The sequence below is a fragment of the Mucilaginibacter terrae genome, from assembly GCF_031951985.1.
GTDB classification, from domain to species: Bacteria; Bacteroidota; Bacteroidia; order Sphingobacteriales; family Sphingobacteriaceae; genus Mucilaginibacter; species Mucilaginibacter terrae_A.
Map to the genome: position 1 here is coordinate 3,978,716 of NZ_JAVLVU010000001.1, position 57,671 is coordinate 4,036,386.

Here is a 57,671-nt window from a genome sequence, read left to right on the forward strand (position 1 = left end):
CGTATTGGTTTGCTGTGCCTTTTTCACCAGGTCAATCATATAATCGGCTGGTTTATCACTTATGGAGTAAGCATTAATGTTACTCAAATCAACCTGTGTGGCCGTTGGTAAGCCACCTGTTACGCCGCGTGCACCTGCAAAATCATTTTTAAGCTGGTCGTAAAAATATTCGTCGCCAATTTTAAGATCGCCGCATGGATAGGCATAGGTGCGCTGGGTTTTACCATCGATGGCTTTGAGCATGGTGTTGAGGGCGCGTACTTCGTCAACGGCTCGCTTAACGGTATACTTGCTCAAATCATGATCGGGCGATACAAAACTCCGACCGGGCATTGAGCCATCGCATGGGTGAAACAGGCCATGGTTGCCCAGTTCGTGGCCGTTGGCTGCGGCTTTGCGCCACTCGGGCATACGTTTACTGATAACCGGCGATGAGCCTATAAGATAAAAAGTGCCCTTAAAACCAACTGAGTCAAGCGCAGGAATTACGTTATCCAGATCAATATCAATGGCATCATCATAAGTTAACACCACGGCGCATTTTTTACCGTTCCAGTCGCCCGCAGGTTTTTGCGATGAGGCAGAAACCATGGTTAGGGTGCATAAAGCAGCCAGCAATTTTAAACCGGAGTTTATCATAAAGTTTATATTGGTTTTGTGATGCAATATAGTAACCTTATGGCATACAGGCTAATGTGTATTGCTATTGATTATTTTTAACTTGCCAATTCTTTAAACATAAATGCCTTGTCCCGTTTCATGAGTAAAAAAGTACTGCCGGTAATTGTTGTTTCGCAATTTTTTTGCACCTCGTTGTGGTTTGCAGGTAATGCCATTATGGGTGATGTTGCACGGCAGTTTGATATTGCCCCCGAATACCTTGCACATATAGCCAGCGCTGTTCAATTGGGTTTTATAACCGGCACGCTGGTGTTTGCCATCTTAAGTTTAGCCGATAGAATATCGCCATCGAAACTATTTTTTTGTTGCGCCTTAATAGCAGCGGCTGTAAACTTGAGTTTAGCGTTTATCCAACTCAGTACAACATTGCTTCTGTCTGTTCGCTTTATAACCGGTTTCTTTTTAGCCGGAATTTACCCCGTAGGAATGAAAATAGCCGCCGATTATTTTGATAAAGGTCTGGGTAAATCATTAGGTTTTTTGGTAGGTGCACTGGTGCTGGGCACAGCCTTTCCGCATTTTTTAAAAAGTATTCCGGCTTTTTCGTGGAGGTATGTAATCTATGCCACCTCCATTCTGGCCACCTTGGGCGGACTGGCCATGTTGCTTTTAGTGCCCGATGGCCCGTACCGTAAACCCAGCCAGCAATTCAAACTGTCAGCATTTTTAAGCGGATTTAAAAATGCTGATTTCCGGGCATCGGCATTCGGATATTTTGGGCATATGTGGGAGTTGTACGCCTTTTGGGTATTTGTACCGGTGATGTTAACATCGTACCAGGAGCATTCTGCGATAGCTCTCAACATCCCGTTACTATCATTCATAATTATTGCCATGGGCAGTTTGGCCTGTGCAGGCAGCGGATTATTATCTCAAAAATTTGGTACTAAAAAAGTAGCCGTATGGGCGCTATATACCTCATGCCTGTGCTGTTTGGTATCGCCAGTATTCTTCATCAGTTCAGTAATCATATTCATAACATTCCTGTTGGTATGGAGCATTGCCGTAATTGCCGATTCTCCGCTGTTCTCTACCCTTGTGGCTCAAAACGCACCTGCCGAAACCAAGGGCACATCACTTACCATTGTAAATTGTATTGGTTTTAGTATTACAATCTTCAGCATACAAATAATTAACGCACTGCGCACAGAGCAAAACATGCATTACATTTTCATGCTGTTAGCAATTGGCCCGGTTTTAGGATTAATAGCATTGTTCAACAATAAAGGTAGATAACAACGCAAGTCTCAACAGTGCAGGTTATTTATTTAGACAGTTTTTATAGAAAAAAGGGTAACTAAACAAGTAAATCATCGATTCTTATAATGGTATAATCACCTTCAAACTCACATTCCTGCCAATATTGTAAATGCCCGATCGACCATTGGGTGACGACTGATAATATTCAAAGTATTTCAACCTGTTCAGGTTAGATTGATAGGCCTTATCGAACACATTATCTACCTGTAAAAACACATCCAGAATAGTTTTACCCGCTTTGTTCTTAAAACCTGATCCGCAGCCTGCATTCCATAAGGTATAGCCGGGTGTTGCTGTTTCAGTATCATCCAAAGCATAAAAATGATTTTGTGTAGCGTAAGCATCGGCCTCCAGTTTAATGTAAGGCTTCGCAAGGGTTTTTGATTCTTTTTGAAAATTAACGCGTAATTCAGACCGTGCATGCAGCGGCGGGATAAACGGCAGGTACTTAGCTGCGTCGCCCACACGGGCTAATAGTTCAGGGTTTTTGTTCAGGCCTTCTACATAAGATAAGCTGTTGTTCCATACAAACCATTTCAGTTTTTCGGGATGCAGGTTCACGGTCACCTCGGCACCATATAAACTTGCCTTAGATTGCTGGTACTGGTATGTGCTGTTACCCGGAACAATAACTACCGGCTGACCGTTGGCATCGTTTAGCCGTGCCTGGTAAATGTAATTGTAAATGTGGTTGTTAAATAATTCGGCACTCAGGTCAACGTCTTTTAAATAGGCTATCACACCAATATCCTGCTGAATGTTAAACTCAGGTTTAAAAGTGCGGTTACCCAAATAAACAATGTGCGCACCAGGGTCGAGGCCGTTCGAGCCAATTTCGGTAATGTTGGGTGCACGGTAGCCGCGGGCAATATTTGCTTTAAGCAAGAGCCGTTCGCTCACATTGTACGTTAAACCCAAACTGCCCGACCAGCCATTGTACCGCTTGCTAAACGATGGAAATTGCAGGTAAGTCCCCACCGTATCGGCGCCGGTAACCCGTTTTTGGAACCCGTTTTGAGGGTTATCGGCCACAAAAAAATTATTCCAGTTAATGTGGCGGTTATCCAGCCTTAATCCGCCGCTCACATCCACCGGGCCAAAGCTTTTTTTGGCAAAAAGAAATGCACCAATATCAAACAGGTCATAATCAGGAATAGGGAAGTCGGTAGCATCCTTGCTGCGGTTGGTTTGATACATGCCGTTTACGCTTACGGAGGTTTCTATACCGGCCATTTGCGGCAGGTTATATTTTACATCGTAATTCAGGGTATTCAAAACCACATACAAGCCCGCCTGGCTGGGTTGCGTAGGGTGATTATATTCGCGGCGAACACTTTGCTGCCCGCCCAGCAACACGTTTATATTGCCCTCGCCTACATTAAACTGGCTGCTACTGTACAAGCGGTAATGCTGTATGTGCTGATAAAGCGGATTAAGTTTATAGGTCTTCAATTCATTTTCAGGAACGATGGGGCGGTTTTTAATATCGTCGCCAGCATCCAGTATCTGCCTTGTAAAACGGCGGGTAAGTGAGTCGCGACTACCGTCGGGTATTTCCTGCTTGTTATTAAACAGCGTACCTGCAAACTGTGTATAGCCCCATTTTTTATCAACCCGCGCCATGGCCGATAAGTTGAGCTCGTTATACGCTGTGCCGTATACCCGGCCATCAACACTGTTTTTGTAATTATGCGCCAGTTTGCCTGTTCCGCGGGCGGTAAAACGCCAGTCGTTATGCTTGTAAGCTAATCCTAATGATGAGCCTATGAGGCCGTTATTGGTATGATAATCTACCGTGTAATCGCCTTTAAGCGCATTGTTTTCATAATTGGGTAGATAGGGTATCATGTTAATAACTCCCGCCAGCGCGTCCGATCCATAAGATAAGCTGGCCGGGCCTTTTACCACCTCGGCACGGGCAATGCCGTACTGGTCTATCTCTATGCCATGCTCATCACCCCACTGCTGGCCTTCCTGGCGTATGCCATCGTACAGAGTAAGCACCCGGTTGTAACCTAACCCACGGATGAATGGTTTAGACACATTGGGCCCCGTGGTAACAGCACTTACACCCGGCACCCCTTTAATTATAGCATCAATGATATTATTATTCACGTGCCTGTCCATATCCTTTTTAGCCATTACGGCTACGGGGACGGGGTTTTTACGTACCTCGGTGGCACGGCTCACGCCGGTAACTATCACATCATTCAGCCGCGACTCGCTTTTTACGAGGCTTGCATTTAAAGTAGTTACGCCATTGGCTTTCACCTCAATAGGCACTTGTTGTTTTTGATACCCTAATGAAGAGAATACAATAGTATAATTTCCCGGAGCAAGGTTGCGTAACTCGTATTGCCCGTTGTTGCCCGTTCGGGTACCCACACTTTTGTTTAAAATATTGACTGATGCAAAGCCTATAGGCCCATCGGTAGCTGATATAACCTGGCCTTTTATGCTGCCGTTTTGAGCAAATACAGGGTTGAATAATATTGATATGCTGATGAATAGGTAAATATATTTCGCCATTACTAATTACATAAATAGATAAAGCAAAATTATAAAATTAGGTTTGCCTAATTTTATAATTTGTAAAAATTATTTTCATAAGTTTGATTTGGCTAAATCAAATGCATAAATGAATACTTTTTCGGAGGAGAATTACCTGAAAGCTATTTTCAGGCTGTCGCAAATGCCTGATAATAAAAAAATATCAACCAGCGCCATTGCCGAGGCATTGGGCAATAACCCGGCATCGGTGGTGGATATGATACGCAAGCTTACCGATAAGCAACTCATTGAGTATGATAAAAAGAAAGGGGTAAAGCTTACGCCGCAGGGGCTTAAAGATGCCATTCAAATTGTGCGCAAGCACCGCCTGTGGGAGGTTTTTTTGCTCGAAAAACTGGAATACCGTTGGGACGAGATACATGATATTGCCGAAGAACTGGAACACATTAAATACCACGACCTGGCCGAAAGGTTGGAGAAATTCCTGGGCTTCCCCGAGTATGACCCGCATGGCGACCCTATACCCAAGTCCAATGGCAAAATGGCCAAATCGTTTTCGGCCTCACTGGCCGATGGTAAGATAGGTGGTACTTACCGTGTAGCTGCCGTGCGCGATACCAGCAGCGAGTTTTTAAAATATCTGCATAAACTGGAGATCAGCATCGGTACGCAAATTAAACTTATCGAGCAAATCGCGTTCGACCATTCGCTCATCATTAGCATTAATAATGGTGAGCCAACCACGGTATCGTCAAAGTTTGGCGAGAATATTTTGATCAGTTAACCCCGGCTTTTCTATATTTGAATTTAGACATCAACCCCATTATGAAGCCATTAATTGAAGCCGTAGAGTTAAAAGAGTTAGACACGTATATATATACCCTGATAGATGCCCGTGGGTTTGGCAACAGCCGCGAACGCTATGAGCAGGGCAATATTGAAGGCGCACTATATGTGGACCTCGAAGACCTGGCTTTGCACCCCGAAGATGCAGCCGCAGGTGGCCGTCATCCATTACCCACAGTAGAAGAGTTTGCCGTGTTGATAGGTGGGTTGGGCATTACTCCTGATACCCATGTGGTGGTATACGATGATAAAGCAGCAGCCAATCCTGCAGCCCGTTTTTGGTGGATGCTGCGTTCAATAGGGCATCAAAAAGTGCAGGTGCTTAACGGCGGCTTACAGGCAGCCATTGATGCCGGGTTAAATATCACCACCGAAATATCAGCATTGCCTGAAGCTACCATATATCCCCTAACACAAGGATTTACCGGCACGGCAAGCATTAGCGAAGTTGAAGCCGCCGCCAAAGACAGCAATCGTATAGTGATCGACGTGCGCGAAACCCCACGCTATTTAGGCCAAACCGAACCTTTGGATTTGATAGCTGGCCATATTCCGGGTGCTATAAACGTGCCTTATAATACCAATATGGGCGCGGACAACCGCTATCTGTCGCCCGAACAGTTGAAGGCCAACTATGAAAAAGCATTTGGCGATGTTAAGCCCGAACAGGTGATTGTTCATTGTGGTTCGGGTGTTACGGCTTGCCACACCTTGTTGGCCTTAGCGCAGGCCGGTTTACCGGGTGCCAAATTGTACGTAGGCTCGTGGAGCGAATGGTCGCGTCGGGATTTGCCTGTGGCAACCGAGAATGGTATTATTGAGCCGGGCGATAAGTTTAAGATGTAATCTTATTGCCAAATCAAATTACCGCTTTACACTCCATAAAGGACCGTTTTTAGTTAGATAGCTTTGAATAATACCTTGCTGCAATAGCTCGTCTAAAATAACTGTGGTATAGGTTGTACTTATCTCGCTTAATTCGGCAAACTCTCTTGTGGTTAAGGTAGGATAAACGCTAAACAAGTTTTGCCATTCTTTAGCATAATCTTGCTTAACCGCCTCCGGGACAAGTTTTTTAATAGCATTCTCGTAAACCTCATAAGGTTTCGAACCATATACCCGTTCAGAGTTCCCTGAAGCATCGGTGAAAAACATGGTTGGAAATCCTCTTACACCCATGCTTCGGGCCATATCTAAATCCTCATTAAAGGAAAGCTTGCCAGCGTGGTTAAAGTCATCGTGTAGTTTGTTCAAGTCTAAGCCGGCCTGGGTAGCTGCCTGTGCAATAATGTCCCATTTGGCAATGTTCTTTTTTTGAAGGAACACCATCTCGCGCATAATACGCAGCATGTTTATTGCCTTTTTTTCGTTTTGTAACTGGGCGGCTTTAAATGCTATGGATGGTGGGTAAGATGAATCAAGCGGGTCTTCAAGCCATACATCACCATCAATGGGCATATCGTAATGATGGCTAACCTCATCCCAGTGATGGGCCACGTCTGATGGTTTGCTTATGCCTCCACTGTTATAGCTCCAGTCGGGCAGAAGCCCGCCCATTCGATATTCTAAATCGATAATATGGCCATAGCTTAGTTTGAGTTTTCTCAGTTGCGGCTCAATTCCCCAGCACGATGAACATATAGGGTCGGTAAAGTACAATAGCTTCAAAGGCTTGGTGCCGGTTTCGATCAGGATGGATTGGCCGGTATTTTCGTGAGCCGGAATTTCGCATATCCCGGTTTCAGGATCGCATAGTAAAGGGTTGGTATTCGTTTCCATTTAACTTTATAAGGAGTTAATCAAGAGCGTTAAATATGTTTTTCAGCCCCTGATTTGGCTCCAATTGCACATTGCGCAAATTTCGATTATAGGAAAGTGAATATCAATTAGTCAAATAAAGATGACCATTGTACATATTGATAATGAGTTAGCTAATGTGTTTATACTATCATTAGCTCTGTAAACAAAGAACCCGGGATCAGTCAAAAACCCGGGTTGCTTTGCTATTAATGACGGCGGTAACCGTTGTTATCATAAGGGCCATGATACCTGTCGTAATGGCGGTGGTATCTATCATAATTCCTTCCGCGGCGTTGTTCAACCATACAGCTACTTAATGAGACTACTACCGATGCTAATAATGCTATGCTTAAAATTATCTTTTTCATAATGTGCTTATTAATTTTATGATTATTGGAGCATATCTACGAGCAAAGGATTAATGCGTCATACATCTGTTACAGATGGTTTGAGTAGAGGAGGGGGGGCACAAACATCAGGAGTAATAAATTGTATTACTTCTTAGTTGCATCTTATTTAAAATCTACATTTTTGGAGCATCTACTATAAAGGCCTATGTTTAAAAAATTACTTGCTATATGCGGTTTATTAACTGTTTATGTAACGGCAAAAGCGCAAACCGATAGCTTAACCATGCCATCGGCTATTAAAACGCTTACACTTAAACAATATGCCGATTACCAAAAAGGTCCCGGTTTAGAGAATATGGCTTTGCCGGCCACGCTAAACCGTTACCCTATGCCCGATGACGTGCTTCGGTATAAAAAAGAACTGAAGCTTACGCCCGAACAGGTGAAAAAGATAACCGAGATAAGCAAGTATCTGCAACTGAAAAAGACCGAGATAGGCCAGTCGGTAATACGTAACGAGAAGAAGCTCGATGAGTTGTTCAGCACCCAAAAGGTAGATGAAGGCAGCATTGCATTTTATGGCAACCGCTATGGTTTATACGAGGGTGAGTACCGTACATCGGTGTTGATGGCTTGTTATAATACCTATAATGCACTCAATCCGCAGCAAACTAAGCAGTTTTGGAAGCTCAAAAAACCTTAATTCGCAATTTTGACGTGCAATTGTTTAACTTAGCGCCCTGTTAAAAGGATTTATGAAAATTACGTTTGATTTTGAGAAGCCGCTTTCTGACCTGCAAACGCAGATCGAAAAGATAAGACAAGTTGAGGAAAAGACCAAGGTTGATATGTCGGCTACGTTGAACGAGTTGCAGGACAAGTTTGAAGAGGCCAAAAAAACTATATATACCCGCCTGAGCGGATGGCAAAAAGTGCAAATTTCGCGCCACCCCGATCGTCCGTACACCTTACAGTATATTGAGCTGATGTGTGACGATTTTATTGAGCTGCACGGCGACCGTAACATGGGCGATGATAAAGCCATCATAGGCGGCTGGGGTTCAATTGGCGGACAAACTGTGATGATTATTGGTCACCAAAAGGGTAAAAATACTAAAGACAGGCAATACCGCAACTTTGGTATGGCCAACCCCGAAGGTTACCGTAAAGCTTTGAGGCTCATGAAAATGGCCGAAAAGTTTGGTAAACCTGTTATCTCTTTGATTGATACTCCCGGAGCATTCCCTGGCTTAGAGGCCGAGGAACGCGGACAAGGAGAGGCTATTGCCCGTAACATTATGGAAATGTCGGTGTTAAAAGTGCCGGTTATTTGTGTAATTATTGGTGAGGGTGCATCGGGTGGTGCTATTGGTATTGGCATTGGCGATAAGGTGTATATGCTCGAACATACCTGGTACTCAGTTATCTCGCCCGAGTCATGCTCGTCTATCCTGTGGCGTACCTGGGATTATAAAGAGCGTGCTGCCGACGCACTTAAACTTACATCAAGCGAGATGTTTAAGAACAAGCTTATTGACGGCATTATTAAGGAACCCCTTGGCGGCGCCCATCAAGACCCGATTGCCATGGCATCAACCCTTAAAAAGCAATTGGTGAAAGACCTGAAAACCCTTAAAGATCGCAACATTGATGAACTGGTAGCGGAGCGTATTGACAAATTCTGCTCGATGGGTGTAGTTATTGACGACGAACCAGAGCCAGTACCGGCACCAACCGGCAACGAGGAATTATAAAACATTACTGTATCACATATTAAAGCCGCATCTCAACCATGCGGCTTTTTGCTTTTAATACCCTGTTATCCTCCGTTTTTTTTTTCTGAAAACCGCGATTTTGCCCGGTAAATCCCCGTTAATTTGTGGTGTTCAATTTAGTGTTTTATGAAACATGTTAAAGTCGCGCAGTTGAACACCTTGAACACTGACACGATTGTGCGGGGGGCAATAAATATTTTTCCAAACAGTTTTTAAATTACTTACTTTTATATAATAAGTATTTGGGGGTATGACAGCTACAGTCATCAGAGAGAAATTATATGATTATATAAAGGTTACCGACGATAAAAAGTTAGCAGCAATATATAACCTGTTAGAGGAACAGATAGTTGAGTATACTGACTGGCACAATGACGAGGCCTTTGTTGCTGAGTTGGATGAGCATGTCAAAAATTGGGAGGTAAATCCCGCTCAGGGCAGTTCGATGGATGAGGTGAAAATGCATATTCAGTCTCTCAGAGAAAAGCGCAAATAAAATGAGTTTATTCTGCGATTTTTTTACCGAAAGCTTTACAGGAGTTAGCGGATGCCTGGGAGTGTTATGAAGACAGGCAAGCTGGCTTAGGAGATAGATTTGAACTCCACGTATTAAAAAAAGTTAATACGATATTACGAAACCCCGAACATTACGAGCGCAAGAAAAATCAGTATCGCGAAGCTAGAGTAGATACTTTTCCTTATCTCATTATTTATAAAATAGATAAGGAAAAGTATCAGGTTCTGGTAATTTCGGTTTTTCATACCAGTCGTAGCATTGCTCGGAAGGTTTAATTATTCCTCTATCTCATAACACTGCTGCGCGATCTCTAACTCCTCATTGGTAGGCACAATTAAAACTTTAACCCTCGAATTTGCCGCACTGATCTCGCGTATGCCTTTTGCGCGGGTGCTGTTTACAGCTTTATCAAGTTCGATGCCTAAATATTGTAAATCGGTACAAATGAGTTCCCGTATCAGGGCATCGTTTTCTCCTACACCGGCGGTGAAGATGATGGCATCCAGTCCGTTTAAAACGGCGGTGTATGAGCCAATGTATTTTTTGATGCGGTAGGCATACAGGTCGTAAGCTAATTTGGCTTGTTCATCGCCTTGCTCAATGGCGGCAGTAATGTCGCGCATATCACTGTAACCGGTGAGGCCCAGCATGCCGCTGCGTTTGTTAAACAGGTTGCTCACCTGTTCAATATCATAACCCAACTGGTTAACCAGGTAAAACACAACAGTGGCATCAATATCGCCCGAACGGGTACCCATAATTAACCCGCTCAGCGGACCAAACCCCATACTGGTATCAACCGATTGGCCGTTGCTTACCGCAGCCATACTGCAACCGTTGCCCAGGTGTATGCTGATGAACTTGCTTTCGGCCTTACCTAAATATTCAGCCGCCTGCTCAGTTACATATTTATGGCTGGTGCCATGAAAGCCGTATGTGCGGATATTAAAATCGGTATAGTAGGAGTTAGGTATAGCAAAACGGAATGCCTTTGGCGGTAAAGTTTGGTGAAAAGCAGTATCAAACACGCCAATTTGCGTGGCTTTAACAAATATCTTTTCGGCAACCTCAATACCTAAGTAACTTGCCGGATTATGCAGCGGCGCCAACTGGAAAGTCCCTTTCAGTTCTTCTTTAACCTTAGCATCAATAATGGTGGTGGTGGTAAAACGCTCGCCGCCATGCACAATGCGGTGACCCACAATTTGTATATCGGCCGGGTTTTGTATTACGGCCAGTTCGCCTTCGGTAAGTAACTTGTTTACTTCTTTTAGTCCGGCCTCGTGGTCGGGCAGTTCTTCGGGCGTAAGTTTAATTACCTTTTCCTCGCCATCAATAAAAACCTTGTGGGTAATGGTTGGGTTGCTCAAGCCAATGCGCTCCACCAATCCGCTGCATACGGGCGTATTGGTTGGCATTTTAAACAATTGATATTTGATAGAGCTGCTGCCCGAATTGACTACGAAAATGTTCATTGGGTTATATGTTGTGTTATCCATTCTTACGTCATTGCGAGGAACGAAGCAATCCCTGAACTATAACCTGTCAGGTTGCTTGTCCTACGCAGAGGTTGCTTCGTACCTCGCAATGACGGTTGGGGTGTTTGGTTATGTTTTAACTGCTACTGCCACTTAATCCTGTTGAGCTTGTATAGCGGTAATAATCACCGTGTTGAAAATATCATCCACAGTACAGCCTCTACTTAAATCGTTCACTGGTTTGTTTAAACCTTGCAGCATAGGTCCAATGGCCAATGCGCCGGTTTCGCGCTGAACGGCTTTGTAGGTGTTGTTGCCGGTGTTGAGGTCGGGGAAGATGAGTACGCTGGCCTGGCCGGCAACTTCTGATCCGGGGAGCTTGCTTTTGCCCACAATAGGGTCAACGGCGGCATCGTATTGTATGGGGCCTTCAACCTTAAGGTCGGTGCGTTTGGTTTTCACAATTTCGGTAGCGCGGCGCACTTTTTCTACATCTTCGCCCTCGCCCGAGGTTCCCGATGAGTACGACAGCATGGCAATGCGCGGCTCAATGCCAAAACGCTGGCTGCTCTCGGCCGATGAAATGGCAATTTCGGCCAGTTGCTCGGCAGTAGGGTTGGGATTAACGGCACAATCGCCAAATACCGAAACACGATCGGGCAAACACATGAAAAATACCGATGATACCACCGATATACCCGGCTTGGTTTTAACAAATTGCAGCGCCGGACGAATGGTGTGCTGCGTGGTATGCACCGCACCCGATACCATACCATCGGCATGGCCTTTGTACACCATCATGGTGCCGAAGTATGATACGTCGGTCATCATATCGGTAGCCATTTCCATGTTTACGTTCTTGTTTTTACGAAGCTCATAAAGCGTGTTCACGTAATCCTCATAATACTCAGATGCAGCCGGGTTAACAATATTGATCTTGCTTGCATCCAGGTTAAGGCCAAGGCGTTTAATGTTGGCCAAAATATCATCGGGGTTACCCAATAAGGTCAGCTTCACAATATCCTGACTAATCAAACGGGCGGCTGCTTTTAATATGCGCTCATCGTTACCCTCGGGCAATACAATATGCTTTTTAGAGCTTTTGGCCCAGTTGGTAATTTGGTATTGGAACATGCGTGGCGTAATGCCTCCGCTGGGTTGAAAAGTAACTATCTGCTGGTCGAGCTTGGCAACGTCAACGTATTTATTGAATACGTCAATAGCCAGTTGAATCTTCTTGGTATTATCAGGTGTTATTTTTGAGCGGATGTTACCAATTTCGGTTGTGGTTTGGAAAGTGCCTGTTTTAACCGAGATGATAGGTACCACGGTTTGCAAACCTTTGATGAGCCTGATGATAGGTTCTTCGGGCAGGGTATCGGCCGTTAACACAATACCCGCAATTTGCGGATAACTGGTTGAAAGATTGGCCTGCAGAGCAGCTATCACAATATCGCCACGGTCGCCGGGTGTGATGATGAGCAGGTTATCTTTAATGTAATTCAAAAAGTTAGGTACCTGCATAGCTCCGGTAACAAAGTTATCAACCTGGTTGCTCAGGCGTTCCTCACCAAAAAGGAGCGTAGCGTTCAGGCTTTCGCATATCTCCTTCATGGTTGGGGCTTGCAGGGCCCGCATGGCTGGTATTATAGCTACGCTAACCTCGTTGGGCAATTGAGCGGTGAGCAACTCGCGCACATCATCAATTTGCTCTTCGCTTATTTTATTGGCAATAACAGCCAGTACCTGTATCTCGCGCGACTCGAAGTTGCGCACCATGGTAATGGCCGAATTGGCTATCTGTGCCGTGGTTTTGTTCTCGCCTGATATTACTGCAATTACCGGTGCGCCCAAATTTTTGGCAATAGATGCATTTACCTCAAATTCAAATGCCGAACCTTCGCCCTGGTAATCGGTGCCTTCAATAACGGTAAAGTCGTATTTGTCTTCCAGTTGTTTGTACTTGCGTATGATGGTATCAATCATTTCGCCCTGGCTGCCGGTTTCCGCCTGGCGCATGGCTTCTTGCCAACTGAGTGCATGCGCTTCATCATAAGTAATGGGCAAATCAAAATAGCTCAGCACCGTTTGTATATGATCGCTTTTATGCTGGGTTGATGAACGGCTTACAATGGGTTTAAAGTAGCCGATTTTTTGGGCCTTGCCCAGCAGCATATTAATAAGGCCGAGCGATACGATGGATTTGCCGCTATATGGCTCGGTACTGGTAATAAAAACGGTTTTAATCATACAGGCAGAGGTGTTAATAAGCCAATAGCTTACTTGACAAATATAGGAGCTAATAGTTCTTACACAAGGAAGAATTGGTTGAGGTGCTTATGTACACGCTTGAATTTTTATGGACGGAAAAGTGTGATGTTTAAATTGTGCTCATATGGGGTTAGCCATTTTTTTGTAACTTTTGCAAATGCAACAAATAAGGCAGCAACTCGAGCTTAATTCAAAAATGCCCGATGAAGATTGGGCGGTTTTTGAATCCTATCTTGAAAGGCATGAATATGCAAAGGGAAGTTTGATACTGCATGCCGGGGAAGTTGAAAAATACCTTTCGTTTATTGAGGAGGGAATGATACGGTATTTTATTCCGGATGAGGTTAAAGAAATAACTTTTGGGTTTAGTTTTGATGGAGAGTTTGCAAGTGCGTATGATTCGTTTTTAATGCAAAGCCCCTGTACTTATGCCGTGCAGGCACTTAGTAAGGTGGTGGTGTGGCGCATTAGTTACCATGATCTGCAAACAGTTTATGCCCTTACTCAAACAGGTAATAACGTGGGCCGGCGCGCAGGCGAGGGGCTGTTTTTAATTAAATCGGCACGTGAAATATCCCTGTTAAAAGATAATGCCGAAGAGCGTTACCTTAAATTATTCAAAACCCGTCCGGGTTTATTCAGGCAAATTCCCTTAAAGTACATTGCTTCCTATATTGGTATTACGCCGCAGGCTTTGAGCCGTATCCGCAGGCGTATTTCTTAACTTAGGTTCATTGTATGCTGCTTGTTCTTAACCGAACTTTGTATGTAAAAGCTCATGAAACCATTTTTTATATTGCTGGCTACCTTTGCGGCAAGCATCTTGCTCAATAAGATCTTTTCGGATAATTACAGGATTATCTTTTCAGGCACACTTGCACTCTGTGTGATGTTACTGTTTACCTCCATTGCACATTTCATTTATGCCAAAGGTATGGCCATGATGCTGCCGCCATTTGTTCCGTTTAAACATGCAGTTGTTTATTTAACCGGTGTGTTAGAGGTCGGCTTCGCCATAGCGTTTATGTTTCCGCCATACCGTATATACACGGCATGGCTTCTTATTGCATTCCTAATTCTGGTGCTCCCGGCCAATATCTATGCATCTGTTAAGCAGGTTAATTATAGCAATGCCACTTACACCGGCAACGGGCTAAGTTATTTGTGGTTCAGAATGCCTATGCAATTACTTTTAATTTGGTGGGCCTGGTTTTTCGGTATTTATTTGGCCGCTTAACAACCATATTTTGAATGGGGATTGGGTTTACTTAATCGCCACCGCAGCCGCCACCACAACCACTGCACCCCGAGCCTGAACAGCCTGAGCATCCGCTACTGCAACCGTGGCCCCCATGGCCATCGCCATGGCCGCTATGTCCCGAATCAGAATCGCCGCTACAGGAGCCTCCTTCACCACACCCCGAATCCTGTTGTTTTTTATGCGGACCGGTTTGATTATGGTCAATGGTGGCAAGGCCAATTACTGCAAACAAAACAAGGGCAGGCATGAAATAATTTTGCCCGTTAAATTCATATATGATCAGTACAATAATGATTAAAACTACGGCAAAGAGTACATAAGCCGATATTTTGAGTGCCGTAAGCATCCAGGGTTTTATTAATTTAAACCGCCTGATATTTACTCTTTGGAAATCAATATCCGAGAAACGCTGCTCATTGTCCAGCCAAATATCGGCCGGAGGCTGGGTGCCAAATTTGTCTTCGTAGAGTTTAAAGGATTGTGTGTAATAGCCGTCGAACTTCTCGGCCTCGGCATTGCCGCCCTTGGTTGGGTTGTGGTGAATTTCTTGCCCCAAAGTGTCGCGGCAAAAATCAACCCAGTACGATTTGGTGTAGGTTAAATGCAGGTGCCAGGCCTGGTCAACCGCGTCAGACGGGGTAACACCCGATGGCGACAGACAGCACAGGAAAATAAACTTTTTGTACTCTTCAACTACACGGATTGTGTAAGCGCCGCTCCAGCCGTTCTCGCGTGCAAGGCGTGCAGTAAAGGTAAAGCTGCTTTGCTCATCGTCCAGCTTAAAACCGGCTATTTTTTTCCATAAGATTTGTTCGGCCTCAGTCATCATAAGTATCAGACCCGTTTGCCGAATTTATTAAGAAAGTTTGATGTTAACCAAGCATCGGCATAAAAATATTATGCCGATTCAATAAGCGCAGTCAAGGCTTCCTGATTAACTACGGCAATGCTTTTTCCGGTTAAGCTTATTGTGTTTTCACTCACCAGTTCGTTAATTACCCTAAAAACAGTTTCGTAGGTTGCACCGGCATATGAGGCTAAATCCTGCCTGCTAAGATTAATGTTGATCAGGCCGGTATCGGTTATGCCAAATTGATTTTGCAGCTTAAGCAGGGCATCGGCCACGCGGCCTTTTACCGGCATATGCGCCAAATCGCGCATGCGGCGTTCAGATACGCGTAACTCGTTGGCAAAAAAGTTAACCAGTTGAAAGGTGAGTTCGGTATTTACCTTGAGTGTGCTCTCAAAAAACTTCATATCTACATAACACACCACCGAATCTTCTAAAGCCGAGGCCGATATAGGGTATATCAAATCGTCGCCTATACCACGGTGCCCAAGTATGGCGCCGCCTTTGGCAAAACGTAAAATGAGCTCTTTATCGGCATCCCATTTTTTGTAAACTTTGATGTTGCCGCTGTACACAAAGTAAATCCCGGTAACCGCGTCGCCTTCTTTAAATACCAATTCGCCCTTTTTAAGTTTAAAATTGGTTTTGTTAGCGCATATAGCCGGACGCCATTCTTCAATGCAATTTTGGCACATAAAACAAGTTTGTGCGTCACATATGGCTTTGTTTTTCTTCATTATTAGAAAATAGTATAAAAAATCTTCGATTTAATGTTTAAACAGTCAATCGAGCGATAAAAGTAGCGTTTTAATGTATTTTATTAAATATATTCTATATAAAATGATGAAATGTTATAATTTATACAATGTTTTAATGTAAAATATGGATGTTTTGTTTTAAAATTAGCTAATGTAGTTGGTTTGCGGTGTTATTTATTGGTTTTTGAGGGTAATTTTCAATCGAAAAGCTCCAATTTGCATTGAGTTACTGCGCCTGATGTGGTAAATGGCAATTTTGTGTTGTAATTAAAAGCTGCTACTTTGCATACATGAGCAAGGCAGATACAGCATTTGAGCTTTTTGATGAGTATAATAAGCAAGACCCACGCACTTTTGAGTGGGAGGGTACAAGCTATCCGCAGGAATACTTTTTTGCGATAGCATTGTACAACTGGGTGCTTAAACTCAACCCTGAAGCATCGGAAGAATTGTTGCTTGCCTCGCGCTGCCAGCACATTGGCCGCTGGGAAATACCGCGCGACAGTTACCCTGAAGGCCGCGAGCCTTACTTAAAATGGCGTAAGGATTTAGCCTTGCACCATGCCGGGGTTGCCGCCGGATTAATGCAACAGGCGGGTTATACACTTGAGGTTATTGAGCGGGTAAGCCAAATCCTCCTCAAAAAACGCATTAAGGTTGATGCCGATGTGCAAACCATGGAAAACGCGCTGTGCCTGGTATTCCTGGAGTTTCAGTATGAAGATTTTCGTAAGAAATATGCCCGGGAGCCGGATAAAATGGTGAACATCCTTTACAAATCATTACTCAAGATGGATGCGCATGGGCACGGTTTTGCATTGGGCTTAAGCTACACCCCGGGCGGACTGGAACTGGTGCAGCAGGCTTTGGCAAAAATGGCTTAATGGTGAGGGTGGCAGATGAAAGAGGTAAACATTAAGCAACTGGCCAAACAGTTAAACCTTGCCGTATCAACCGTATCGAGAGCGTTAAATGATAGTTATGAAATTGGTGCCGAAACCAAGAAACGGGTTCGCGAGCTTGCCCGGCAATTAAACTATCAGCCCAACCCCAATGCCAGTAACTTGCGCAAACGCAGCAGTAAAACCATTGCGGTAATCATCCCCGAAATTGCCAATAACTTTTTTACCCTCGTTATTGATGGCATTGAAGAAATTGCGCAGGAAAATGGCTTTCATGTTTTAATATACATTACCCACGAAAACAATGCTAAAGAGGCAGCTTACTGCAACCTGCTAAGAAACGGCCGGGTAGACGGTGTTTTAATCTCAATGTCGGGAGAGGTGAATGATATTAGCCACATTAATGCCTTAATAGATAGCAGCATCCCACTGGTGTTTTTTGACCGGATATGCGAAGAAGCCAAAACACCTAAAATTACGACCAACGACTACCAGAGCGCCTACGATGGTACCCTTCATTTAATAAATAAAGGTTGCACGCAAATTGCCTACCTGGGCATATCGCAAACGCACTCCATAGGTAAGGCCCGGTTAACCGGTTATATGGATGCCATGCGTAATAAAGGCTTGGAGATAAAACCTGATTTTATCATCAAGCAAAGTAACTACCCCCAAATAGAACAGTTGCTGAGCAGCCCCAACAGGCCCCAAGCTATATTTGCCGCGGTAGAGCAAGCCGCACTGCAATGTTATGAAGTGGCTGCAAAACTCGACCTGAATATCCCCAATGATTTAAAGGTGATCAGTTTTTCGAACCTGCGTACAGCGCCGCTGCTAAATCCCTCATTAACCACCATCACCCAGCCCGCCTTTGACATAGGCCGCGAAGCCGCTAAAGCATTATTCGGCTTGCTGAAAAAGAAGTTTAGCTGTATGGAGAATGAAATAATTACGCTTACCTCAACTTTAGTTGAGCGGGAATCGACGGCAGGGTAGTTGTGAAAGAAATGTTGAGCGTGATTTTTTGATGTGGCAATGGCCTCGTGCGATTCCCCTCTTGAGAGGGGTGGAGGGGTGTGTCATTTTGATATGCATAGTTCAAATGACACACCCCTGCCGACGCTGAGTCTCGCCCGTCTCCTCTCAAGAGGGGAAAAGGCATTTAAAAAGATTTTTGCCCGAAGTCTTATTGTAAACTCCTGATAATCCCCAGCTCCAAACCACGCAGCTCGGCCAAACCCCTGAGGCGGCCGATGGCCGAGTAACCCGGATTGGTTTTCTTTTTCAAATCGTCGAGCATTTTGTGGCCATGATCGGGGCGGAAAGGCATACGCAGGTCTTTGCGGCCATCGAGTTTGCGGCGGTTTTGTTCTTCAACCAGGGCTTTCATCACGGCATACATATCTACATCGCCATCCAAATGGTCGGCTTCGTGAAAATTGCCCTCACTGTCGCGGCGGGTACTGCGCAGGTGAATGAAGTGTATACGGTGACCCAGGCGTTGAACCATGCCCGCTAAATCATTGTCTTCGCGCACGCCAAACGAGCCGGTGCAGTAGGTAAGTCCGTTGTTATGCGATGGCACGGCGGCGTAAAGTTCGTTAATATCGGCCTCGGTACTCACCACGCGTGGTAAACCTAAAATAGGGTACGGCGGATCATCGGGGTGAATGCACATGAGTACACCAGCCTCCTCTGCTGCCGGGATAACTTCTCTTAAAAAACTAAACAGGTTGGCTTTTAACTCATTTGGGCCAATGCCATTATAGCCTTCCAAAACCTTTAAAAATTGCTCTACCGTATAACCTTCTTCTGAGCCGGGTAAACCTGCTATAATGTTTTTTACGAGGATGGTTTTGTCTTCTTCGCTCAGGTTTTTTAAGTATGCGGCGGCTTTTTCTTTTTGTTCGGCCGAGTAGCTTTCCTCTGCACCCGGGCGTTTTAAAATGTATAGCTCAAATGCCGCAAAAGCAGCTGCTTCAAAACGCAGGGCTGTCGAGCCGTCGGGCATTTCATAATCGAGGTTGGTGCGGGTCCAGTCTAAAACCGGCATAAAGTTGTAGCACACAATATCAATACCGAAAGCACCCAGGTTTTTGATGGATTGCTTGTAGTTATCAATGTATTGCTGGTAATTGCCCGTGCGTTTCTTAATATCCTCGTGTACCGGTACGCTCTCCACTACCGACCAGGTTAAACCGGCTTCTTCAATAATGGCTTTGCGTTTGTTAATTTCTTCAACCTCCCATACCGTACCGTTGGGTACATGGTGTAATGCCGAAACTATGCCAGTTGCCCCGGCTTGTTTTATATCTGATAATGATACCGGGTCGTTTGGCCCGTACCACCGCCATGTTTGTTCTAAACTCATGTCGTTATATTTAAGTATTTGGTTTATTTAAATCGAATATCGGTATAAAAATTAAACGCCGCTAAACGCGCTGAAGCCGCCGTCAATAGATACTACCACGCCGGTTACAAATTTCGAACCTTCGCCACAAAGCCAAAGCAGGGTGCCGGTTAAATCATCGGGTTCGCCAAAACGGCCCATCGGGGTATGTTCCAATATGGTATTGCCGCGTGGGGTAAGGCTGCCATCGGTATTGGTAAGCAGGGTGCGGTTTTGCTCGGTTAAAAAGAAACCCGGAGCCAGTGCATTTACCCTGATGCCGGTTTTGGCAAAGTGTACGGCAAGCCACTGGGTAAAATTCGAAATAGCGGCTTTTGCGCCACTATACGCCGGTATTTTGGTTAAAGGCTTAAACGCGTTCATCGATGATATATTGATGATGGTTGAACCCTCACGCCCGATCATATCTTTGGCAAATACCTGGGTAGGTAACAAACTGCCAATAAAGTTAAGCTCGAAAACAAATTTTATCCCCTCCGGGTCGAGGTCGAAAAAGGTTTTGAGGTCTTCGCCGGCATTCAGGTCGTCTATTTCAAAAAAAGGTTTTGAGGTAGTACCTTTTGGGTGGTTACCACCGGCACCATTAATTAATATATTGCATAAGCCCAGTTCTATATTAATCATTTCGCGGGCAGCATGTAAGCTTGCTTTATCTAATACATTGCAGGCAACGCCAATGGCCTGGCCGCCCAGTTGTTTAATTTCGTTGGCTACTACGTCGGCGTTCTCGGCTTTTAAATCGAGCACGGCAATTTTAGCGCCTTTTGCTGCTAATGCCTTGGCCATGGTGCTGCACAACACGCCGCCCGCACCGGTAATAACGGCTACTTTACCCAAAAAATCTGATTCCATTTTTGATTGATATTGAGGTTCAAATCTGATGAATAATCAAATTCAAATTTCGGTTGGGGCCGGATTTATTTACGGAAACGATTTCGGGAAGTGGTATAAATGTTCAATCCTTTGTCAATTTGTCTCAAAATAAACATCATATGTTCAATGTTTATTTTCAACCAATTAATTTTTGTTTCTTACAGCGCAATGGTATCGCAAATGTTACTTATTAACTTTTGGTTTATATCTTGTTTTACAGAATAACTTCGATATTTGAGTGCCAGCCCGTTACCTAAAATTGGGCAAAACCAATTATACTGTACATTATACATTAACCTTTATACAAATGATGGAGAACTCTCGTCGTCAATTTATCAGGAAAGCTGGCATTGCCGGTGCCGGCGTATTGCTAAGCAAAACCGGTTGGAGCGCCAAAAGTTACAAACGTATTATAGGCGCTAACGATCGTGTGCGCGTGGGCGTTGTGGGTTTTTCTGACCGTCACCGCAGCTCGCATATGCCTTGTTTTATGAACCACTGCAAAGAACTTAACTTTGAAGTAGTGGCTGTGTCTGACATCTGGAAGACCCGACGAGAACAAGGCGCTGCCATGTGGAAGGAAAAGATGCAGAATGATGTAAAAGCTTTCCGTAATAATGATGAGTTGTATAGCAGTAAAATGGTTGATGCCGTATTTATAGGCACTGCCGATTTTCAGCACGCCCTGCATACCATTGAGGCGGTAAGAGCCGGTTGTGATGCCTACGTGGAAAAGCCCTTTGCCGAAACCATGGAGGACAATAAGGCCGCCCTTAAAGCCGTAAAGGAAACCGGTAAAATAGTGCAGATAGGTTCGCAGCGTCGTAGCGGCACCAATTATCATGCGGCTAACGAGTTTATTAAATCGGGCAAGTTTGGACCAATAACCATGGTTGAATTAACCTGGAACGTAAACCAGCCCGGTCGCTGGCGCAGGCCCGAGTTATTGCCTTTGTTAAAAGAAGAAGATACCGATTGGAAACGCTTTTTAATGAACCGTCCGTTCGAGAAATTCGACCCGCGAATTTATTTGGAGTATCGCCTGTTTTGGCCGTATTCATCTGGCTTACCCGGCCAATGGATGAGCCACCAGATCGACACCGTACACTGGTTCAGCGGCTTAAAACATCCCCGCAGCGTGGTAGCCAACGGCGGCATTTACCAATGGAAAGATGGTCGCCGTAATTGGGACACCATTATGGCCGCGTTTGATTACGGTCCGCTGGATGATATGAGCAAAGGGTTCCAGGTAACATTCGGCTCGCGCATGCACAATGGCGATGAGCACCCGGCAGAGATCTATTACTCAAACGGCGGGGAGTTGAACCTCATCACCAACAAAATATCACCCAAAGGCGGCTTAACGCAAAGAGCGGCAGCGGCTATGGGCATGCAGGCAAACCTGTTGCCCGAAGTAAGTTTGGATAACAGCGAACAGGTGGTGGCATCGGCCAATACCGGCGGCGATAAGTTGACCTCAAACCACGTGCGCAACTGGATGGAATGCGTACGCAGCCGTAAACAACCTAACGCACCTGTTGAAGCTGGTTACAGCCACAGTATTGCCAACATCATGACCACCGCCGCGGCCCACACCGGCTCAAAAGCAACGTTTGATGAAAAGGCACAGGAGGTTATGGTTAATGGTAAAGTATTTAAATATTAATAACCATGATGAAAGCCAGGTTTTTAGGTTGTTTAGCCATTACGTCGGTATTATCATTAAGTGTTAAGGCTCAAAATGAGCCGGTTACTGTTAAGCGAAACGATCAACAAAAGAAAGTTGAAGTGCTGATAGGGGGCAAGCCTTTTACAACATTTATGTACCCCGATACGCTGGAGAAACCTTTTTTGTACCCCATAACTACTGCCACCGGTACCGAAATTACAAGAGGGTTTCCACTTAATCCTAAACCGGGCGACCCAACCGACCACCCACATCATATTGGGCTGTGGTTTAACTTTGAAAATGTAAACGGGCTTGATTTCTGGAATAACTCTTACGCTATACCCGCCGCCCGCAAAAACCAGTACGGTTGGATCAAAACGCAAAAAGTTACCGAAGCTAAAGGCGGCACCAAAGGTGTTGTGGCTTATGATGCTAACTGGACCAACCAGGTAGGTGATGTAATACTGAACGAAACCACCCGGTTTGAATTTAGCGGCAATAACAATCAACGGATAATTGACCGCGTTACCACGCTTAAAGCTGTACAAAAAGCTGTTTTTACCGATGTTAAAGATGGTATGCTGGGCCTGCGCCTGGCACATGAGCTGCAAATGCCAACTACTAAAGACGAAAAGTTTACCGATAACAAAGGCATTGTTACCGTTGTAAAAGGCGGAACCGATAAAGTGCCCACCGGCAACTACCTCACCAGCGAGGGTAAAACCGGGGATGCCGCCTGGAGCACCCGTGGCGTATGGTGTAAGGTGTACGGCAAAATGGGTGCCGATTCGGTAAGCGTTGCCATTATCGATCATCCGGGTAATCCTAATTATCCTACCTTTTGGCACGCACGCGGATACGGCTTGTTTGCCGCAAACCCGCTGGGCGAAAAGGTATTTACAAACGGCAAGTCTGAAAAAAACCTGACGCTTAAACCCGGCGAATCGGCAACGTTTAAATACAGGATCGTGATCGAGAACGGCAAGCAAACATTAAGCACTGCTCTGCTGAATAGCATGGCGGGTAGTTTTGGTAAAAAATAGCATCCTTAACTTATCTATAATGAAAAACCTCTTATATAAAATGGCATTGCTAACCGGCTTCATGTTAAGCGGCTGGTTGCCAAACCGTGCAATAGCGCAGGATAAAAAACTGCTCTTCCCCGAAGCGCCGGGCATCGTATCGTTTACCTATCGTAATCAGTTTGCCAAGGATGTGCCTGGTACGCTGGATATGATTAAAGCCAACGGCATTACCGATATTGAGTTTTCGAACTTGTTTAACCAAAAGCCCGAAGACTTGAAGCGTATGCTTGATGAACGTGGTTTGAAATGCTCATCGTACGGCGTGAGCTGGGAAGCCCTCACCGGTAAAACCGACGAGGTGGCGGCCGCAGCCAAAGCTTTGGGTGCTCAGTTTGTTCGCGTAGCAAATATTCCGCATGCTAAAGGCTCATTTACTTTAGATAACGCCAAAATGGCCATTGCCGAATTTAGTCGGGTGGGGAAGATATTAAAAGACAAATATGATCTGGAGTTTATTTACCATAACCACGGTTTTGAGTTTGAGCCTTACGAGGGCGGTACGCTGTACGATTACATCGTAAAAAATACCGACCCTAAATATGTGAGCTTTGAGCTGGATATCCTTTGGGCATTCTTCCCCGGTCAGGACCCGGCCAAGTTACTGAGCACCTACCCAACACGCTACCGTGCCCTGCATTTAAAAGATTTGAAAAAAGGCGTAGCCGGTAATAATTCAGGCGGCACCGATCAAAATAACGATGTAGTTTTAGGCACCGGGCAAATTGATATTCCGGCTGTTTTAAAGGCCGCGCGTAAAGCGGGCGTTAAACATTATTACATTGAAGATGAAAGCAGTGGCTCGGTTGAGCAGGTGCCACAAAGCATTAAATACATCAACAGTTTAAAGAAATAACAAACATTACACATATCATGAACTTAAAGAAACTTTATAGCGTAACCACTTTTGCAATATGCTTATTGGCTGTATGCACTACGGCCAGTGCCCAACTTAATACCCTTACATCTAAAGAGAAAAAAGAAGGCTGGAAACTGTTGTTTGATGGTAAAACCAGCAACGGCTGGCGCAGCGCTAAAGGCAACACTTTCCCTACTGCAGCCAACGGCTGGATCATTAAAGATGGAACCTTAACCATACAAGGATCAAACGGTGCCGAATCGCAAAACGTGGGCGATATTGTAACCACGGGTGAGTACGGCGCTTTTGAACTGAGCTTTGATTTTAAGCTTACTCCGGGAGCTAACAGTGGTGTTAAATACTTTGTAACACTTGGCGAAAAAACAGGTGGATCGGCTATTGGTTTAGAGTACCAGGTTTTAGATGATGAAAAGCACCCCGATGCCAAAATGGGACGTGATGGTAACCGTACCTTGGCTTCACTTTATGATTTAAAAACATCCAACAAAGCAAGCGCTGTTAAACCCATAGGGGAGTGGAACACCGGTAAGGTAATTGTATATCCTAATAACCATGTTGAGCATTGGTTAAACGGTGTAAAAGTGCTGGAGTATGAGCGTAAATCGCCCGAGTTTCGTGAGTTGGTTAAAATGAGTAAATACAAAGTATGGAAAGATTTTGGTGAAGCCGATAAAGGCCACATTCTGTTGCAAGACCATGGCAACGAGGTAAGTTTTCGCAATATAAAAATCAAAGAGCTTAAATAGTTTTGCGTGTTGGGTAATACGTTTTTAGGAATAAAGTGGTGAGTACAACAAACATAATAAGCTTTGCCTGGCTAAGTTTAGCCGTGTTTGCTGTTATGGCAAGTTATGGTTTCCATACACTCAAAAGGTTCGAAATAAACAGTTATGCCCAGGGCACCACTTATAGCATAATATATTACGCGGCGGATAGTGTGGTTACCAAAAAACAAACCGATAGTTTGTTGAGCCGGTTGGATAAATCCGTATCATTATACTTGCCAACTTCGCTTATTTGCAGGTTTAACCGCTCGGCCAAAGGCATTGAGGTTGATGAACCGTTCAGGATACTTGTGCAAAAAGCTATAGCCATTAACAAAGCTACTAATGGAGCGGTTGATGTAACCGTAAAACCTTTGGTAGATGCCTGGGGCTTTGGCGCTAATAAGCCCGAGCTGGCCCCTGATGATAAAACCATACAGCGCATCTTAAAAAATGTGGGTACCGGTAAAATTTGGCTAAAGGGTAGTTTTCTACATAAAAAATACCCCGGTGTGCAAATAGACCTAAACGGTATTGCACAAGGTTATTCGGCCGATTTACTGGCGGGGTTATTAGAAAAGCATCATGTTTGGTGCTACATAGCCGAAATTGGCGGAGAGCTGCGTATAAAAGGCCGCAAACCCGATGGCGAAAAATTTACCGTTGGCATTGAGGCTATTGATGGTAATGATATGGCCCCCGGGCCAATACGAAAGGTAATTAGCTTTACTGATGGTGCAGTTACTACATCGGGCAATTACCGTAAGCATCTGCAATCGGGCGGTAAGCAAATTTCGCATATCATCAACCCCAAAACCGGGTACCCGGCACAAACCGGGATGATTAGCGTAACGGTTTATGCCAAAGATGCCATTACAGCCGATGGTTATGATAATGGCTTTATGGCCATGGGATTGAAGAAGACGCTTACTTTTTTGGCCAATCAAAATAACATGCAAGCGTACATTGTTTACAAAAAAAGCGATGGCACCGTTGCTGATACGGCTACCAACGGATTTAAAGCATACGAACTGAAAAGATGAAACGGAGAATATTTGTTAAAAATACAGGTATAATAGCAGGGGGACTAATGCTGGGCAATACGGCCGGAGCGTTTGCCAAAAGTGCCGATCGCATCATCAATATAGGTATTATTGGCTGCGGAGACAGGGGTAAAGGTATTATGCGGGTTATAGACCAGTTTCCGCAAAAGTTTAAGGTGGTGGCCATATGCGATGTGCTGGATATGCGCCTGGCCGAAGCACAAAAGCTTGCCAAAGGAAACAATTACAGCCAGTATAAAAATCATAAGCAACTACTGGCCGATGAACAGGTGCATGCCGTAGTAATTGCTACCCCGCTTAACATGCACTACCCCATCGCTCTTGATGCGCTGAAAGCCGATAAGCATCTCTATCTCGAAAAAACCATGACCTTTAATGTGCAGCAGGCCCTTGATCTGGTTAAACTGGCAAAGGCCCACCCCAATCAGGTGGTACAGGTTGGGCATCAGTACCGCTACTCGCCATTATACTACAAGGTTAAGGAGATGATTGCCAAAGGTTACTTGGGCAAAATAAGCCAGGTTGATTGCCGGTGGGACCGCAACGCCAACTGGCGCCGTTCTGTACCCGATCCGTCGCTCGAGCGGCAGATCAATTGGCGCATGTATAAAGAGTACTCGGGCGGGTTGGTAGCCGAGTTATTGTCGCACCAGATAGATTTTATAAACTGGGCGTTTGATACCCATCCGTCGGAGTTTATGGCAACAGGCGGAATTGACGTTTTTAAGGATGGCCGCGAAACCTTTGATAATGTGCAGGTAGTATTGCGTTATGGCGAACAAAATATGGTAGGCAATTTTGGCGCTACCTGCGGTAATAGCCGCGATGGTTATTTGTTTAAAATTAAAGGCACCAAAGGCACAGTATCATTATTAACAGACCAGGGCGTGTTTTACCCCGAAAAAGCTGCGGCTGAGAAAACCCTGGTTGACGGTGTTACCGGCGCTACCAAAATTACCTGGAATAAAGATGGCGGTACCTCCATTTTACCCGAACCAACCAAAGATGGCACCTGGTATGCCCTTAGTGATTTTTATGAGAAGATCGGCAGTGGCCAGCTGCCCGACTCTAACGTATACACAGGTGCCAAAACGGCTATTTGTGTGCATTTGGCTAACCAGGCTTTGTATAACAACGAAATTGTGCGCTGGAAGAATGAGTACAATGTATAACTACATAAAATTTGGATGCCTGCCATATGAATAATAACCCACTCCTTTAATTAATTGGTGTGAACTTTAAGCAGCTTGGGCTGTCAATTTCTATTGCGATAGGAGTTGGCAATAACGCTCCTGTTTCTGCATCTATAGTAAAAACCACCACCTTGTTTTCTTTTTGATTAGCTACTAATAAATAGTTACCCGCAGGGTCAATTACAAAATTACGGGGTTCTTTGCCGCCGCTGCTTTGCCGTTGCACCAAGGTAAGTTTACCGTCCAGAGGGTTAATCTTAAACACAATGATCTCATTAGCATCACCGCGGTTACTGGCGTAAACAAACCGTCCATTGGGCGATATATGGATATCTCCGCCGCTTATCTCGCCATCAAATCCTTCGGCAAGCATGCTAATGGTTTGTATATGTTGCGGCTGCCCGTTGTTATAATCGTAAGCAAAAACATTGCCGCCCATCTCGCTTACCAGGTACAGGTATTTATGGTTAGGGGTAAAGGCTACATGTCTTGGGCCATCGCCCGGCGGCAGTGCAGTAGCAGAGGGGGTAAGTGGCGTTAAAATATTACTGTGGTTGGGGTTGTAACGGTAAACATGCAGGGTGTCGTCGCCTAAGTCGGTATATAGTAAATGATTTTCATCGGGCGATAGCATGGCAATATGCACGTGCGATTTTTCCTGCCGGCCGCTATCAGGTCCTGAGCCTTTTAATTGGATGATTTGCTTAGCCTTACCCAGTGAGCCATCGGTATTGATGGGGAAAGCATATACGCTGCCACCCTCATAATTGGCGGCAAATACATGCTTCTGCGCTTTATCAACCGATATATAGCATGGCCCCGGCCCTGAAGGCTGTGTGTTAAGCAGATGAATGGTGCCATCGACAGGATCGAACGAAAATGCACTGATGCCCCCGGTGCTATTTACCCCAACCTCGTTTACCGAGTAAATAAAACGGTTATTGGCCGCTACACATAAGTAGGTAGGATTATCAATACCCACCGCTGTACGGTTTAAATAACTGAGCTCACCGTTTTCTGTATTAAAACGATACACATAAATACCTTCGGTACCGTTGGTTGTATATGATCCAATTATCAAATTAAGAACCGGGTTAGCCATATAGCATTAGTTGTTAAGGCTTAACGCCATGCTCCAAAAAGGGTTTTGCAAATTTGCCATTCAACAAAAAAGCCATCCTGGTTTATCAGAATGGCTATATATTATTAAAAAATCTTGATTCCTGACTCTTGTCTCTTGCTTCTTTTTACTAAACTTTCACCAAATGCTTTAACTGAATAACTTCTTTTTCTTCCAAAAATCTCCATCGACCGCGTGGTAAGTCTTTTTTGGTAAGGTTGGCGTAAATAGTACGGTCGAGTTTTACAACCTCGTAACCCAAATGCTCAAATATACGGCGCACAATGCGGTTTTTACCGCTGTGTATTTGTATGCCTATCTCGCGTTTGCTGCCACCTTGTACGTAACTAACCATGTCGGGCTTAATTAAGCCGTCTTCCAGTTCTAAGCCATACTCAATTTTGTTCAGGTCGCCTTGGCTTAAAGCCTTATTTAGCTCAACCTGGTAAATTTTTGTAATGCTGTTACGCGGATGCGAAAGCTTGTCGGCCAGTTCGCCATCATTGGTCATGAGTATTAAACCGGTAGTATTACGGTCTAAACGGCCAACGGGGTAAATACGTTCTTTGCTGGCTTTGTCAACCAGGTGCATTACCGTACGTCGCTCCTGAGGATCTTCGGTAGTGGTAATATAGTCCTTTGGTTTGTTCAACAGCACGTATACCATTTTCTCGCGCTTCAGGGTCTCGCCGTTGTAGCGTATCACATCTTTTGATGGGTCAACCTTGTGGCCCAACTCAGATATAACCTCGCCGTTAACCGATACCACGCCTGCTGCGATCAGCTCATCGGCCTTACGGCGCGAGCAAATGCCAGCATTCGATATATAACGGTTTAAGCGTATTAAATGGCTGTCGTCGCTTTCGGCTGCTTTTTTATTACGGCCTCGTAAGGTCGTTTTGGGGCGATCTTCGTTAAAATCATCATTAGCCGGTTTGCGGTAATTTGATGGTCTTTCGCCCGATTGCTCTTTGCGCTCGCGGAAAGGTTTACTACGATCTTCGCCTGCCGGTTTACGGAAGTCTGATGATCTTTCGCCTCCTTGCTCACGGCGTTCGCGGAAGGGTTTGTTGTTGTTTTCGTCGCGTGCGGGTTTATCGGCCCAGGTACGGCTACTGCCTACTGCGCGGCTAAATTTCTTCTCGCCGCCTTCGCGTTGATCGCCTTCGCGGGGTTTAAATCCGCTGCTTCTGTCGCTGCCTTTAAAATCACCACCAAATGATTTTTTGAATGGTTTATTGGTGCTGCTGCCACGGCTCTCACCTGCCCGTTTAAACGGACGGTCGGAGCTTGTGCCTTCACCAGGGTTGCTGCGGTCGCCAAACGGTTTTTTACCGGCTGTTGAGCCAAAGTTCCTTTTGGGTTTTTCATCGGCGTTAAAACCGCCCGATGAAGATTTGCGCCCTGCTGTAAACGGTTTTTTATCGCCATCGGCAGCAAACCTTTTTTTAGGTGCGCTATCGTCTGACTTTTTGAAACCTGAATTAGCATTACGGGTACGCGGTGAAGAGCTGTTGCGTGGTTCGTGGCCACTGCCGCCGGTGCGCCTGCCGGCTGAATTGTTGGACTTGTCGTCGCGACTGTTCCCTGGTTTTTTGAATACCATATTTTGTTGTTAAAGCTTTAAAAGCGGGCAGCAAAGGTACGAAAATTTGAGCAATTGCGAAAAAAATTTCCACATACAAAATCGCGCTTTAAATACCCGTCAAGGCATTGTTTTAAGATTTTTTCCACAGTGCTCAAAACACTAAGTTGGCATAAGTAGTTGATATTGTGATATGTTTTGTACCTTTGCCCCACACATCTACCTGTGTATTGTTGAACTAAATAAAATTGAATGATTAAAAATCACCTCATTACGTGCTCCGTAATATGTGTGCTGTTTATCATTTCAAGACTCTTCGTTTTCAGTGTTGATCACAAAGAGGAATTGAAAAGCAGTCCTGTTCGATTTAACGTTTTTGAAATCAAAAAGGTTGAAGAGAATCCAAAATTAAACTTTGCCGACGAGAATGTGCCGGTAAAGAATTTGAAAGTAAAACGTAAGATCAGCTACTCCATCTGGAAGCATAGCCGATACACCTCACAAGCCAAAGAGCTACAAGCTCAGGCCGCTAAATGGTTCCCGATGATCGTTCCCATTTTGCAGTTTTACGGCATTCCCGAAGATTTTAAATATGTTCCATTATTGGAATCGGGTTTTAAAAAGCAGGCACGTTCACCGCGTGGCGCAGCTGGTATATGGCAGTTTATGCCCGGTACCGCCCGCCAGTATGGCTTAAAAGTTGGCCACGGTAAAGATGAACGCCTGAACAACCGCAAGGCTACCATTGCTGCATGCAAGTATATTAAAGACTTGTATAATGAAATGGGAAGCTGGACATTGGCTGCGGCTGCTTACAACGCTGGTTCGCCACGTATGCAAAAAGCAATTAACCGCAAAAACGGGGGTAATTATTTCTTTATGAAATTAAACCGCGAAACCGGTATGTATGTATACAACCTGGTAGCCATGAAAGAAGTTATGGACAAAGAGGTAGAGGAAAACTATGGCCCGATGATGGCCAATGTACTCCCCGCCGACACATTGTCATTTAACTAAAATATTTAGTATTTACGGAGCAAATGAGGCCTGTATGCATTGTGCATACAGGCCTTTTTAGTATATTTGCCGCTCGTTTTGAGATAATTATACGCGGCCAAAAAACTTAGCGGCCGTTTACAAGTTAAATACTTGTTTGTTAACAACATTTATGGCTGAAAAAACAATTGACCTGGGCGAACAAAGTGAAGTTGAAGTGTACGGAGCCCGGGTACATAACCTCAAAAATATTGATGTTTCTTTTCCGCGCAATAAGCTGGTTGTAATTACCGGTTTAAGCGGCAGCGGAAAATCTTCATTAGCTTTCGATACCATTTATGCTGAGGGGCAACGCCGGTATATGGAAACATTTTCGGCCTACTCGCGCCAGTTTATGGGCGGCATGGAACGGCCCGATGTTGATAAGGTTTCGGGCCTTAGTCCGGTTATTGCCATTGAGCAAAAAACCACCAGCAAAAACCCGCGCTCAACCGTAGGTACCATTACCGAGATATACGATTTTATGCGTTTGCTTTTTGCCCGTGCCGGCGAAGCCTACTCCTATGTAAGCGGGCAAAAAATGGAGCGCATGAGCGAAGATCAGATCATGCGTACCATTGCCGAAAAATTTGACGGCCAGCCCGTAAATATTTTGGCTCCCGTAGTAAAGGGGCGTAAAGGGCATTACCGCGAACTTTTTGAGCAAATACGCAAGCAAGGTTATCTCAAAGTATATGTTGATGGAGCCATTGTTGATGTGGAGCCCAAAATGCAGTTAGACCGCTACAAAATTCACGATATAGATATTGTGGTTGACCGGTTGGTAATTAGCGAGAAGGATAGCAAACGTTTATACACTTCAGTACAATCGGCCTTAAAAACAGCAAAGGGCATCATTCGCATTGCCGATAAGGACAATAACGTATCGTACTTTAGTAAGTACCTAATGGACCCGGTTTCGGGAATATCCTATGATGAGCCTCAGCCTAACACCTTCTCGTTTAACTCGCCTTACGGTGCTTGCGAAAAGTGCGGTGGCCTGGGGTATATCTTCGTGGTCGATGAATCGTCGGTTATTCCTAACCCTAAGCTAAGCATTATTAACGGAGGCCTGGCCCCGCTTGGCGAGTACCGCGAAACCTGGGTTTTCCAGGTACTAAAGGCACTGGCTAAAAAGTATGAGTTCTCGTTATCGGTACCTCTCGAAAAAATTCCGCGCGAAACGCTGGATATTATCCTCAATGGTTCGCCCGAAATAATTACTGTTGCCGTTGAATACAATAAATGGAACGTGCAAAGTTATCAGGTTACGTTTGATGGTATTATGCGTATGCTCGAAGAGCAGCAGGAACGTAAGAGCGAAGATGCTCCTGACGATCTTGAATCTTTCCGTACGCTAAAGGTTTGCCCGGTTTGTGAAGGTGCAAGGCTTAAAAAGGAATCGCTGCATTTTAAGGTGGATGAGAAGAATATCTTTGAGTTGGCCACCATGGATATACGTACCCTGCAAGAGTGGTTTGAGGGTATTGAAGACCGCCTTAATGAGCGCCAGAACGTAATTGCCCGCGAAATACTGAAAGAGATACGTGCACGCATTGGCTTTTTGCTGGATGTGGGATTGAGCTATTTAACGCTCGACCGTACCGCACGTACCCTATCGGGTGGCGAGGCGCAGCGTATACGTTTGGCCACGCAAATTGGCTCGCAGCTAATGAATGTAATGTACATTTTAGATGAGCCCAGCATTGGCCTGCACCAGCGCGATAACGACCGCCTGATAACCGCCCTCAAAAACCTGCGCGATTTAGGAAATACGGTATTGGTAGTTGAGCACGATAAAGACATGATACTGGAGGCCGACTATGTGATTGACATGGGCCCGGCAGCCGGTGTACATGGAGGTACCGTGGTAGCCGAAGGCACGCCTGCCGAGCTGATGGCTATGCATACGCTAACCACATCATACATTAACGGCGAGCGCGAAATTGCCATACCTAAAGAACGCCGCAAGGGTAACGGTAAATCGGTTACGTTGAAGAAAGCCACCGGCCATAACCTTAAAAAGGTAACGGTAGAGTTTCCATTAGGTAAACTAATTGGTATAACCGGTGTATCGGGCAGTGGTAAATCCAGTTTAATTACCGAAACGCTTTATCCTATCCTTAACCATCATTTTTTCAGGGCTAAAAAAACACCTCTACCTTATGATAAAATTGAGGGACTGGAAAATATTGATAAGGTTATCGAGATAGATCAAACGCCAATTGGCCGTACTCCACGCTCAAATCCGGCTACTTATACGGGTGTGTTCTCAGATATTCGTGCATTGTACGTACAACTGCCCGAATCGAAGATACGCGGTTATAAACCCGGCCGTTTTTCGTTCAACGTAAAAGGTGGCCGTTGCGAAACCTGCCAGGGTGCAGGTTTAAAAGTTATTGAAATGAACTTTTTGCCCGATGTACAGGTACCCTGCGAAGAATGCGGCGGCAAACGCTATAACCGCGAAACCTTGGAAGTACGCTACCGCGGTAAATCCATTAGCGATGTACTGGATATGAGTATTGAAGATGCTACGGCATTTTTTGAGCACATCCCGGCCATCTACCGCAAGGTAAAAACATTGAACGATGTGGGCTTGGGCTATATCACTTTAGGCCAATCATCCTTAACCCTTTCGGGGGGCGAGGCACAACGTGTAAAGCTATCAACCGAGTTATCTAAAAAAGATACCGGCAACACTTTCTATATTCTTGATGAACCTACTACCGGTTTGCACTTTGAAGATATTAACGTACTCTTAGGCGTACTGCAACAACTGGTTGACAAAGGCAACACCGTGCTGGTTATTGAGCACAACCTCGACGTAATTAAGGTGGTAGACCATGTGATCGACCTTGGTCCTGAAGGCGGCTCGGGCGGTGGCCAAATTCTATTTAAAGGTACGCCCGAAGGTTTGTGTAAAGTAAAGGAGAGCTTTACCGGGTTGTTTTTGGCTAAGGAGATGGGGATAAAGTAAGAGAGAGGATAGATTACAGAATCAAGAATACAGATTTAAGATAATACTATGGAGGCACAATAATTTGTGCCTCTTTTTGTTTAATTTGCTTTATCACAGTTTTTCTGAATATGAAATATACATGCATCTGTTTTCTATTGTTGTTAGCTTGCTCTGCCAAAGCGCAACCATCAACTTACAAAGCATTAATTACCAAAGCCGATTCTTTATATCAGGCTAAAGATTACGAGGCCTCAGCCCGGGCATATTCTGCTGCTTTTAAAAGTAATAAATGGAGAGGAGAAGTTACAGACCGTTATAATGCTGCCTGCTCATGGGCTTTGGCAAACGTGCCCGACAGCGCCTTGGCTAATTTAGAATATGTGGCTTATAAAGATGGTTACCGAAATTACCAGCATATTACTAAAGATACCGATTTGGCCTCTTTATATATTAACAAGCGTTGGCCTAAATTGCTTAAGCAGGTAAAGCTGAATGAGCAGGAAGCAGAAAAGAAACTGAATCAACCTTTAATAAAAGAGCTTACCGGTATTTATGACGACGACCAATCGTACCGTTTAAAATTAGATTCGGTTGGTAAAAAGTATGGGCGCAATTCTAAAGAAGTGAAAGACCTTTGGTCTACTATCCGTGAAAAGGATTCGGTAAATCTCTCTAAAGTTACAGTCATTTTAGACAAGCATGGCTGGCTTGGTGCCGATGTTGTTGGCGATAAGGGCAACCTTACCCTATTCTTAGTGATACAACATGCCGATATAAAAACACAGGAAAAATATCTGCCCATGATGCGGAAAGCTGCTACAGAAGGCAAAGCAAATTCTGCAAATCTTGCCTTACTTGAAGACAGGGTTGCCATACGCCAGGGCAAAAAGCAAATTTACGGCAGTCAAGATCTCCATTGATAAAAATGGCAAAGCAACCATTGATCCTATTGAGGATGAGCCCAATGTAAACAAGCGCCGGGCAGCAGTTGGCTTGCAGCCGTTAGAAGACTATGTTAAGCAATGGGGTATTGAGTATCATTTGCCGGTCAATTAGAATTATTCAACAAGTTTACCATTATGGTAATGAATGCTTTTATTTATTGTTTTAAAGTTTGGTTCACAACATTAGTGGTGGCAACGTTTATACTTGGCATTATTTCGGGTACAGAGCCTTTTTCATTTATGCTCTTCGGAGTATTTATAGGCGGAGGTTTAGCTGTGCCGGGGTTGTTTTTACTATGGCTGTCGGCTATAGGGTTAGCATATTACAGGCTATCACAAAAACTTTTTAAATATTGGCTTTCTTTAATAGCGGCTATATTATGTATACTACAAATGATTGCTGGTGCCTGGAGCAGTGGTAATACTGCTAACATGTACTTGTGTTTACCATTTATAGCTGTAAGTGCGTTTTGTATATGGTATTACAAAGCAAAATTCATCAAAGCCACAGCCTGAAAATTATACTTTTCTTATCATGAAAAACTTCGTCTTTTTCTTCATTATGGTGGTTTTGAGCTTACTTAAAGGCTATGCACAACCATCAACTGCACAATGGGCAGTTAAAGGTGTGAAAGGCATGAACCTCATATTAAAAAACGACAGGCAGTTAAAAACTAATTTGTTCAATTTAAAGTATATGGGTGTTTTGCAAACCCGTAATAAGGCTCCTTATTACATATTATCGGGTAGGGGATGTAATGAGTGTGGAGCCAACCTCTCTATTTATATATGGTCGCAGAGCGATGGGCCAATGCTGCCCGAAGGCAAGCAACTCAGGTACGCCTATCCGGGTAAAGAAAATGATTATGAAACAGGTAAGGCCGTTTTTGAAAGCCGTATGTTTTACAGTGATTGCAGCGGGTATAGCAATAGTGTTGTTTGGTTGCAACGCAGCCTTAACAAAAAAAATAAATGGGTAGAAGATATGTTTTTAGTGAGCGTTAAGAACGATAAACTTGTAGAAACCCGCGTGGCAAAGGTGAATAAGAGTGCAAAGGCCATGATTTTATCTGCAACCTGTAAGGAGTTGCCCGGTATAGATGTATCTACAGAACTGTAAGCTATGCAAACATTAAAGGTTAAAGATTATTATTCTACCTATTTGATAATTGCTATTCCCTGTACTTTTCCTATTGCTCTCGCAATTGTTTCCAGCGTTTTAAACTGGGATGTGTTATTGGCTTTTTTTATCACCTTCATTATTTATGCTGTCCTCTTCACTTTCTATGTGAGGTTCCTTAACCGCGAACAAGACAAATACTTGATTACTGCAGATGAGGAAAAGTTGACACTTCGGCGTTATGGAACTTTTCAGTGGAATGCTATTGTTAGTATAGAGGCTTATACCAAAAATTTTGGGTGGGGCCGGAGGCGGAGTGATTCCAGGTATGTGAATATTAAATTGGCCGATGGAAGAAAGCTTTCAATAAATGTGGATAATTGCGATTACAGTAATGATGAAATTGCAGAACGTCTCCATAAAATTGGCGGCTTTACCAATTTGGCTTCGGTAAAACAAAACTGAATTGTCGATATTTATCTGTTATGCTACCTCTACTCACCGCCCCGCAAATTCGCGAAGCTGATGCTTACACCATAGCCCATGAGCCTATCAGTTCAATTGATTTAATGGAACGTGCTTCAAAAGCCTTTGTGAGCTGGTTTGTTAATCATTATCAGGATAAGCAGGAGACCATATCAGTTTATTGCGGCACTGGCAATAACGGCGGCGACGGTTTAGCTATAGCACGGTTACTTTTTGAACATGATTACATCAATATTGAAGTTAAAGTAGCCCGCTACTCCGATAAGTCCACTACCGATTTTGATGCTAATTTTGCAAGATTAAAAGAGCTATCCATATCAATTCATGAACTCGATGATGGCGATACACAACCCGCCGAAGATGCCGATATTATAATTGATGCCTTGCTGGGCAGCGGCCTTAATAAACCGTTGGAGGGTAATTTTAAGAGCTTGGTAGAGTATTTGAACAGCTTGCAAAAAAACGTGGTAGCCGTTGATTTACCCACCGGTTTTTACACCGATGGCGAACTTGAAGAAACTGCAACGATTTTGAAAGCCGATTTGGTGATCACCTTCCAACAGCCTAAGATTAACTTTTTACTACCCGAATCGGCACCTTATATAGATTGTTGGGAGGCTGTAAACATTGGCTTGGATGAGGGTTTTATTAGATCGTTGCAGTCGCCTTACCAAATGGTGGAGGAAAAGGATGTTAGAGCGATACTTAAACCCCGCGCAAAGTTTAGCCATAAAGGAACTTATGGGCATGCTTTAATTATTGCAGGGCAGGCTAAAACTATGGGTGCGGCGTTGTTATGCTCCTCGGCCTGCGTTTATGCCGGAGCGGGATTAACCACAGCTTGCGTTCCTGAAAGTGGATTGACGGCCTTAAACAGTTACCAGGCCGAGGTAATGGCCATTGTAAGGAATGATTATGCGCTGCCCGACCTGGAACTATCTAAATTCACCACCATTGCTATAGGCCCCGGTTTGGGCACAAGCGATGATGCCCTGGCCTTGCTTCAACGTGTATTGAATGATTATGGCAAACCTATTGTAATTGATGCCGATGGGTTGAACCTGCTGGCTGCAAACCCCAAACTATTGGAACAATTACCTGCCGGTAGTATTATTACACCCCACCTTAAAGAGTTCGATCGTTTGTTTGGTGAGCATAAAAACTGGTGGAAAAGGCTACAAACGGCACAGTTGAAAGCTGGAGAGTTGGGGATTTATATCGTATTGAAGAATAGCTATACCATAACAGCAACTCCGCAGGGGACGCTGTATTTTAATTATACAAGTAATGCGGCTATGGCAACAGGGGGGATGGGTGATGTATTAACGGGAATTATTACGGCTATGCTGGCTCAAAATTACACACCCGAACAAGCATCCATTGCTGGTGTGTATTTACACGGTAAAGCTGGTGATGAGTTAGCCCTTCCTAACAGGCTTAATGTGGTGTTGCCCGGGCAGGTTGCGGCATACCTGCCGGCTACAATGGCAAAAATGTTATAAAAAATAAAAGGGCCACATGTATTTGAATGCAACCCCTTCACTATTAACTGACCTTATAAAGAACAACAAATACTTTTTAAAAGTTACTTATAAGACGCTACGAAATGTAAATAGTTACAGAGTATTTCAAAAAAATTTAATTTTCTTTTCAGGGAGAGAAAAAATTGTTTCAGAACAATATTTTCAATTAATAGATATGGCAAAATATAGTTTTACAAACTGGCTATTACCACCATTTGATCCATAGTAGGATTAACACTGCCTCCACGGGGTTCAATAGTAACGGCAAATGCCTGTGCAGTGCCAATTGATTTCATGGTCTTCATATCTGCTGAATCGGTTGCAGCAGTATCAAACACGCCCAAATCAACCGGTTTTCCATCGGCAATAGCCCATAGCTGGTACTGGTGACCTTTATCGGCAGCGGGTAGCTTAGCGGTTTGTAAATCAACCAATACTTTGCTTTTGCTGGCGCTCCAGGCAACAGTAAGTGCCGAAGCCGGTGTTTTTTGGGTGCCTTTTAATTGTATAAGCTTGTAAGATGGGTCGCGGAATACATTGATCTCTTCGCTCATATTGTTTACCTGGTTGGCAAACTTTTGATTGCTTAGCGTTAAGGTAATTAATTTTTGTTGCGAATCTTGCAGGCGCGTGTATAGTACCGCAGTAGCTGCAATGCTTACACAAAGCAATAATACACTGGCCGCAAAACCATATTTATAAAATATGCTGGCCGTTGGTTTAGCTGCTGAAACTGCTGCCAGGCGTCTGCTTATAACGTCATCGCGATCTTCATGCTGCACTGTTTTAAGGCGGCGGTCATCGGCAAAATTAGTCAGGAGGCTGTTCAGCACGCGGTCGCGTAATTGTGGAGCAGGTTCAACTGCATAAGCATCGGCATATAAAATAGTGGCTCTTTCAATCTCGTCAAGTTCGGCCTGTATAGCAGGGTGCTGTGAGGCCATAGTTTCCACTTGCAGCTTTTCTTCTGAGCTAATATCGCCCAGAGCATAAAGCTCCAACACTCCCGATTCTATATATGCCCTTATCTCTTCCACCTTTTAATTGAAATGCTTACGCAATTGCTGTATTGCCATGCGTAAACGTGTTTTAATGGTTCCTAACGGCATGCCAAGCTCATCAGCAGCTTCGGTATGCGTGTAACCTTTAAAATAAATTAAATCAAGTATTGATTTGTGCTCGGGTCTTAGCGTATCAATCAAATCCTTAACACCTAACAGTTCGGGTTTGTAAACCGTGCTGTTATTCTGATCGATGTAACCTACGTTATTTTCGAGTTCCTGGTTTTTAAAATGATTGCGAAAATCTTTCGAACGTATTTTATCAATAGCAAGATTGCGGGCAATATTGACTATCCAGGTAAACAATCGTCCTTTATCGGGGCTGTAACTGGCGGCAGAGTGCCATATTTTAACAAAAGTTTCCTGTAAAACATCTTCGGCCGTTGGCGTATCATTAATAATACGAATAATTACTCCATACAGCGCTGAAGAGTACATATCATATAAAGCCTCTGCCGCTACCTTTTCGTGGCGTTGCAGGGCAAGTACAAGTTCTTCCTCGCTTAGGGTAATCTTATGTTTTTTGGCCAAAGTGCAGTAAATATAAAATATTATACCACAACATTATAAATCAAATAAATGTTTTTCGGCATGATAAGATGAACGCACAAGCGGACCACTTTCTACATACTTGAAGCCCATTTTGAGGCCAACCTCTTTATAGTAGTTAAATTGCTCTGGTGTAACCCAATCAATAACAGGGTGGTGGTTACGGGTAGGTTGCAGGTACTGGCCTAAAGTTAGTATGTGTACGCCGGCATCGTATAAATCCTGCATAGCTTCTAACACATCTTCTTCACGCTCACCCAAGCCCAGCATAATGCCCGATTTGGTACGTAAGCCCGCGGCCGATATTTGGCGCAGACACTCCAAACTACGATCATATTTAGCCTGGATACGAACTTCACGGGTTAAACGGCGCACAGTTTCGAGGTTGTGTGATACAACTTCGGGGCGCACGGCTATAACACGGGCCAGGTTTTCCCAATTGCCTTTAAAATCAGGCAGGAGGGTTTCTAAAGTAGTTTCGGGGCTTTCGCGGCGGATGGCATTGATAGTTTCGGCCCAAATGATTGAACCACCGTCTTTTAAATCATCACGATCTACCGAGGTAATTACACAGTGTTTAACCTGCATTAGTTTTACCGAGGTAGCCACGCGGTTAGGCTCGTCCATATCAACAGCCAAAGGCCTGCCTGTAGCTACCGCGCAAAAAGAACATGACCGGGTACAAATGTTACCCAATATCATGAAAGTTGCCGTGCCGGCTCCCCAGCACTCGCCCATGTTAGGGCAATTACCACTCTCGCAAATGGTATGCAGCTTATGCGTATCAACCAAACTGCGAACGTGAGCATACTCTTTACCAACTGGGAGTTTTACACGCAGCCAATCGGGCTTGCGTTGTACCTGGTTGGCAGGAATTACCGGCAAATCAATCATAGTTACAAATGTAGGGAAATTTGGAATACAGAGTACAGAATCAAGAGTAAAGACATTGCAATTATAATGCAACAATTAACGCCTGGTAGGAAATCTGTAATCTTGATTCTATATTCTTGAATCGGAATAAAAGTTATTGCACCATCTCCAAAGTCTCTTCAACCGAGATGCCGCCGTGCGACTGGTCCAGAATGCATTCGCCATCTTTTATCAGCAAAAGCTGGGGCGATTCGTGGTGTACTTTAAAATCAGATGCTATTTGGCTGGATATTTCGCGGAACTTGATCAGGTCCAGAAAATAAAGAGGAACGTTTTCAGGAAGTTGGTCCCAGTCCAGCTCAAAACGGCGTTTAGCCATCATGCTTATAGAGCAACGGGTGCTGTGCTTAAAAATAATACTGTAGCCGGGTTGCTGTTTAATGGTGTTTAACTGCTCTGCCGAATCTAACGCTGTCCAAGTCATAGTTAAGTTTGTCAAATATTACTGTCAACAAAAATACGCTATCCGCGTAAAATGGTTTTCAGTAATTTGTCAAATTAACGCCTGTTTATGTCATTATCGGCGGCGGGAGTTGCCGTAAGCCGGGCATAGCTTGTTTGAGCACGATGAGAATGTACCCAGCAAGGTGGCGGCCAGTATGGCAATGTAAAGTACTTTTTTCATTTTGAAACTGCTTATAATGCGTAATTAATCTTGTAACTGGTTGTTAAGGTCAGCCATCTTAATAGCAGTTACAGCAGCTTCAACGCCTTTGTTTCCATGCTTGCCTCCGGCTCTGTCCTCGGCTTGCTGCTCATTATCAGTGGTTAACACACCAAATATAACAGGTTTTGAATACTTTATACTAACATTACTTACACCATTTGCTACTGCGTTGCAAATAAAGTCGAAATGTCGGGTCTCGCCTTGTATTACGCAGCCTAAACAAATAACGGCGTCTAAGTGCTTGTTTTTTAATAAAATATCGGCACCCGATGTTAATTCGAAGCTGCCGGGAACAGAATAGGTGAAAATGTTTTCTTCTAACGTGCCGTTATCAATCAAACTTTGGTAGGCACCCCCGTAAAGGGCGCCTGTAATTTTTGCATTCCACTCGGCCACCACAATGCCAAAACGAAACGGACGCGCATTAGGGATAGTGGTGTTTGAAAAATCAGAAAGATTTTTAAGCTGTGTAGCCATGCAAATAGTTTAATTTATGAACAGCAGAGTGTTGTACGTAAAACTTCAGATTATTGTTTTGCTTCGGCGCGGGCAATGTACTCGTCAATGCTTTGTGCCTCGTTGCTGGTTGGGTAATCAGTTTTAATTTTTTTGTAGGTATCGGCAGCCTCTTTTTGTTGTTTGCGGGCCTCATAAACCAAACCTAATTTTTTAAGATAAAAAGGTGATAAAAACTTATTGTTAGCTTTATCAACCGCATTTTTAAAAAAGCTCTCTGCTTTTTCGTAATCTTTTAATTCAACATAAGCATCGCCAATACTGCCCATTGCTTCGGCGGCTACAATGTTGTCGCTGCTGCTAAAGCTGTTTAGTTTATCAATAGCTTTGTTGTACTCACCTTTATTTAAGTAAGCTACACCTGCGTAGTAGTAAGCAAGGTTAGCAGCTTTGGTATTGCTATAATCGTTAATGATTTTTTCGAAGCCCGGGTAGCTGGCATCGCCTTTTAAGGCTTTGTCCCACTCTTTTTTAGCCCAGTAATCCTGTGCTACATACATTTGGTTAGCCGCTTCAACCTCGCGTGGGGCCAGGTAAAGTTTTTGGTAAGCAATATAAATAGCTATTAATGCAACAATAGCTGCACCAATAAATAACAGGCTTTTTTGATTTTCCATTACGAAGCCACCTGTTGGTACATTAGATTTTTTCTCTGGCGCAACATTGGCGTTCACTTCCGTATTTGACATTTGTATGCTAAAATTAAGTTTGCAAAAATACGTTATTCAAAATTTCTACACAATATCAAATGCCTTAAATATTTACCTTAAATTTTAACCGCCCAAAACACCCCAACCATCGGCTTTTAGTGCTACCTTTGAAGCCTGTTTTATGTACCTGCAGCAACTATCCGTCATCAACTTTAAAAACTATGCCGAGGCCGAATTAGCTTTCAGCGAGGGTGTAAACGCTTTTGTGGGTAATAACGGCGCAGGCAAAACCAATATACTGGATGCTATACATTACCTATCGTTATGTAAAAGCTATTTTAACCCCATAGATAGCCAGCAGGTAAAACAGGGTACCGATTTTTTTATCATTAACGGCACCTTTGACCGTAACGATGTGCCCGAAACAGTAGCCTGTTCGGTAAAAAAAAACCAAAAGAAAGTATTTAAGCGCAATAAAAAAGACTACCAGCGCCTGGCCGACCATATTGGCTTGTTCCCGCTGGTAATGGTATCGCCATATGATGCCAGTATTATTATGGAGGGCAGCGAGGAGCGGCGTAAGTTTGTAGATAATGTAATATCACAAACTGATAATCATTACCTCGACGAACTCATTATATATAATAAGGTATTGGCAAACCGCAACGCACTGCTCAAGCGCATTGCCGAAACCGGACGTTTAGACCCCAGCCTGCTGGAGGTGCTGGATGAGCAACTGGTAGCATCGGGCACCAAAATATTTAAAAAGCGCAGGCAATTTTTAGAAAGCTATACCGTACTGTTTAATCAGTATTATCTTTTTTTAACCGAGGATGCAGAAAAGGTGGAGCTGGTTTACGATTCGCAATTGCTAAATGATGATTTTGCGGCTTTGTTGAAAAAAACTACAGAGAAGGATCGTGTGCTGGAACGCACCACGGCCGGTATTCATCGCGATGATTTGCTGTTTAGCATACATGGTATGCCGCTTAAAAAATTTGGCTCGCAGGGGCAGCAAAAATCTTTTTTAATAGCTCTAAAACTGGCGCAATATATGTACCTGCAACAGCAAAAAGGATTTAAACCATTGTTGCTGCTCGATGATATATTTGATAAGCTTGACGAGCACCGCATTACCAAACTCATGCAACTGGTAAGTAATCACGAATTTGGCCAGGTATTTATTACCGACGCCAGTGCCAGCCGGGTAAGCACCATTTTTGAGCGTATAAGTGTTGAAGTGAAAGTGTTTAATGTAAATGGGGGAGAAGTATCAGTTTAGTAAAAAGTAGTAAGTACAAAGTAGTAAGACAGCTTCTCTGGAATATCCTTCTACTAAATACTTACTACTTTTTACTAAGTACTTTCTACACTAATAAAATAAAGACATGCGTAAGCCTAACGATAAAACTATTAAAGAAGCCATTGAGCAAATGCTCAACGTATATAAAATAAAACGCCGTTTTGATGAAACGGCGGTTATAGCGGCCTGGCCCGATATTGTTGGCAAGCCTGTTGCCAATCGTACCAGTGAGTTGTTTATCAATAATAAAAGGCTTTTTCTTCGAATCGATTCATCGGTTGTTAAAAACGAACTGATGATGATGCGCTCGCAAATACTCGATAAAATTAATACCGAAGCCGGAAGTACGCTGGTTGAAGAAATTATATTTCTTTAGCGTGATGCGTGGCGAGCGTTTTGGCCCGGTTTGGTAAACAGGTCATCGCGTATTACGGCATATATAAGTATGATAGCTGCCGGAATGTAAAATGTAAATTGCACTTCAGGATGCGCTTTAACCAGTGACCAGCTTCCAATAACGAATAGTACTAAAAATACTGAGTAAATAGCGGCTCTTGATGCTTTCTTCATATGGCTAATATAATAAAATGAATTTTCACCCCGAAAAAATTATGCCACAACAATATAAAAAAGGGCTAAATTTATCTTTGGGTAAAAATTAATTTGCCCCAAAGATAAATTTAGCCCTTGTTCTGCAAAGAATATTAATTATTCTTTAGCGAAATAAACTTAAAATTTCTCGAAAGCTGAGAAGTAAAAGCTTCCTTCGATGGCAGCGTTCTCGTCAGAATCTGAACCGTGAACAGCATTTGCTTCTATCGACTCGGCAAACAGCGCACGGATAGTACCGGCTTCGGCTTTGCTTGGATCGGTAGCGCCAATCAGGGTGCGGAAATCAGCTACTGCATTATCTTTTTCTAAGATAGCAGCAACGATAGGACCTGATGACATGAAGCCAACCAGGTCTTTGTAAAAAGGACGCTCGCTGTGTACTGCGTAAAACTCGCCTGCTTTTTCAGGAGTTAACGAAGTATACTTCATAGCTGTAATTTTGAAACCACCTTTAATAATGTGATCTAATATAGCACCAGTGTGGCCGTTGCGTACTGCATCGGGCTTAATCATGGTGAAAGTTTTGTTGTTTTCCATGTTTGTTTAAAAATTGCTGCAAAAATAGAGTTTTGTTACTGAAACCTAAAGCTTTTTGTATAATTTACATGGTTTGTTTATGATATAATTGTTTTAGATTTGCACTTCTTTTTTAGTTGATGTTAGATACAGCCGCGCTTAGTACGCTATTAAACCAGCCTCAAAAAATAGTAATCACCACGCATCATAAACCCGATGGTGACGCTATGGGTTCATCCCTTGGTTTGTATAATTATTTAATACAACTTGGCCACCATGCTAAGGTTGTTGCTCCTACCGATTATCCTGAGTTTTTGTGGTGGATGCCCGGAAACGAAGAGGTAATTATTTACACCGAGCAAACCGAAGCGGCTACTCAACTAATTGCCGAAGCCAGCATTATTTTTTGCCTCGACTTTAATAACCTGAGCCGCATTAACCAAATGGGCGAACTTGTGCGCCAAAGCAGCGCGGTTAAGGTGATGATAGACCATCACCTCGAGCCCGAAGATTTTGACGATTACCGCTACTGGAACATCAACGCCTGTGCAACCGCTCAACTGGTATACACCTTTATTGTAGAAGAACTGCAACGTCCCGACCTGATCAATGCCGATGTGGCCACGGCCCTTTATACCGGCATCATGACCGATTCGGCATCGTTCCGTTTACCTAATACTACCTCGGCCGTGCACCGCATAGTGGCTGATCTTATTGATGCAGGTGCGGTAAACTGGCGTATTCACGAACTGGTTTACAGCAATGCTCCCGAAAACCGTTTACGCTTTTTGGGTTACTGCCTGAGCAATAAGCTCGAAATTTTACGCGAATACAATACCGCCCTCATCAGCGTTACTAATGAGGAGTTAAAACGATACGAATCGCACACCGGCGATACGGAGGGTATTGTTAACTATGCCTTATCAATAACCGGCATCCGTTTAGCGGCCTTTATTGTTGAACGTACCGATATGGTTAAACTATCATTACGCTCAACCGGCGAGTTTCCGGCCAATGAGATATGTAAAAAGTATTTCAATGGCGGTGGTCACCGCAACGCAGCGGGCGGCATGTCGACCTTATCGCTCCAGCAAACTGTAGAAAAATTCAAACAAATATTACCCGAATATAAAACACTGTTAATTCAATAAACAAAAAATGAGAAAAAGTTTAATGCTTTTAACCGCAGCAGCAATTGGCCTGGCCAGCTGCAACAGCGGATTTAAAAAAGGTGAAGGCGGCTTGCTTTACACCATTCACGAAGACAAAGACGGCGCACCTGTTAAAGAGGGCGATTTTATAAGCGTAAACCTGATTGCTAAAACCGATGCTGATTCGGTTTTATTCAATTCGTATGATACCGGTAAGCCTATGCCTACCTTAATGCCTAAACCGCAGTTTAAAGGTGATATTTATGCAGGTATAAGCAAACTGAGCGAAGGCGACAGTGCTACGTTTAAAATCAATACCGACTCGATGTTTAAGGCAAGCCCTAACCCGCGTCCGGCTAACTTAAAAGGTAAATACATTATTTACCAGGTTAAGGTTGTTAAAATTATCCCTAAAGGTAAACTTACCGACCAGGTATTCCAGGGCCGTGTAACCGATTATTTTAAAGCTGAATCGGCTAAACTAAAAGGTGTTGAGCCTGGCAAAATAAGCAAGTACATTGCCGATAATAACATCAAAGCCACCAAAACTTCAACCGGCTTACAGTACCAAATCACCAAACCAGGTACAGGTGCTACTATTGCCAAAGGTGATACTGCTGTGGTAAATTACGTAGGCAGACTTACTACCGGTAAAGTATTTGATACCAGCATTAAAGAAGTTGCTCAAAAAGAGAAAACTTATGATGCTATGCGCCCTTACCAGCCTATACGTATTGCGGTAGGTGCAGGTGCGGTTATACCAGGTTGGGACGAAGGTTTGCAGCTATTAAACAAAGGCGCAAAAGCTACTTTGGTTATTCCATCGAGCTTAGCTTACGGCGAGCAGGGTTTAGGTCCGGTTCCTCCGTTTGCCCCAATTGTATTTGAAGTTGAACTGGTTGATATTGTTAAACCTAAACCGGGTGCAGTAACTCCTCCAACAATGCAGTTGCCGCCGCCAACACCGGCTCCAACTCAAAAATAATTACGAATAAATTTCTCGTCATTTGCGAGGAACCAAAACAGTCTTTATGCGCTTAAAAGCATGCTGATGGTTTGGTTCCTCGCAATTGATGTATAAGGACTATTACTATATGAAAAAAGCTTTTTTATACCTGTTGTTTGCCGTAGCCGGAATAGGGCAGGTAACAGCACAAGCTAACTTTACTAAAACGGCCAAAGGTGCGTTATACAGCATTTTAAAAGCCGGCGGCGGTGCTAAAATTAAAGAGGGCGAAGTGATCACTTTTCACTTCATCCAAAAAAACGACCGCGACTCCGTTTTGGGCAGCTCATACCAAATGGGCAAGCCTGCCCAGGTACAGGTACAACCCAGCCGCAGCGTGGCCGATTTAATGGAAGTGTTTTCGATACTGAGCGTTAACGACAGTGCTTTAGTGCGCGTACCAACCGATTCTGTTTTTGTTGGACACGAAGAAAGCCGCCCTCCGTTTTTGCCTAAAGGCAGCTACCTTAACTTTACCATTAAGATTTTAAAGGTGCAAACCCTTGAGCAAGCCATGGCCGAGCGTACGGCTGCTATGGAAAAAGAACGCACAGAAAAAGCTGCCGCAGCCGAGAAAATGCGCGGAGCCGAAACATCAACCATTGCTAAATATATTGCCGATAATAGGCTTGCGCCATTAAGTACGGCATCAGGCTTAAAGTATGTAATTACTACCCCGTCAACTGGTCGTAAGCCATTGGCCGGCGATACTTTGCTGGTCAACTACGCCGGACGTACTATGGATGGCAAACTGTTTGATTCGAGTATTGAAGAGGTGGCTAAAGCAGGTGGCTTACAACAGCCAGGCCGCACTTATGAACCCATTAAAGTAGTAGTAGGCAACAGCGAGGTTATACGTGGCTGGGACGAAGGCCTTCTATTAGTTAACGAAGGTTCGAAAGCTAAATTCATCATCCCATCGGCTTTGGCTTATGGCGAGCGGGGTGCAGGTGAAGATATCAAGCCTTACAGCCCGCTGGTGTTTGATATTGAACTGGTGAAGGTAATACCGGGCGTTCATAAAAAGGCGGTTACTAAAAAAGCGGCCTCCAGAAAACCGGCAGCTAAAAAAGGATCTGTAAAAAAGGTAACCACAAAAAAGAAAGTCACCTCTAAATAAAAATATCAAAAAGCCCGCGGTTAATAGCCACGGGCTTTTTACTTTCGCGCCATGGTACTAACCGATACCCACACCCATCAATATTACGAAACCGACCCGGTAAAAAAAGGCGAAGTAATACAGCGTTGCCTTGATAATGGCGTGAGCCGTTTGTTTTTGCCCAATGTGGATAGCAGCAGCATTGCACAGGTAATGGATATGGTAAAAACCTATCCGCAAAACTGCTTTGCCATGATGGGCTTGCATCCTTGTGATGTAAAAGCCAACTGGGAGCAGGAATTGGAAACTATACACGCCGCCCTGCAACAATACCAGGTTTACGCCGTTGGAGAAATAGGCATTGACCTGTACTGGGATAAAACTTTTATAGCCGAGCAGCAGGAGGCGTTTAGGCGCCAGATAGGCTGGGCCAAGGCTGCAAAGCTACCCATTAATATACATTGCCGTAATGCGTTTGATGAAGTGTATGAAATTTTAAAGGAACAATACGACGAGAACTTACGTGGCATTTTCCATTGTTTTTCGGGAACGTTGGAGCAGGCCAATGAAATTATCGACCTTGATTTTAAACTGGGAATAGGCGGCGTAGTAACCTACAAGAATGCCGGGTTAGACAAGGTTGTTGAACAAATAGACTTAAAACATGTAGTTTTAGAAACAGATTCTCCGTATCTTACTCCCGTACCGTTACGTGGAAAGCCTAACGAAAGCTCTTATTTGATACATGTTGCCCAAAAAGTGGCCGACCTGCATCACACGAGTTTGGAAGCTGTTGCCGAAATAACTACCGAAAATTCGAAAATAATTTTTGGCATATAAGCGTACTATTAACTAACGATTATTATTTTTATAGCATAACCAATTATTAAATGTGCCAGATACTGATCATCTATACCGGTGGGACAATAGGTATGGTGAGCGATCCAAAGACAAAAACTTTGGTACCCATAAACTTTGAACAAATTATGGAGAACGTTCCTGAACTGGAACGTTTAAACTGCCGTATTAAAGTACATTCATTCGAGGATATTATTGACTCATCGAACATGAGCCCGGCCATCTGGAGCCGTTTAGCCGGCCTTATACAAAAGCATTACCACGAGGTTGACGGCTTTGTAATTCTGCACGGTTCAGACACCATGTCGTACTCTGCATCGGCCTTGAGCTTTATGCTCGAAAATTTGGCCAAGCCTGTTATTTTTACCGGTTCGCAATTGCCAATCAGCGCCATACGTACTGATGCCAAGGAGAACCTAATGACAGCCATTGAGCTGGCCAAAGCCAAAAAGAATGATAAAGTGCGTGTGCCCGAAGTATGTATCTATTTTGATTATAAACTCTTCCGCGGTAACCGTTCATTCAAATATAACTCATCAAAATTCGAAGCCTTCCGTTCGCCCAATTACCCGGTACTGGCCGAGTCGGGCGTGCATTTGCGGTTTAGTATCAATGATATTCGTCCGTCGGGCGAGGGTGATTTAATTGTACATAAAGAGCTGGTGAACGATGTAGCCGTACTTAAACTATACCCGGGCATAAGTCCTAAGGTGGTAGAAAATATTGTAAACTCTGATGTACGCGGCATTGTAATGGAGACATTTGGTGCGGGTAATACCACTACCGATCAATGGTTTACCGACCTGCTTAAAGGTGCTATCGACAGCGGAAAAGTAATTGTGGATATATCGCAATGTAAGGTAGGAACGGTTGAACTGGGCCGATACGAAACCAGTAAGCAACTCAAAGATATAGGTGTAGCTAACGGTTACGACATGACCTTCGAAGCCGCCATTACCAAAACCATGTTTTTGCTAAGCCAGTTTGAAGACCCTAAAGAGGTTAAGCATTGGCTGGAGCAAGACATCCGCGGCGAGCTCACCGTATCGTAAACATTGCCCTAAGCATACCAAAAGCCGCATACTATATGCGGCTTTTTGCTTTTTGTATACCCCTGTTACTCTTTGATTTTTTCATCTGAAAACCGCGAAATCCCACGAAAAGCCCTCGTTTTTCTCCGGAGTTCAATTTAGTGTTTAACGAATATGTTAAACGCATATAACGCCTGCAACGCAGTTGAACACCTTGAACACTGACAAGTTCATGTCAGTACTGACAGCATGTTGCGGGTAGCGATTATTTAAAATAGCAAGGTATATTTATGCAATAAAGAGTACAATCGATATTGGCTATTTTAATTTAGCCTAAGATTGGTGTTATCACCAACCTATCAAAGCAGTGTGTCGCAAAAACAATACCAACCACAGGCCAATTGCAGTTCTGAATCAACAAAAAAAGCCGGTGCATCTCTACACCGGCTTCTAAAATACAAATTATCTAAATCCTTATTGACCGCCGCCCAGTACGTTACCAAACTTGCTTTCGTACTCTTTAAAGTGGGCGCTCAGGGTTTTGTTGAGTTCGGTTTGTTTATAGGTTTTGGTCATTTCAACCATGCCGTTAAGCATGTACATGCCCAGTTGCAAATCGCGCTGATTGATGGAGCCGCTGCCACCTTGCATAACCTCGTAATTATAGTCAAGCGAGTTTTTAATAAAATCGTCTAACTGTGCTGTCCATTTGTTAGCCAGTTGGGTTTGGTTTAACTGGTAGGCATTTTGCAGCAGGTAAAACTTGCGCAGGGCAATTTCGCCGTATTGTATATTATCAGGCATTACCTCTTCGTAACGGTTAAGGGCTTTAATGGCCAAATCGTTATGTCCTTCTTTTTGCAGGTTAGCAATCATGTTGTTAAACTGCTTTTGTATAATAGGGAAGAACATGGTAACCGACTCATGATCGAGGTACTTTGCCGTTTTCATGTTGCCCCATTTGTACTTGGTCATCATGTTGTTGTACATCACCAAAGTATTGGTAGGCTCGGGTGCATTGGCGGCAGTATCGGTTTTTAAAGGTTGTAAGTGGTATACAAAACCTTCATCGTGCATGTATTTATCCATGCCCATCATGTTATCGTTACCTACGGTAATGGCAAAATAAACCGGGCGTTTCCAGTTGTTGTGAGCCAAAATATCAATAAGAGCCAGGTTGTCTTTAGTCACATAGTTGGAGTTAAACTTCCACTCCATGGCCGGTACTATCTGATCTTTTTGGCTTGCAGGTACCGTACCGGTTTGTACAACCTGGTCGGGGTTGATGGTAATTTTAAACTGCTTGGTAGGCAGGTAATTCATTTTCATACCGTTTTCGTACTGTACCATGGCATCGGGGTTATTAGAGGTAATGAAGTCGAATACCTCTTTAAGTTCCACGGTGTCTTTAACGTCCATCTGGTCGCTCCAGTAAACAATATCGCGTACACCGGCAGCAAATTTCTCGTTAGGCATGGTTATAGGCAACGGTGCCGATTCGTTCATTTTTTGCTTCATCTGGCGTATGTACCAATCGGTACCTAACAAACTCAGGTTCACAATACGCACATCAGGGCGTATGTTTTCAACCTCCTGTGCATACCACAGCGGGTAAGTATCGTTATCGCCGTAGGTAAACAAAATGGCGTTTGGTGCACATGAATTAAGGTAGTTGGCGGCCATATCATGCGGCGTCATTTTGGTAGAGCGGTCGTGGTCGTCCCATTCCTGGAACCCCATCAACACCGGGGCACCCAACAAGCAAATAGCCGTAGCTATTATACCCGCCGTTTTCCGGTTAAGGAATTTGCTCAAAATATCGGCAATAAACAATACGCCAAAGCCTATCCAAATAGCAAATACATAAAATGAACCTACGTAAGCATAATCACGCTCGCGCGGTTGCAGCGGGTTTTGATTGAGGTAAAGCACAATGGCCAAGCCGGTAAAAAAGAACAATACGGCTACCACACCGGCATCGCGCTTATTGCGTTGGAAGTGGAAGATCAAACCTAACACACCAATTAAAAACGGTAAGGCAAATAAGCGGTTATAAGCCTTGCTTTGGGTAACACTGTATGGCAGGGGCTTATTAAAGTTTAAGCCGCTGTACCAGTTGCCATCGGTGCCGTTACTATCGTTTTGGCCGTCCATGTCGTTGCTACGTCCCCAAAAGTTCCACAAAAAGTAACGGTTATACATTTGCATAACCTGCCAGCTAAAAAAGAACCCGAGATTTTGCTTCATGTTCGGCGTTTCTTCGGGGCTCATTTGCAGCCACTCACGGTAAAAATTGGCCTTCTGTGCATCGGCATCAAAAATGCGCGGGAACAAGGTATTATGGTCGTAAGTGGTTTTCATTTTCTTGCCGGCCACCTCGTATTTGGTAGTGCCGCGACGGTAAATGGTGGCACCATCGGTTTGGTCAATAGCTTTGGCATCAAAATATTGGCCGTAAACTAATGGGGTTTCGCCGTACTGGTCGCGGTTTAAGTAGCTGTTCAGGGCAAAGGCATCCTGCGGGTCGCTGTTGTTAAGGTTTGTACCAGCTTTAGCACGTACCACGATCATTACAAACGAGCTGTAGCCCAGCATAATAAACACCGTACTAATAAGTACCATGTTTAAGGTATAGCGTTTTTCGCGCACTTTTAATACGTATTCCAGTATAGCTAATACAGCACCTGCGGCAAGGAAGCCTATGATGCCGCCGCTTATGGTTAAGGCCAGTACAAAGGCTACTACAGCAGCTATTAATGCGCCAAATGATGTAGTAACCGAGTAGTAAATACCGGCAACCAGGGTAATAATAACCAGCAGGTAAAATACAATAGCGCCGCTGTTAAAGCTAAAGCCGAGGGTGTTAACAAACAACAGATCGGCATAGGCAGCACCTTTTACCGTGAACTGTATAATACCCCAAAGTACTAAGCCTAATACTACAATACCCACCACAAAGGCCCAAATGGTACCCGAGGTTTTAACCTCCTTAGCACGGCGGAAGTATATAATTAAGGCAATAACCGGTATAACCAGCAGGTTTAATAAGTGTATACCGATAGATAAGCCCATGATATAGGCAATGAAGATGATCCAGCGATCGGCGTGAGGCTCATCGGCATGGGCATCAAACTTGAGGATGGCCCAAAACACAATGGCTGTAAACATTGACGATTGCGCATAAACTTCAGACTCTACTGCCGAAAACCAAAACGTATCAGAAAAAGTATAAGCCAGTGCGCCCACCAAGCCCGCACCTATAATGAGGATGGTATGTGTGCTGGTTATTTCTTCACCTTTTTTAACTACTATTTTACGGGCCAGCATGGTAATACTCCAAAACAGGAACAAAATAGTAGCCGCGCTGGCAATGGCCGATGCCATGTTAGTCCAGAAAGCCACTTTGGTAGCATCACCAAATGAGAGGAGCGAAAACGCTTTACCGATCATGGTAAATAACGGTGCACCTGGTTGGTGAGCTACTTGTAAACGGTAAATGCAGGCAATAAACTCGCCGCAATCCCAAAAACTGGTTGAGGGCTCGAGCGTTAAAGTATAAGTAACGGCGGCAATAAGAAAAGTAAGCCAACCGAACAGGTTATTGGTTTTGGTATAATTCATATCCAATTATTACAAAAAAAATGCTTTGCTATTAAACCGACGAAATTAACAAAACTATGCATACCTTGGGTTAATTAGTTGTGCTTTAACACAATTTTAACGGGTGGGATATTGTGATGTTAAGAAGAGATTAAAAAAAGTAAAAAATATTTTGCAGCTTTAAAAAATCGCCTTACATTTGCATTCGATTTCGGAAGAGGATAACAATTCCGAATCAGGATTGTCCGATAGTATAAAGGTAGTACGACGGTTTTTGGTACCGTTTGTCTTGGTTCGAATCCAGGTCGGACAACAGAAAAAAATCGAATTTTGGAATACCGAAATTCGATTTTTTTCATTTTAAGTCGGTGTTGTTTGTCTTAAATCTGAATTTTCAGGATTTAAGAATTTTCAGAATTGATACGCAAAAGGGATTAGGTAATTCAAGGAGGAATAAATCCGAAGTCGAACATCCGAAATCCGAAATAAAAAATAACATGCCTTTACAGTTCAATCCGGTTAAATTATTTGCAGGTTCGGGCACGAAAGATCTGGCAACAAAAATTGCCAAGGTATATGGCCGTGAGTTGGGTGACTTAACTTTGTCGCGCTTCAGCGATGGCGAGTTTCAGCCTTACATCAACGAGTCGGTACGTGGTTGCGATGTGTTTTTCATCCAATCAACCAACCCGCCAACCGATAACCTGATGGAACTGCTTATGATGGTTGATGCCGCCCGCCGTGCATCGGCACATTATGTAACGGCCGTTATTCCTTATTTTGGATTAGCCCGCCAGGATCGTAAAGACAAGCCCCGTGTAGCCATTGGCGCAAAGCTGGTAGCCAACCTGCTAACCGCAGCCGGCGTAAACAGGGTAATGACCATGGATTTGCATGCCGCCCAAATACAAGGCTTTTTTGATATTCCGGTAGATCACTTAGATGCTTCGATCATTTTTGTGCCTTATATCAAAAGTTTAAACCTGCCAAACCTTACCATTGCATCGCCCGATATGGGGGGCTCGTACCGCGCACGCACCTTTGCCAAGTTTTTTAACGCAGAGGTGGTAATTTGTGATAAACGCCGTAAACGCGCCAACGAGATAGAGAGCATGACCGTAATTGGTGATGTAACCGGGCAAGACATTGTATTGATCGATGATATTTGCGATACCGCAGGTACTCTGGCTAAAGCCGCCGGCCTTATTATGGAACGTGGCGCCAACAGTGTACGCGCCGTGTGTACCCACCCGCTGCTATCGGGCAAGGCATACGAAACCATCGAAAATTCGGCTTTAACGGAGCTGATTGTAACTGATACCATTCCGGTAAAGCACGAAAGCAGCAAAATAAAAGTATTATCAACTGCCGATTTATTTGGTAAAGCCATTGCTAACGTAAACGAGCATGGTTCTATCAGCCAGTTGTTTAAGATAGATTAGATTCGCCCCACCTAAATCCTCCCCGGGAGGGAGGACTTTTTAGTGAGGATGTATATAAAGAACTTTCATCAAAGCCCCTCTCCCCCGGAGATGGGTTGGGGTGAGGCTTAACAAGTAAAACAAATAAAAAAATGAAATCAATTGCTATTAGCGGTTCTCCAAGAGAGAACGTAGGGAAACGCGATGCCAAGGAGCTGCGTTACCAGGGTTTAGTTCCTGCTGTATTATACGGTGGTGCTACTCAAACTCACTTTTCGGTATCTGCTGCTGAAATTAACGCTGCTATTTACACTCACGAGGTTAGCTTCATCGATCTTGAGGTTGCCGGTGCTAAAACTCAGGCTATTATTAAAGATATGCAATTTCACCCGTTAACCGGCGAAACCCTGCACATCGACTTTTTAGAACTTGACGAAACTAAACCAGTAACTATCGAAATTCCGGTACGTTTAACCGGTACTTCACCAGGTGTTAAAATGGGTGGTAAATTAGTTCAAAAGCTGCGTAAACTGCGCGTTAAAGCTTTACCTAAAGACCACTTAGATACCATCGAAGTTAGCATCGAAGGTTTAGAAGTAGGTAAATCGGTTCGTGTACGCGACATCAGTGTTGATGGCTTAACCATCACCAACACTCCCGAAGACACTATCTTATCTATCACTACTTCACGTGCTCTTCGTCAGGCTGAGCAAGAAGCAGCAAAAGGTAAATAAGCTTATTCATCAATTTTAAATTAAAATAGCCGTTGGATATTTATTCAGCGGCTATTTTTTTGCCCTTAATATTTGAGGCATTTATTCTAATTATGTCATTGCGAGCGATAGCGTGGCAATCTACTCATGCAAAGTAGAAACGCGAGGGGATTGTCACGTTGCCATAATGCCGTCATTGCGAGGTACGAAGCAATCTCTGCAAATGCAAGGCGTTCATACATAGCTCAGAGATTGCTTCGTACCTCGCAATGACGGTGGGGATGTACAGAAAAGGCGATTGTTCCATAAGAACAATCGCCTTTTTTGTATAGTATAGATAATCCTTACGCCTGTAACTCAGCCAGCACTGTACGGCCACCTTTTACTTTATCGCCAAGGTTAACATTAATTTTTGTTCCTATCGGCAGAAAAATGTCCACGCGCGAACCAAATTTGATGAAACCAAACTGGTCGCCTTGCGCTACTTTATCACCTTCTTTTACGTACCATACAATACGGCGGGCCAAAGCGCCTGCAATTTGGCGAAACAGCACCGTAACACCGGCCTCATTCTCAATGGCAATGGTGGTGCGCTCGTTTTCGGTTGATGATTTGGGATGCCAGGCCACCAGGTATTTACCCGGATGGTATTTAAAATACTTAACCACACCTGCAATAGGGTTACGGTTTACGTGCACGTTAACCGGCGACATAAATACCGACACCTGTATACGTTTGTCTTTTAAAAACTCAGGCTCATCTACTTCTTCAATTACAACCACTTTACCATCGGCCGGGCAAATTACATGCTGGTCGTGCGTGGTAATGGCAAACTTAGGGCTGCGGAAAAACTGTAAGATGATAACAAACAGTAAAAACGAAACGATGTAAATAAACCATTTGAGCACCGCAACCTCAGGGTAGTAAAAGTGAGCCAGCGCATTAAGTACAAAAATGAACAAAATGCACAGGGCCATTGAAGTGTATCCTTCTTTATGAAAAGTCATAATTTAACGCTGTTATATAAAGTAGCAAAAATAGTAAATACCGTGGTTAGCCCAACAAATATTTGTGATATATGAGGAGCTTATGTATATGGCGGTGATCTTTTTAGTTAAAAATGAAGTACAGGTAAGTAAATACCATAGGTGCAGCCAGCAGCAATCCGTCAAAACGATCTAACAAACCGCCGTGACCGGGCAGTATGCCGCCGCTGTCTTTAACGTTAATGCTGCGCTTAAACATCGATTCCACTAAATCGCCCAGGGTACCTATTACGCTAATGATGATAGCCATAGAAACCCATTGTTTCCACTCCAGTTCTTTAAAATAGATGCTGAGCACATAACCGGCAATAGCACTTATAATTATGCCTCCAATAAAACCTTCCCAGGTTTTTTTAGGCGAGTGGCGTTCAAACAGTTTAGCGCGGCCAAACTGGCGGCCAACTAAGTATGCACCGGTATCATTGGCCCAAAGCATAAGTAAAAAGCCCATAGGTATGTGCGCACTAAAGCCGGTATTGGTTACAAAACCAAGCGCGTGGAAAAAGCTGAATGGTACGATGGTGAAAATAATACCTAAAAAAGTGTAGGCAATGTTTTGAAAAGGTTTATCGGTGTTACGGTATAGCTCTTGCACAAAAACGGCCAGCATGGCGGGTACCAGTAAAAACACCAGCTTGTGAATGGTTTGCGCTTCAGGATATACATCCCAATGAAAAAGGGCAGCAAAAGCGGCATAGGTATAAGCACCGTTAATTAAACCGGTGGCCACATTAGGCGATGAACCGCTTTTTTTAAGCAGACCGTAAAATTCCTGCAAACAAACAATGGCCAGCAGGCCAAAAAATATTGAATAAACTGCTGCTCCGGCAAAAAAAGAGCCCAGCATTACAACCACAAAAAAGAAGCCGGTTATAGCACGTGTTTTCATAAAGTTATTTGGTTCATTACCATGAGTTCAATGGCCTGGCTAAAATCTTCTTCGTGTATGTAAACCTCAACACTGCCAAA

Annotated in this window: 57 protein-coding genes (2 of these 57 running past the window's edge); 33 read left to right on the plus strand and 24 right to left on the minus strand. The window is 43.9% G+C overall.

Annotation, left to right across the window (positions count from 1 at the left end; all coding sequences use genetic code 11):
* Nucleotides 1–639, minus strand: partial view of a polysaccharide deacetylase family protein gene (locus QE417_RS17005; RefSeq protein ID WP_311951666.1) — the 5' portion only. Its footprint begins 177 nt before the window's first position; only the first 639 of its 816 coding nucleotides appear in the window; its start codon is at nt 637–639; its stop codon lies beyond the left edge, outside the window.
* Nucleotides 640–759: 120 nt separating this feature from the next.
* Between QE417_RS17005 and QE417_RS17010 the strand changes: the two genes are divergently transcribed.
* Nucleotides 760–1,917 carry an MFS transporter gene (locus QE417_RS17010; protein ID WP_311951667.1) on the plus strand — a complete coding sequence of 386 codons (1,158 nt, stop codon included), beginning with the start codon at nt 760–762 and terminating at the stop codon, nt 1,915–1,917.
* A gap of 84 nt (nt 1,918–2,001) precedes the next feature.
* Here the strand turns inward: QE417_RS17010 and QE417_RS17015 are convergent, their stop codons facing one another.
* Nucleotides 2,002–4,470, minus strand: coding sequence for a TonB-dependent receptor (locus QE417_RS17015; protein ID WP_311951668.1), 2,469 nt, complete (start codon nt 4,468–4,470; stop codon nt 2,002–2,004).
* 109 nt (nt 4,471–4,579) lie between these two features.
* Between QE417_RS17015 and QE417_RS17020 the strand changes: the two genes are divergently transcribed.
* Nucleotides 4,580–5,236, plus strand: a complete 657-nt coding sequence (locus tag QE417_RS17020; RefSeq protein ID WP_311951669.1) for a metal-dependent transcriptional regulator — start codon at nt 4,580–4,582, stop codon at nt 5,234–5,236.
* Between the two features lie 41 nt (nt 5,237–5,277).
* Complete coding sequence (locus QE417_RS17025) at nt 5,278–6,144, plus strand: sulfurtransferase (RefSeq protein ID WP_311951670.1); 867 nt, start codon at nt 5,278–5,280, stop codon at nt 6,142–6,144.
* Between the two features lie 18 nt (nt 6,145–6,162).
* Here the strand turns inward: QE417_RS17025 and QE417_RS17030 are convergent, their stop codons facing one another.
* Together QE417_RS17030 and QE417_RS17035 are read right to left on the minus strand one after the other, a co-directional pair.
* Nucleotides 6,163–7,077, minus strand: a complete 915-nt coding sequence (locus QE417_RS17030) for a ClpXP adapter SpxH family protein (protein WP_311951671.1) — start codon at nt 7,075–7,077, stop codon at nt 6,163–6,165.
* A 227-nt stretch (nt 7,078–7,304) separates the two neighbouring features.
* On the minus strand, nt 7,305–7,466 hold the full coding sequence (locus tag QE417_RS17035; RefSeq protein ID WP_311951672.1) for a hypothetical protein: 162 nt from the start codon (nt 7,464–7,466) through the stop codon (nt 7,305–7,307).
* 187 nt (nt 7,467–7,653) lie between these two features.
* Here QE417_RS17035 and QE417_RS17040 point away from each other — a divergent pair, with 187 nt between their 5' ends.
* From QE417_RS17040 to QE417_RS23690, 4 genes are all read left to right on the plus strand, one after another.
* Entirely contained in the window at nt 7,654–8,151 is a 498-nt protein-coding gene (locus tag QE417_RS17040) for a hypothetical protein (protein ID WP_311951673.1), read from the plus strand.
* Between the two features lie 52 nt (nt 8,152–8,203).
* A complete protein-coding gene (locus QE417_RS17045) occupies nt 8,204–9,202 on the plus strand; it encodes an acetyl-CoA carboxylase carboxyltransferase subunit alpha (RefSeq protein WP_311951674.1) in 999 nt (332 codons plus the stop codon).
* A gap of 271 nt (nt 9,203–9,473) precedes the next feature.
* The gene (locus QE417_RS17050; protein ID WP_311951675.1) at nt 9,474–9,719 is read left to right on the plus strand and encodes a hypothetical protein; all 246 of its coding nucleotides are present in this window, start codon (nt 9,474–9,476) and stop codon (nt 9,717–9,719) included.
* A gap of 17 nt (nt 9,720–9,736) precedes the next feature.
* Entirely contained in the window at nt 9,737–10,015 is a 279-nt protein-coding gene (locus QE417_RS23690; RefSeq protein ID WP_376717551.1) for a type II toxin-antitoxin system RelE/ParE family toxin, read from the plus strand.
* On the opposite strand, the gene QE417_RS17055 is transcribed toward QE417_RS23690, so the two are convergent.
* Both QE417_RS17055 and pta read right to left on the minus strand, forming a co-directional pair.
* Complete coding sequence (locus QE417_RS17055) at nt 10,016–11,215, minus strand: acetate/propionate family kinase (RefSeq protein ID WP_311951676.1); 1,200 nt, start codon at nt 11,213–11,215, stop codon at nt 10,016–10,018.
* 156 nt (nt 11,216–11,371) lie between these two features.
* Entirely contained in the window at nt 11,372–13,468 is a 2,097-nt protein-coding gene (gene pta, locus QE417_RS17060; RefSeq protein WP_311951677.1) for a phosphate acetyltransferase, read from the minus strand.
* Nucleotides 13,469–13,646: 178 nt separating this feature from the next.
* Here pta and QE417_RS17065 point away from each other — a divergent pair, with 178 nt between their 5' ends.
* Both QE417_RS17065 and QE417_RS17070 read left to right on the plus strand, forming a co-directional pair.
* Nucleotides 13,647–14,213, plus strand: coding sequence for a Crp/Fnr family transcriptional regulator (locus tag QE417_RS17065; protein ID WP_311951678.1), 567 nt, complete (start codon nt 13,647–13,649; stop codon nt 14,211–14,213).
* Nucleotides 14,214–14,267: 54 nt separating this feature from the next.
* Entirely contained in the window at nt 14,268–14,726 is a 459-nt protein-coding gene (locus QE417_RS17070) for a DoxX family protein (RefSeq protein ID WP_311951679.1), read from the plus strand.
* A 31-nt stretch (nt 14,727–14,757) separates the two neighbouring features.
* On the opposite strand, the gene QE417_RS17075 is transcribed toward QE417_RS17070, so the two are convergent.
* Both QE417_RS17075 and QE417_RS17080 read right to left on the minus strand, forming a co-directional pair.
* Nucleotides 14,758–15,579: a glycine-rich domain-containing protein gene (locus QE417_RS17075; RefSeq protein WP_311951680.1), complete on the minus strand. Its 822-nt coding sequence runs from the start codon at nt 15,577–15,579 to the stop codon at nt 14,758–14,760.
* Nucleotides 15,580–15,647: 68 nt separating this feature from the next.
* A complete protein-coding gene (locus QE417_RS17080) occupies nt 15,648–16,337 on the minus strand; it encodes a Crp/Fnr family transcriptional regulator (protein ID WP_311951681.1) in 690 nt (229 codons plus the stop codon).
* 311 nt (nt 16,338–16,648) lie between these two features.
* Here QE417_RS17080 and QE417_RS17085 point away from each other — a divergent pair, with 311 nt between their 5' ends.
* Nucleotides 16,649–17,242: a DUF4202 domain-containing protein gene (locus QE417_RS17085; RefSeq protein ID WP_311951682.1), complete on the plus strand. Its 594-nt coding sequence runs from the start codon at nt 16,649–16,651 to the stop codon at nt 17,240–17,242.
* Between the two features lie 15 nt (nt 17,243–17,257).
* Entirely contained in the window at nt 17,258–18,256 is a 999-nt protein-coding gene (locus tag QE417_RS17090) for a LacI family DNA-binding transcriptional regulator (RefSeq protein ID WP_311951683.1), read from the plus strand.
* Between the two features lie 190 nt (nt 18,257–18,446).
* Here QE417_RS17090 and uxuA read toward each other — a convergent pair whose 3' ends face one another.
* Nucleotides 18,447–19,631 carry a mannonate dehydratase gene (gene uxuA, locus QE417_RS17095; RefSeq protein WP_311951684.1) on the minus strand — a complete coding sequence of 395 codons (1,185 nt, stop codon included), beginning with the start codon at nt 19,629–19,631 and terminating at the stop codon, nt 18,447–18,449.
* Nucleotides 19,632–19,682: 51 nt separating this feature from the next.
* Nucleotides 19,683–20,522: an SDR family oxidoreductase gene (locus tag QE417_RS17100; protein WP_311951685.1), complete on the minus strand. Its 840-nt coding sequence runs from the start codon at nt 20,520–20,522 to the stop codon at nt 19,683–19,685.
* A gap of 331 nt (nt 20,523–20,853) precedes the next feature.
* Between QE417_RS17100 and QE417_RS17105 the strand changes: the two genes are divergently transcribed.
* The 6 genes from QE417_RS17105 to QE417_RS17130 are packed head-to-tail and all read left to right on the plus strand — an operon-like array spanning nt 20,854 to nt 27,174.
* Complete coding sequence (locus tag QE417_RS17105; RefSeq protein ID WP_311954679.1) at nt 20,854–22,209, plus strand: Gfo/Idh/MocA family protein; 1,356 nt, start codon at nt 20,854–20,856, stop codon at nt 22,207–22,209.
* A 5-nt stretch (nt 22,210–22,214) separates the two neighbouring features.
* Complete coding sequence (locus QE417_RS17110) at nt 22,215–23,255, plus strand: DUF6807 domain-containing protein (RefSeq protein ID WP_311951686.1); 1,041 nt, start codon at nt 22,215–22,217, stop codon at nt 23,253–23,255.
* 19 nt (nt 23,256–23,274) lie between these two features.
* Complete coding sequence (locus QE417_RS17115) at nt 23,275–24,150, plus strand: sugar phosphate isomerase/epimerase family protein (RefSeq protein WP_311951687.1); 876 nt, start codon at nt 23,275–23,277, stop codon at nt 24,148–24,150.
* A gap of 17 nt (nt 24,151–24,167) precedes the next feature.
* Entirely contained in the window at nt 24,168–24,920 is a 753-nt protein-coding gene (locus QE417_RS17120; RefSeq protein ID WP_311951688.1) for a 3-keto-disaccharide hydrolase, read from the plus strand.
* A gap of 38 nt (nt 24,921–24,958) precedes the next feature.
* Nucleotides 24,959–25,981, plus strand: a complete 1,023-nt coding sequence (locus QE417_RS17125) for an FAD:protein FMN transferase (protein WP_311951689.1) — start codon at nt 24,959–24,961, stop codon at nt 25,979–25,981.
* A complete protein-coding gene (locus tag QE417_RS17130; protein ID WP_311951690.1) occupies nt 25,978–27,174 on the plus strand; it encodes a Gfo/Idh/MocA family protein in 1,197 nt (398 codons plus the stop codon). The genes QE417_RS17125 and QE417_RS17130 overlap by 4 nt, the downstream gene beginning before the upstream one ends.
* A 46-nt stretch (nt 27,175–27,220) precedes the next feature.
* Here the strand turns inward: QE417_RS17130 and QE417_RS17135 are convergent, their stop codons facing one another.
* Nucleotides 27,221–28,297, minus strand: coding sequence for a lactonase family protein (locus tag QE417_RS17135; RefSeq protein ID WP_311951691.1), 1,077 nt, complete (start codon nt 28,295–28,297; stop codon nt 27,221–27,223).
* A 148-nt stretch (nt 28,298–28,445) separates the two neighbouring features.
* Nucleotides 28,446–29,921, minus strand: a complete 1,476-nt coding sequence (locus tag QE417_RS17140; protein WP_311951692.1) for a pseudouridine synthase — start codon at nt 29,919–29,921, stop codon at nt 28,446–28,448.
* Between the two features lie 231 nt (nt 29,922–30,152).
* On the opposite strand from QE417_RS17140, the gene QE417_RS17145 reads away from it, so the two are divergent.
* The 7 genes from QE417_RS17145 (at nt 30,153) to QE417_RS17175 (ending at nt 37,949) form a co-directional block, all read left to right on the plus strand.
* Nucleotides 30,153–30,917, plus strand: coding sequence for a lytic transglycosylase domain-containing protein (locus tag QE417_RS17145; protein WP_311951693.1), 765 nt, complete (start codon nt 30,153–30,155; stop codon nt 30,915–30,917).
* Between the two features lie 151 nt (nt 30,918–31,068).
* Nucleotides 31,069–33,915: an excinuclease ABC subunit UvrA gene (gene uvrA, locus QE417_RS17150; RefSeq protein ID WP_311951694.1), complete on the plus strand. Its 2,847-nt coding sequence runs from the start codon at nt 31,069–31,071 to the stop codon at nt 33,913–33,915.
* Between the two features lie 110 nt (nt 33,916–34,025).
* Nucleotides 34,026–34,817 carry a DUF6624 domain-containing protein gene (locus QE417_RS17155; RefSeq protein WP_311951695.1) on the plus strand — a complete coding sequence of 264 codons (792 nt, stop codon included), beginning with the start codon at nt 34,026–34,028 and terminating at the stop codon, nt 34,815–34,817.
* Complete coding sequence (locus tag QE417_RS17160) at nt 34,753–34,953, plus strand: hypothetical protein (RefSeq protein WP_311951696.1); 201 nt, start codon at nt 34,753–34,755, stop codon at nt 34,951–34,953. Before QE417_RS17155 ends, QE417_RS17160 begins: the two co-directional genes overlap by 65 nt.
* 423 nt (nt 34,954–35,376) lie before the next feature.
* Complete coding sequence (locus QE417_RS17165; RefSeq protein ID WP_311951697.1) at nt 35,377–35,961, plus strand: hypothetical protein; 585 nt, start codon at nt 35,377–35,379, stop codon at nt 35,959–35,961.
* A gap of 3 nt (nt 35,962–35,964) precedes the next feature.
* The gene (locus QE417_RS17170; protein WP_311951698.1) at nt 35,965–36,426 is read left to right on the plus strand and encodes a hypothetical protein; all 462 of its coding nucleotides are present in this window, start codon (nt 35,965–35,967) and stop codon (nt 36,424–36,426) included.
* Between the two features lie 20 nt (nt 36,427–36,446).
* Nucleotides 36,447–37,949, plus strand: coding sequence for an NAD(P)H-hydrate dehydratase (locus QE417_RS17175; protein WP_311951699.1), 1,503 nt, complete (start codon nt 36,447–36,449; stop codon nt 37,947–37,949).
* 212 nt (nt 37,950–38,161) lie between these two features.
* On the opposite strand, the gene QE417_RS17180 is transcribed toward QE417_RS17175, so the two are convergent.
* The 6 genes from QE417_RS17180 to QE417_RS17205 form a co-directional block, all read right to left on the minus strand.
* Nucleotides 38,162–39,007: an anti-sigma factor gene (locus QE417_RS17180; RefSeq protein ID WP_311951700.1), complete on the minus strand. Its 846-nt coding sequence runs from the start codon at nt 39,005–39,007 to the stop codon at nt 38,162–38,164.
* 3 nt (nt 39,008–39,010) lie between these two features.
* Nucleotides 39,011–39,562, minus strand: coding sequence for an RNA polymerase sigma factor (locus QE417_RS17185; RefSeq protein ID WP_311951701.1), 552 nt, complete (start codon nt 39,560–39,562; stop codon nt 39,011–39,013).
* Between the two features lie 33 nt (nt 39,563–39,595).
* Nucleotides 39,596–40,474 (minus strand): lipoyl synthase, encoded by an 879-nt coding sequence (gene lipA / locus QE417_RS17190; protein ID WP_311951702.1) that lies wholly within the window; start codon nt 40,472–40,474, stop codon nt 39,596–39,598.
* A gap of 133 nt (nt 40,475–40,607) precedes the next feature.
* The gene (gene ytxJ / locus QE417_RS17195) at nt 40,608–40,937 is read right to left on the minus strand and encodes a bacillithiol system redox-active protein YtxJ (protein WP_311951703.1); all 330 of its coding nucleotides are present in this window, start codon (nt 40,935–40,937) and stop codon (nt 40,608–40,610) included.
* A gap of 225 nt (nt 40,938–41,162) precedes the next feature.
* The gene (gene ribH / locus QE417_RS17200) at nt 41,163–41,657 is read right to left on the minus strand and encodes a 6,7-dimethyl-8-ribityllumazine synthase (protein ID WP_311951704.1); all 495 of its coding nucleotides are present in this window, start codon (nt 41,655–41,657) and stop codon (nt 41,163–41,165) included.
* 50 nt (nt 41,658–41,707) lie between these two features.
* Nucleotides 41,708–42,385 (minus strand): tetratricopeptide repeat protein, encoded by a 678-nt coding sequence (locus QE417_RS17205; protein ID WP_311951705.1) that lies wholly within the window; start codon nt 42,383–42,385, stop codon nt 41,708–41,710.
* Between the two features lie 142 nt (nt 42,386–42,527).
* Here QE417_RS17205 and recF point away from each other — a divergent pair, with 142 nt between their 5' ends.
* Together recF and QE417_RS17215 are read left to right on the plus strand one after the other, a co-directional pair.
* A complete protein-coding gene (gene recF, locus QE417_RS17210) occupies nt 42,528–43,628 on the plus strand; it encodes a DNA replication/repair protein RecF (protein WP_311951706.1) in 1,101 nt (366 codons plus the stop codon).
* A 106-nt stretch (nt 43,629–43,734) separates the two neighbouring features.
* Complete coding sequence (locus QE417_RS17215) at nt 43,735–44,025, plus strand: DUF721 domain-containing protein (protein WP_311951707.1); 291 nt, start codon at nt 43,735–43,737, stop codon at nt 44,023–44,025.
* Here QE417_RS17215 and QE417_RS17220 read toward each other — a convergent pair.
* Together QE417_RS17220 and QE417_RS17225 are read right to left on the minus strand one after the other, a co-directional pair.
* A complete protein-coding gene (locus QE417_RS17220) occupies nt 44,022–44,219 on the minus strand; it encodes a hypothetical protein (protein ID WP_311951708.1) in 198 nt (65 codons plus the stop codon). The genes QE417_RS17215 and QE417_RS17220 overlap by 4 nt on opposite strands.
* A gap of 159 nt (nt 44,220–44,378) precedes the next feature.
* Nucleotides 44,379–44,798 carry a nucleoside-diphosphate kinase gene (locus QE417_RS17225; RefSeq protein ID WP_311951709.1) on the minus strand — a complete coding sequence of 140 codons (420 nt, stop codon included), beginning with the start codon at nt 44,796–44,798 and terminating at the stop codon, nt 44,379–44,381.
* A 119-nt stretch (nt 44,799–44,917) separates the two neighbouring features.
* On the opposite strand from QE417_RS17225, the gene QE417_RS17230 reads away from it, so the two are divergent.
* The 5 genes from QE417_RS17230 to QE417_RS17250 all read left to right on the plus strand — a co-directional run bounded on the left by QE417_RS17230 (nt 44,918) and on the right by QE417_RS17250 (nt 49,943).
* Entirely contained in the window at nt 44,918–45,928 is a 1,011-nt protein-coding gene (locus tag QE417_RS17230) for a DHH family phosphoesterase (protein ID WP_311951710.1), read from the plus strand.
* Nucleotides 45,929–45,935: 7 nt separating this feature from the next.
* Nucleotides 45,936–46,913: an FKBP-type peptidyl-prolyl cis-trans isomerase gene (locus QE417_RS17235; RefSeq protein WP_311951711.1), complete on the plus strand. Its 978-nt coding sequence runs from the start codon at nt 45,936–45,938 to the stop codon at nt 46,911–46,913.
* A 109-nt stretch (nt 46,914–47,022) separates the two neighbouring features.
* Nucleotides 47,023–48,054: an FKBP-type peptidyl-prolyl cis-trans isomerase gene (locus QE417_RS17240; protein WP_311951712.1), complete on the plus strand. Its 1,032-nt coding sequence runs from the start codon at nt 47,023–47,025 to the stop codon at nt 48,052–48,054.
* A 51-nt stretch (nt 48,055–48,105) separates the two neighbouring features.
* Nucleotides 48,106–48,873, plus strand: a complete 768-nt coding sequence (locus QE417_RS17245; RefSeq protein ID WP_311951713.1) for a TatD family hydrolase — start codon at nt 48,106–48,108, stop codon at nt 48,871–48,873.
* A gap of 50 nt (nt 48,874–48,923) precedes the next feature.
* Nucleotides 48,924–49,943: an asparaginase gene (locus QE417_RS17250; protein ID WP_311951714.1), complete on the plus strand. Its 1,020-nt coding sequence runs from the start codon at nt 48,924–48,926 to the stop codon at nt 49,941–49,943.
* 453 nt (nt 49,944–50,396) lie between these two features.
* On the opposite strand, the gene QE417_RS17255 is transcribed toward QE417_RS17250, so the two are convergent.
* A complete protein-coding gene (locus QE417_RS17255) occupies nt 50,397–53,543 on the minus strand; it encodes a glycosyltransferase family 117 protein (protein WP_311951715.1) in 3,147 nt (1,048 codons plus the stop codon).
* A gap of 476 nt (nt 53,544–54,019) precedes the next feature.
* Between QE417_RS17255 and QE417_RS17260 the strand changes: the two genes are divergently transcribed.
* Together QE417_RS17260 and QE417_RS17265 are read left to right on the plus strand one after the other, a co-directional pair.
* Nucleotides 54,020–54,964, plus strand: coding sequence for a ribose-phosphate pyrophosphokinase (locus QE417_RS17260; protein ID WP_311951716.1), 945 nt, complete (start codon nt 54,020–54,022; stop codon nt 54,962–54,964).
* A gap of 131 nt (nt 54,965–55,095) precedes the next feature.
* Nucleotides 55,096–55,677, plus strand: a complete 582-nt coding sequence (locus tag QE417_RS17265) for a 50S ribosomal protein L25/general stress protein Ctc (RefSeq protein WP_311951717.1) — start codon at nt 55,096–55,098, stop codon at nt 55,675–55,677.
* 323 nt (nt 55,678–56,000) lie between these two features.
* Here the strand turns inward: QE417_RS17265 and QE417_RS17270 are convergent, their stop codons facing one another.
* From QE417_RS17270 to QE417_RS17280, 3 genes are all read right to left on the minus strand, one after another.
* Nucleotides 56,001–56,663, minus strand: coding sequence for a phosphatidylserine decarboxylase family protein (locus tag QE417_RS17270; RefSeq protein ID WP_311951718.1), 663 nt, complete (start codon nt 56,661–56,663; stop codon nt 56,001–56,003).
* A gap of 103 nt (nt 56,664–56,766) precedes the next feature.
* Complete coding sequence (locus tag QE417_RS17275) at nt 56,767–57,591, minus strand: phosphatidate cytidylyltransferase (protein ID WP_311951719.1); 825 nt, start codon at nt 57,589–57,591, stop codon at nt 56,767–56,769.
* On the minus strand, nt 57,588–57,671 hold the end of the coding sequence (locus QE417_RS17280) for a putative signal transducing protein (RefSeq protein WP_311951720.1). The gene runs 129 nt beyond the window's last position; the window shows 84 of its 213 coding nt (coding positions 130–213); the start codon falls outside the window, past its right edge — the gene reads right to left on this strand; the stop codon is at nt 57,588–57,590. Before QE417_RS17280 ends, QE417_RS17275 begins: the two co-directional genes overlap by 4 nt.

Excerpts from the sequence above, each read along its gene's own strand:
- QE417_RS17010 (WP_311951667.1), top strand. The coding sequence starts at position 760 with ATGAGTAAAAAAGTACTGCCGGTAATTGTTGTTTCGCAATTTTTTTGC.
- QE417_RS17015 (WP_311951668.1), bottom strand. The coding sequence starts at position 4,470 with ATGGCGAAATATATTTACCTATTCATCAGCATATCAATATTATTCAAC.
- QE417_RS17020 (WP_311951669.1), top strand. The coding sequence starts at position 4,580 with ATGAATACTTTTTCGGAGGAGAATTACCTGAAAGCTATTTTCAGGCTG.
- QE417_RS17025 (WP_311951670.1), top strand. The coding sequence starts at position 5,278 with ATGAAGCCATTAATTGAAGCCGTAGAGTTAAAAGAGTTAGACACGTAT.
- QE417_RS17030 (WP_311951671.1), bottom strand. The coding sequence starts at position 7,077 with ATGGAAACGAATACCAACCCTTTACTATGCGATCCTGAAACCGGGATA.
- QE417_RS17035 (WP_311951672.1), bottom strand. The coding sequence starts at position 7,466 with ATGAAAAAGATAATTTTAAGCATAGCATTATTAGCATCGGTAGTAGTC.
- QE417_RS17040 (WP_311951673.1), top strand. The coding sequence starts at position 7,654 with ATGTTTAAAAAATTACTTGCTATATGCGGTTTATTAACTGTTTATGTA.
- QE417_RS17045 (WP_311951674.1), top strand. The coding sequence starts at position 8,204 with ATGAAAATTACGTTTGATTTTGAGAAGCCGCTTTCTGACCTGCAAACG.
- QE417_RS17050 (WP_311951675.1), top strand. The coding sequence starts at position 9,474 with ATGACAGCTACAGTCATCAGAGAGAAATTATATGATTATATAAAGGTT.
- QE417_RS17055 (WP_311951676.1), bottom strand. The coding sequence starts at position 11,215 with ATGAACATTTTCGTAGTCAATTCGGGCAGCAGCTCTATCAAATATCAA.
- pta (WP_311951677.1), bottom strand. The coding sequence starts at position 13,468 with ATGATTAAAACCGTTTTTATTACCAGTACCGAGCCATATAGCGGCAAA.
- QE417_RS17065 (WP_311951678.1), top strand. The coding sequence starts at position 13,647 with ATGCAACAAATAAGGCAGCAACTCGAGCTTAATTCAAAAATGCCCGAT.
- QE417_RS17070 (WP_311951679.1), top strand. The coding sequence starts at position 14,268 with ATGAAACCATTTTTTATATTGCTGGCTACCTTTGCGGCAAGCATCTTG.
- QE417_RS17075 (WP_311951680.1), bottom strand. The coding sequence starts at position 15,579 with ATGATGACTGAGGCCGAACAAATCTTATGGAAAAAAATAGCCGGTTTT.
- QE417_RS17080 (WP_311951681.1), bottom strand. The coding sequence starts at position 16,337 with ATGAAGAAAAACAAAGCCATATGTGACGCACAAACTTGTTTTATGTGC.
- QE417_RS17085 (WP_311951682.1), top strand. The coding sequence starts at position 16,649 with ATGAGCAAGGCAGATACAGCATTTGAGCTTTTTGATGAGTATAATAAG.
- QE417_RS17090 (WP_311951683.1), top strand. The coding sequence starts at position 17,258 with ATGAAAGAGGTAAACATTAAGCAACTGGCCAAACAGTTAAACCTTGCC.
- uxuA (WP_311951684.1), bottom strand. The coding sequence starts at position 19,631 with ATGAGTTTAGAACAAACATGGCGGTGGTACGGGCCAAACGACCCGGTA.
- QE417_RS17100 (WP_311951685.1), bottom strand. The coding sequence starts at position 20,522 with ATGGAATCAGATTTTTTGGGTAAAGTAGCCGTTATTACCGGTGCGGGC.
- QE417_RS17105 (WP_311954679.1), top strand. The coding sequence starts at position 20,854 with ATGGAGAACTCTCGTCGTCAATTTATCAGGAAAGCTGGCATTGCCGGT.
- QE417_RS17110 (WP_311951686.1), top strand. The coding sequence starts at position 22,215 with ATGATGAAAGCCAGGTTTTTAGGTTGTTTAGCCATTACGTCGGTATTA.
- QE417_RS17115 (WP_311951687.1), top strand. The coding sequence starts at position 23,275 with ATGAAAAACCTCTTATATAAAATGGCATTGCTAACCGGCTTCATGTTA.
- QE417_RS17120 (WP_311951688.1), top strand. The coding sequence starts at position 24,168 with ATGAACTTAAAGAAACTTTATAGCGTAACCACTTTTGCAATATGCTTA.
- QE417_RS17130 (WP_311951690.1), top strand. The coding sequence starts at position 25,978 with ATGAAACGGAGAATATTTGTTAAAAATACAGGTATAATAGCAGGGGGA.
- QE417_RS17135 (WP_311951691.1), bottom strand. The coding sequence starts at position 28,297 with ATGGCTAACCCGGTTCTTAATTTGATAATTGGATCATATACAACCAAC.
- QE417_RS17140 (WP_311951692.1), bottom strand. The coding sequence starts at position 29,921 with ATGGTATTCAAAAAACCAGGGAACAGTCGCGACGACAAGTCCAACAAT.
- QE417_RS17145 (WP_311951693.1), top strand. The coding sequence starts at position 30,153 with ATGATTAAAAATCACCTCATTACGTGCTCCGTAATATGTGTGCTGTTT.
- uvrA (WP_311951694.1), top strand. The coding sequence starts at position 31,069 with ATGGCTGAAAAAACAATTGACCTGGGCGAACAAAGTGAAGTTGAAGTG.
- QE417_RS17155 (WP_311951695.1), top strand. The coding sequence starts at position 34,026 with ATGAAATATACATGCATCTGTTTTCTATTGTTGTTAGCTTGCTCTGCC.
- QE417_RS17165 (WP_311951697.1), top strand. The coding sequence starts at position 35,377 with ATGAAAAACTTCGTCTTTTTCTTCATTATGGTGGTTTTGAGCTTACTT.
- QE417_RS17170 (WP_311951698.1), top strand. The coding sequence starts at position 35,965 with ATGCAAACATTAAAGGTTAAAGATTATTATTCTACCTATTTGATAATT.
- QE417_RS17175 (WP_311951699.1), top strand. The coding sequence starts at position 36,447 with ATGCTACCTCTACTCACCGCCCCGCAAATTCGCGAAGCTGATGCTTAC.
- lipA (WP_311951702.1), bottom strand. The coding sequence starts at position 40,474 with ATGATTGATTTGCCGGTAATTCCTGCCAACCAGGTACAACGCAAGCCC.
- ytxJ (WP_311951703.1), bottom strand. The coding sequence starts at position 40,937 with ATGACTTGGACAGCGTTAGATTCGGCAGAGCAGTTAAACACCATTAAA.
- ribH (WP_311951704.1), bottom strand. The coding sequence starts at position 41,657 with ATGGCTACACAGCTTAAAAATCTTTCTGATTTTTCAAACACCACTATC.
- QE417_RS17205 (WP_311951705.1), bottom strand. The coding sequence starts at position 42,385 with ATGTCAAATACGGAAGTGAACGCCAATGTTGCGCCAGAGAAAAAATCT.
- recF (WP_311951706.1), top strand. The coding sequence starts at position 42,528 with ATGTACCTGCAGCAACTATCCGTCATCAACTTTAAAAACTATGCCGAG.
- QE417_RS17215 (WP_311951707.1), top strand. The coding sequence starts at position 43,735 with ATGCGTAAGCCTAACGATAAAACTATTAAAGAAGCCATTGAGCAAATG.
- QE417_RS17220 (WP_311951708.1), bottom strand. The coding sequence starts at position 44,219 with ATGAAGAAAGCATCAAGAGCCGCTATTTACTCAGTATTTTTAGTACTA.
- QE417_RS17225 (WP_311951709.1), bottom strand. The coding sequence starts at position 44,798 with ATGGAAAACAACAAAACTTTCACCATGATTAAGCCCGATGCAGTACGC.
- QE417_RS17230 (WP_311951710.1), top strand. The coding sequence starts at position 44,918 with ATGTTAGATACAGCCGCGCTTAGTACGCTATTAAACCAGCCTCAAAAA.
- QE417_RS17235 (WP_311951711.1), top strand. The coding sequence starts at position 45,936 with ATGAGAAAAAGTTTAATGCTTTTAACCGCAGCAGCAATTGGCCTGGCC.
- QE417_RS17240 (WP_311951712.1), top strand. The coding sequence starts at position 47,023 with ATGAAAAAAGCTTTTTTATACCTGTTGTTTGCCGTAGCCGGAATAGGG.
- QE417_RS17245 (WP_311951713.1), top strand. The coding sequence starts at position 48,106 with ATGGTACTAACCGATACCCACACCCATCAATATTACGAAACCGACCCG.
- QE417_RS17250 (WP_311951714.1), top strand. The coding sequence starts at position 48,924 with ATGTGCCAGATACTGATCATCTATACCGGTGGGACAATAGGTATGGTG.
- QE417_RS17255 (WP_311951715.1), bottom strand. The coding sequence starts at position 53,543 with ATGAATTATACCAAAACCAATAACCTGTTCGGTTGGCTTACTTTTCTT.
- QE417_RS17260 (WP_311951716.1), top strand. The coding sequence starts at position 54,020 with ATGCCTTTACAGTTCAATCCGGTTAAATTATTTGCAGGTTCGGGCACG.
- QE417_RS17265 (WP_311951717.1), top strand. The coding sequence starts at position 55,096 with ATGAAATCAATTGCTATTAGCGGTTCTCCAAGAGAGAACGTAGGGAAA.
- QE417_RS17270 (WP_311951718.1), bottom strand. The coding sequence starts at position 56,663 with ATGACTTTTCATAAAGAAGGATACACTTCAATGGCCCTGTGCATTTTG.
- QE417_RS17275 (WP_311951719.1), bottom strand. The coding sequence starts at position 57,591 with ATGAAAACACGTGCTATAACCGGCTTCTTTTTTGTGGTTGTAATGCTG.